Annotated in this window: 57 protein-coding genes, 2 tRNA genes and 1 pseudogene (2 of these 60 running past the window's edge); 24 read left to right on the forward strand and 36 right to left on the reverse strand. The window is 66.4% G+C overall.

Annotated features, from left to right (window positions below; genetic code table 11):
* On the reverse strand, positions 1–97 hold the beginning of the coding sequence (locus tag PUN71_RS05580) for a DUF5129 domain-containing protein (RefSeq protein ID WP_277797632.1). The gene continues 1361 nt to the left of window position 1, outside the view; the window shows 97 of its 1458 coding nt (coding positions 1–97); the start codon lies at positions 95–97; its stop codon lies beyond the left edge, outside the window.
* Positions 98–199: 102 nt separating this feature from the next.
* Here PUN71_RS05580 and PUN71_RS05585 point away from each other — a divergent pair, with 102 nt between their 5' ends.
* The 6 genes from PUN71_RS05585 (at position 200) to PUN71_RS05610 (ending at position 4841) form a co-directional block, all read left to right on the forward strand.
* Positions 200–1045 (forward strand): universal stress protein, encoded by an 846-nt coding sequence (locus tag PUN71_RS05585; protein WP_277797633.1) that lies wholly within the window; start codon positions 200–202, stop codon positions 1043–1045.
* A gap of 68 nt (positions 1046–1113) precedes the next feature.
* Positions 1114–1644 (forward strand): hypothetical protein, encoded by a 531-nt coding sequence (locus PUN71_RS05590; protein ID WP_277797634.1) that lies wholly within the window; start codon positions 1114–1116, stop codon positions 1642–1644.
* Positions 1641–1835, forward strand: coding sequence for a hypothetical protein (locus PUN71_RS05595; protein WP_043451095.1), 195 nt, complete (start codon positions 1641–1643; stop codon positions 1833–1835). The genes PUN71_RS05590 and PUN71_RS05595 overlap by 4 nt, the downstream gene beginning before the upstream one ends.
* A 51-nt stretch (positions 1836–1886) precedes the next feature.
* The gene (locus PUN71_RS05600; protein WP_277797635.1) at positions 1887–2753 is read left to right on the forward strand and encodes an HNH endonuclease; all 867 of its coding nucleotides are present in this window, start codon (positions 1887–1889) and stop codon (positions 2751–2753) included.
* A gap of 90 nt (positions 2754–2843) precedes the next feature.
* On the forward strand, positions 2844–3836 hold the full coding sequence (locus PUN71_RS05605) for an alpha/beta hydrolase (RefSeq protein WP_277797636.1): 993 nt from the start codon (positions 2844–2846) through the stop codon (positions 3834–3836).
* Between the two features lie 57 nt (positions 3837–3893).
* Positions 3894–4841 carry an alpha/beta fold hydrolase gene (locus tag PUN71_RS05610; RefSeq protein WP_043451091.1) on the forward strand — a complete coding sequence of 316 codons (948 nt, stop codon included), beginning with the start codon at positions 3894–3896 and terminating at the stop codon, positions 4839–4841.
* A 4-nt stretch (positions 4842–4845) separates the two neighbouring features.
* On the opposite strand, the gene PUN71_RS05615 is transcribed toward PUN71_RS05610, so the two are convergent.
* Positions 4846–5592 carry a glycosyltransferase family 2 protein gene (locus PUN71_RS05615; RefSeq protein WP_277797637.1) on the reverse strand — a complete coding sequence of 249 codons (747 nt, stop codon included), beginning with the start codon at positions 5590–5592 and terminating at the stop codon, positions 4846–4848.
* A gap of 175 nt (positions 5593–5767) precedes the next feature.
* On the opposite strand from PUN71_RS05615, the gene PUN71_RS05620 reads away from it, so the two are divergent.
* The 6 genes from PUN71_RS05620 to PUN71_RS05645 all read left to right on the forward strand — a co-directional run bounded on the left by PUN71_RS05620 (position 5768) and on the right by PUN71_RS05645 (position 12277).
* On the forward strand, positions 5768–6790 hold the full coding sequence (locus PUN71_RS05620; protein WP_277797638.1) for a LacI family DNA-binding transcriptional regulator: 1023 nt from the start codon (positions 5768–5770) through the stop codon (positions 6788–6790).
* A 141-nt stretch (positions 6791–6931) separates the two neighbouring features.
* Positions 6932–8224, forward strand: a complete 1293-nt coding sequence (locus PUN71_RS05625; RefSeq protein WP_277797639.1) for a sugar ABC transporter substrate-binding protein — start codon at positions 6932–6934, stop codon at positions 8222–8224.
* Positions 8225–8290: 66 nt separating this feature from the next.
* Positions 8291–9262: a carbohydrate ABC transporter permease gene (locus PUN71_RS05630; protein WP_277797640.1), complete on the forward strand. Its 972-nt coding sequence runs from the start codon at positions 8291–8293 to the stop codon at positions 9260–9262.
* Position 9263: 1 nt separating this feature from the next.
* Positions 9264–10142, forward strand: coding sequence for a carbohydrate ABC transporter permease (locus PUN71_RS05635; RefSeq protein WP_043451082.1), 879 nt, complete (start codon positions 9264–9266; stop codon positions 10140–10142).
* Positions 10143–10145: 3 nt separating this feature from the next.
* Positions 10146–11666, forward strand: coding sequence for a glycoside hydrolase family 32 protein (locus PUN71_RS05640; protein ID WP_277797641.1), 1521 nt, complete (start codon positions 10146–10148; stop codon positions 11664–11666).
* 92 nt (positions 11667–11758) lie between these two features.
* On the forward strand, positions 11759–12277 hold the full coding sequence (locus PUN71_RS05645; RefSeq protein WP_277797642.1) for a DUF2087 domain-containing protein: 519 nt from the start codon (positions 11759–11761) through the stop codon (positions 12275–12277).
* A 257-nt stretch (positions 12278–12534) separates the two neighbouring features.
* Here PUN71_RS05645 and PUN71_RS05650 read toward each other — a convergent pair whose 3' ends face one another.
* Entirely contained in the window at positions 12535–12819 is a 285-nt protein-coding gene (locus PUN71_RS05650) for a hypothetical protein (protein WP_277797643.1), read from the reverse strand.
* Between the two features lie 101 nt (positions 12820–12920).
* On the opposite strand from PUN71_RS05650, the gene PUN71_RS05655 reads away from it, so the two are divergent.
* A complete protein-coding gene (locus PUN71_RS05655) occupies positions 12921–13487 on the forward strand; it encodes a hypothetical protein (RefSeq protein WP_277797644.1) in 567 nt (188 codons plus the stop codon).
* A gap of 68 nt (positions 13488–13555) precedes the next feature.
* Here PUN71_RS05655 and PUN71_RS05660 read toward each other — a convergent pair whose 3' ends face one another.
* The gene (locus PUN71_RS05660; protein WP_277797645.1) at positions 13556–14479 is read right to left on the reverse strand and encodes a phosphotransferase family protein; all 924 of its coding nucleotides are present in this window, start codon (positions 14477–14479) and stop codon (positions 13556–13558) included.
* Positions 14480–14718: 239 nt separating this feature from the next.
* Between PUN71_RS05660 and PUN71_RS05665 the strand changes: the two genes are divergently transcribed.
* Both PUN71_RS05665 and PUN71_RS05670 read left to right on the forward strand, forming a co-directional pair.
* Positions 14719–14898 (forward strand): hypothetical protein, encoded by a 180-nt coding sequence (locus PUN71_RS05665; RefSeq protein WP_043451067.1) that lies wholly within the window; start codon positions 14719–14721, stop codon positions 14896–14898.
* 71 nt (positions 14899–14969) lie between these two features.
* Complete coding sequence (locus PUN71_RS05670; RefSeq protein ID WP_043451065.1) at positions 14970–16004, forward strand: AAA family ATPase; 1035 nt, start codon at positions 14970–14972, stop codon at positions 16002–16004.
* On the opposite strand, the gene PUN71_RS23150 is transcribed toward PUN71_RS05670, so the two are convergent.
* Together PUN71_RS23150 and PUN71_RS05675 are read right to left on the reverse strand one after the other, a co-directional pair.
* The gene (locus tag PUN71_RS23150; protein ID WP_277797646.1) at positions 16001–16399 is read right to left on the reverse strand and encodes a DUF7793 family protein; all 399 of its coding nucleotides are present in this window, start codon (positions 16397–16399) and stop codon (positions 16001–16003) included. The two genes, PUN71_RS05670 and PUN71_RS23150, sit on opposite strands and share 4 nt — an antisense overlap.
* The gene (locus PUN71_RS05675; protein ID WP_283532395.1) at positions 16396–16800 is read right to left on the reverse strand and encodes a DUF4259 domain-containing protein; all 405 of its coding nucleotides are present in this window, start codon (positions 16798–16800) and stop codon (positions 16396–16398) included. The genes PUN71_RS23150 and PUN71_RS05675 overlap by 4 nt, the downstream gene beginning before the upstream one ends.
* 276 nt (positions 16801–17076) lie before the next feature.
* Between PUN71_RS05675 and PUN71_RS05680 the strand changes: the two genes are divergently transcribed.
* The 3 genes from PUN71_RS05680 (at position 17077) to PUN71_RS05690 (ending at position 20811) form a co-directional block, all read left to right on the forward strand.
* Positions 17077–18252 carry a serine hydrolase domain-containing protein gene (locus PUN71_RS05680; RefSeq protein WP_277797648.1) on the forward strand — a complete coding sequence of 392 codons (1176 nt, stop codon included), beginning with the start codon at positions 17077–17079 and terminating at the stop codon, positions 18250–18252.
* A gap of 150 nt (positions 18253–18402) precedes the next feature.
* A complete protein-coding gene (locus PUN71_RS05685) occupies positions 18403–18576 on the forward strand; it encodes a hypothetical protein (RefSeq protein WP_277797649.1) in 174 nt (57 codons plus the stop codon).
* 789 nt (positions 18577–19365) lie between these two features.
* Positions 19366–20811: an HNH endonuclease signature motif containing protein gene (locus tag PUN71_RS05690; RefSeq protein ID WP_277797651.1), complete on the forward strand. Its 1446-nt coding sequence runs from the start codon at positions 19366–19368 to the stop codon at positions 20809–20811.
* A 216-nt stretch (positions 20812–21027) separates the two neighbouring features.
* On the opposite strand, the gene nrdF is transcribed toward PUN71_RS05690, so the two are convergent.
* The 8 genes from nrdF to PUN71_RS05730 all read right to left on the reverse strand — a co-directional run bounded on the left by nrdF (position 21028) and on the right by PUN71_RS05730 (position 30164).
* Positions 21028–22002 (reverse strand): class 1b ribonucleoside-diphosphate reductase subunit beta, encoded by a 975-nt coding sequence (gene nrdF, locus PUN71_RS05695; RefSeq protein WP_043451063.1) that lies wholly within the window; start codon positions 22000–22002, stop codon positions 21028–21030.
* A gap of 96 nt (positions 22003–22098) precedes the next feature.
* The gene (nrdE, locus tag PUN71_RS05700; RefSeq protein WP_277797725.1) at positions 22099–24219 is read right to left on the reverse strand and encodes a class 1b ribonucleoside-diphosphate reductase subunit alpha; all 2121 of its coding nucleotides are present in this window, start codon (positions 24217–24219) and stop codon (positions 22099–22101) included.
* Positions 24220–24239: 20 nt separating this feature from the next.
* Entirely contained in the window at positions 24240–24704 is a 465-nt protein-coding gene (nrdI, locus tag PUN71_RS05705) for a class Ib ribonucleoside-diphosphate reductase assembly flavoprotein NrdI (protein WP_277797726.1), read from the reverse strand.
* A 148-nt stretch (positions 24705–24852) separates the two neighbouring features.
* Entirely contained in the window at positions 24853–25098 is a 246-nt protein-coding gene (nrdH, locus tag PUN71_RS05710; RefSeq protein ID WP_043451057.1) for a glutaredoxin-like protein NrdH, read from the reverse strand.
* A gap of 356 nt (positions 25099–25454) precedes the next feature.
* Positions 25455–26693 carry a class I SAM-dependent methyltransferase gene (locus PUN71_RS05715; RefSeq protein ID WP_277797652.1) on the reverse strand — a complete coding sequence of 413 codons (1239 nt, stop codon included), beginning with the start codon at positions 26691–26693 and terminating at the stop codon, positions 25455–25457.
* On the reverse strand, positions 26690–28048 hold the full coding sequence (locus PUN71_RS05720) for an SAM-dependent methyltransferase (RefSeq protein ID WP_277797653.1): 1359 nt from the start codon (positions 28046–28048) through the stop codon (positions 26690–26692). Before PUN71_RS05720 ends, PUN71_RS05715 begins: the two co-directional genes overlap by 4 nt.
* Positions 28045–28776 (reverse strand): DUF1365 domain-containing protein, encoded by a 732-nt coding sequence (locus PUN71_RS05725; RefSeq protein ID WP_277797654.1) that lies wholly within the window; start codon positions 28774–28776, stop codon positions 28045–28047. Before PUN71_RS05725 ends, PUN71_RS05720 begins: the two co-directional genes overlap by 4 nt.
* Complete coding sequence (locus PUN71_RS05730; RefSeq protein WP_277797655.1) at positions 28773–30164, reverse strand: NAD(P)/FAD-dependent oxidoreductase; 1392 nt, start codon at positions 30162–30164, stop codon at positions 28773–28775. Before PUN71_RS05730 ends, PUN71_RS05725 begins: the two co-directional genes overlap by 4 nt.
* A gap of 96 nt (positions 30165–30260) precedes the next feature.
* Here PUN71_RS05730 and PUN71_RS05735 point away from each other — a divergent pair, with 96 nt between their 5' ends.
* From PUN71_RS05735 to PUN71_RS23155, 4 genes and pseudogenes are all read left to right on the forward strand, one after another.
* The gene (locus PUN71_RS05735) at positions 30261–31178 is read left to right on the forward strand and encodes a LysR family transcriptional regulator (RefSeq protein WP_043451149.1); all 918 of its coding nucleotides are present in this window, start codon (positions 30261–30263) and stop codon (positions 31176–31178) included.
* A 45-nt stretch (positions 31179–31223) separates the two neighbouring features.
* A complete protein-coding gene (locus tag PUN71_RS05740) occupies positions 31224–31730 on the forward strand; it encodes a DUF2004 domain-containing protein (RefSeq protein ID WP_043451050.1) in 507 nt (168 codons plus the stop codon).
* Positions 31731–31763: 33 nt separating this feature from the next.
* Positions 31764–32483: a hypothetical protein gene (locus tag PUN71_RS05745; RefSeq protein WP_277797656.1), complete on the forward strand. Its 720-nt coding sequence runs from the start codon at positions 31764–31766 to the stop codon at positions 32481–32483.
* A gap of 118 nt (positions 32484–32601) precedes the next feature.
* Positions 32602–32649 (forward strand): annotated as a pseudogene (locus PUN71_RS23155) (hypothetical protein); the annotation flags it as partial.
* Here the strand turns inward: PUN71_RS23155 and PUN71_RS05755 are convergent.
* From PUN71_RS05755 to PUN71_RS05780, 6 genes are all read right to left on the reverse strand, one after another.
* The gene (locus PUN71_RS05755) at positions 32637–33632 is read right to left on the reverse strand and encodes a methylenetetrahydrofolate reductase (protein WP_277797657.1); all 996 of its coding nucleotides are present in this window, start codon (positions 33630–33632) and stop codon (positions 32637–32639) included. The pseudogene PUN71_RS23155 and the gene PUN71_RS05755 overlap by 13 nt on opposite strands.
* Positions 33633–33955: 323 nt before the next feature.
* Positions 33956–34663 carry a hypothetical protein gene (locus tag PUN71_RS05760; protein WP_277797658.1) on the reverse strand — a complete coding sequence of 236 codons (708 nt, stop codon included), beginning with the start codon at positions 34661–34663 and terminating at the stop codon, positions 33956–33958.
* Positions 34660–36681: a VWA domain-containing protein gene (locus PUN71_RS05765; protein ID WP_277797659.1), complete on the reverse strand. Its 2022-nt coding sequence runs from the start codon at positions 36679–36681 to the stop codon at positions 34660–34662. Before PUN71_RS05765 ends, PUN71_RS05760 begins: the two co-directional genes overlap by 4 nt.
* The gene (locus PUN71_RS05770; RefSeq protein ID WP_277797660.1) at positions 36672–37142 is read right to left on the reverse strand and encodes a hypothetical protein; all 471 of its coding nucleotides are present in this window, start codon (positions 37140–37142) and stop codon (positions 36672–36674) included. Before PUN71_RS05770 ends, PUN71_RS05765 begins: the two co-directional genes overlap by 10 nt.
* Entirely contained in the window at positions 37132–38052 is a 921-nt protein-coding gene (locus PUN71_RS05775; RefSeq protein ID WP_277797661.1) for a DUF58 domain-containing protein, read from the reverse strand. Before PUN71_RS05775 ends, PUN71_RS05770 begins: the two co-directional genes overlap by 11 nt.
* A gap of 6 nt (positions 38053–38058) precedes the next feature.
* Positions 38059–39051 (reverse strand): AAA family ATPase, encoded by a 993-nt coding sequence (locus tag PUN71_RS05780; protein WP_277797662.1) that lies wholly within the window; start codon positions 39049–39051, stop codon positions 38059–38061.
* Positions 39052–39166: 115 nt separating this feature from the next.
* Between PUN71_RS05780 and PUN71_RS05785 the strand changes: the two genes are divergently transcribed.
* Positions 39167–39394 (forward strand): hypothetical protein, encoded by a 228-nt coding sequence (locus PUN71_RS05785; RefSeq protein WP_043451041.1) that lies wholly within the window; start codon positions 39167–39169, stop codon positions 39392–39394.
* Here PUN71_RS05785 and PUN71_RS05790 read toward each other — a convergent pair.
* The 6 genes from PUN71_RS05790 to PUN71_RS05815 all read right to left on the reverse strand — a co-directional run bounded on the left by PUN71_RS05790 (position 39391) and on the right by PUN71_RS05815 (position 46216).
* Complete coding sequence (locus tag PUN71_RS05790; RefSeq protein ID WP_436976226.1) at positions 39391–40266, reverse strand: carbohydrate ABC transporter permease; 876 nt, start codon at positions 40264–40266, stop codon at positions 39391–39393. The genes PUN71_RS05785 and PUN71_RS05790 overlap by 4 nt on opposite strands.
* Positions 40263–41144 carry a carbohydrate ABC transporter permease gene (locus PUN71_RS05795; RefSeq protein WP_277797663.1) on the reverse strand — a complete coding sequence of 294 codons (882 nt, stop codon included), beginning with the start codon at positions 41142–41144 and terminating at the stop codon, positions 40263–40265. Before PUN71_RS05795 ends, PUN71_RS05790 begins: the two co-directional genes overlap by 4 nt.
* Before the next feature lies 1 nt (position 41145).
* Positions 41146–42498: an extracellular solute-binding protein gene (locus tag PUN71_RS05800; RefSeq protein WP_277797664.1), complete on the reverse strand. Its 1353-nt coding sequence runs from the start codon at positions 42496–42498 to the stop codon at positions 41146–41148.
* A 5-nt stretch (positions 42499–42503) separates the two neighbouring features.
* Entirely contained in the window at positions 42504–43706 is a 1203-nt protein-coding gene (locus tag PUN71_RS05805) for an ROK family transcriptional regulator (protein ID WP_277797665.1), read from the reverse strand.
* Between the two features lie 203 nt (positions 43707–43909).
* Positions 43910–45082, reverse strand: coding sequence for a class I SAM-dependent methyltransferase (locus PUN71_RS05810; RefSeq protein ID WP_277797666.1), 1173 nt, complete (start codon positions 45080–45082; stop codon positions 43910–43912).
* A 51-nt stretch (positions 45083–45133) separates the two neighbouring features.
* Positions 45134–46216 carry an FAD-dependent oxidoreductase gene (locus PUN71_RS05815; protein ID WP_277797667.1) on the reverse strand — a complete coding sequence of 361 codons (1083 nt, stop codon included), beginning with the start codon at positions 46214–46216 and terminating at the stop codon, positions 45134–45136.
* A 46-nt stretch (positions 46217–46262) separates the two neighbouring features.
* On the opposite strand from PUN71_RS05815, the gene PUN71_RS05820 reads away from it, so the two are divergent.
* Positions 46263–47630, forward strand: coding sequence for a class I SAM-dependent methyltransferase (locus tag PUN71_RS05820; protein WP_277797668.1), 1368 nt, complete (start codon positions 46263–46265; stop codon positions 47628–47630).
* A gap of 76 nt (positions 47631–47706) precedes the next feature.
* On the opposite strand, the gene mctP is transcribed toward PUN71_RS05820, so the two are convergent.
* The 10 genes from mctP to proB all read right to left on the reverse strand — a co-directional run.
* Positions 47707–49383: a monocarboxylate uptake permease MctP gene (gene mctP / locus PUN71_RS05825; RefSeq protein WP_277797669.1), complete on the reverse strand. Its 1677-nt coding sequence runs from the start codon at positions 49381–49383 to the stop codon at positions 47707–47709.
* Entirely contained in the window at positions 49380–49757 is a 378-nt protein-coding gene (locus tag PUN71_RS05830; protein ID WP_277797670.1) for a DUF3311 domain-containing protein, read from the reverse strand. Before PUN71_RS05830 ends, mctP begins: the two co-directional genes overlap by 4 nt.
* Positions 49758–49952: 195 nt before the next feature.
* Positions 49953–50025, reverse strand: a tRNA-Ala gene (locus tag PUN71_RS05835).
* A 154-nt stretch (positions 50026–50179) separates the two neighbouring features.
* A tRNA-Ala gene (locus tag PUN71_RS05840) sits at positions 50180–50252 on the reverse strand.
* A gap of 115 nt (positions 50253–50367) precedes the next feature.
* A complete protein-coding gene (gene rsfS, locus PUN71_RS05845; protein ID WP_043451027.1) occupies positions 50368–50769 on the reverse strand; it encodes a ribosome silencing factor in 402 nt (133 codons plus the stop codon).
* Positions 50770–50816: 47 nt separating this feature from the next.
* Positions 50817–52091, reverse strand: coding sequence for a hypothetical protein (locus PUN71_RS05850; RefSeq protein ID WP_277797671.1), 1275 nt, complete (start codon positions 52089–52091; stop codon positions 50817–50819).
* A gap of 7 nt (positions 52092–52098) precedes the next feature.
* The gene (gene nadD, locus PUN71_RS05855) at positions 52099–52767 is read right to left on the reverse strand and encodes a nicotinate-nucleotide adenylyltransferase (protein ID WP_156133846.1); all 669 of its coding nucleotides are present in this window, start codon (positions 52765–52767) and stop codon (positions 52099–52101) included.
* A 1-nt stretch (position 52768) separates the two neighbouring features.
* Complete coding sequence (locus PUN71_RS05860; RefSeq protein WP_043451021.1) at positions 52769–53008, reverse strand: hypothetical protein; 240 nt, start codon at positions 53006–53008, stop codon at positions 52769–52771.
* 77 nt (positions 53009–53085) lie between these two features.
* Positions 53086–54468 carry a glutamate-5-semialdehyde dehydrogenase gene (locus tag PUN71_RS05865; protein ID WP_277797672.1) on the reverse strand — a complete coding sequence of 461 codons (1383 nt, stop codon included), beginning with the start codon at positions 54466–54468 and terminating at the stop codon, positions 53086–53088.
* Positions 54469–54494: 26 nt separating this feature from the next.
* Positions 54495–54866, reverse strand: partial view of a glutamate 5-kinase gene (proB, locus tag PUN71_RS05870; RefSeq protein ID WP_043451018.1) — the end only. Its footprint extends 780 nt past the window's final position; the window shows 372 of its 1152 coding nt (coding positions 781–1152); its start codon lies beyond the right edge, outside the window; it ends in the stop codon at positions 54495–54497.

Genomic DNA, 54866 nt, shown 5'->3' on the forward strand with positions numbered 1-54866 from the left:
CTGAAGGAGCCACGGCGCTGGCGGCACCCCCGCTGCCCATCAAATAGGCGGCCAGGGCAAGCAGCACCACCGCAATCCGTCCCGCCACGCTGACCATGTCCCTCCCGTTGCCTAGAATCAGGATGGAACCAGGAAGCGGGCCCGCCAAAGGGGCTAAGGTCCCGCTGGTGACAGTTGTTCCAGGCAGGAGCGTGGCAGGTTGACGCGGGATCCAGGGTCTGTTGTTGCCGGTTACGACGGCTCGGCTGAGGCCGCGGCGGCCGTCCGCTGGGCGGCCCGGTATGCATGGGCCGCAAAGCGCCCCCTGCATGTAGTGCACTGTTCCCTGTGGCCGCTGCTGACAAGGCACCTTGGTCCGGTTCCCGGCGTCTCGGGCAGCGGGTTGGAGCAGTCCGCCCAGGCCGTCCTCGACGAGGGGATGGCGCAGGCGGTGGCGGAGGTACAAGGTGTCGGGATCAGGAGCAGCCTGGTTCACGGGCTGCCCGCGCAGCTTCTGGTGGACATGTCGGCCGGGGAACACCTGCTGGTCGTGGGAAGCCGCGGCCTGGGCGGCTTCCTCGGCCTTCTGGTGGGCTCCGTCAGCCTGGAACTGGCTGCGGCTGCAGCGTGCCCCGTCGCCGTGATCCGGCAGGACGCCCACCCGCAGGGACCGGTCCTGGCCGCCGTCGACGCCGCGGGCTCCCCCTCCGCACTGGCGGATGCCTGTGGCCTTGCCGTTGCCTGGCAGGCTCCCCTGAAGGTGGTTCACGTCCACCACGAACCGTCTGGCCACTTCCGCGCTGCACGTCGACCTGGACCTGATCCGGAACAAGTCCTCAATGCCGCCCTGGCCCACGCAGCTTCCCTGGCACCGTCCGTTCCCGTCCAGGGCACGCTGGTCCGGGACCATTCCGTCCCGCACGGCATCCTCGGCGCTGCCGGCGGGGCCCGGATTGTGGTGGTGGGTTCCCAGGGCAGCGGAATCCTGAGGGAGACCATCGGTTCAACCGCCCACGCGGTCCTGCACCGCGCCCCTGGACCGGTCCTCGTCTCGCGCCATGGCTGATGACCAGTGCCGGCTCCGGCAAGGGTGTCCTCCGCATGGCCGTCGGGACCTCCGCCTAAGCTGGGACCGTGACCCCTGTTCCCTCCCCCGGCCCGCTGGACGTCGTCGTCCATTCGGGGCCGGCGGACTGGTGGGTCATCCTCGCCGGACTGGGACCGCTGGCCGTTCTCATCGCCGCGTTGCTGGCCTTCTACATCAACTGGCGTACGCTCAAGCAACGCACCGCGGCCGACAAGACCGCACTGGACCAGAAGCGCGAAGCGGACGCCAACGCCCTGCAGCAGAAGACCGGGGCGGACAGCCGGGCGGAGTGGTGGCGCCGGACCCAGTGGGCGCTGGACCGGGCGCTGGATCCGGACGAAGGGACAAAGGCGCTCGGGCTGGCCACGTTGGAGGTGCTGGCGCGGAGCGAACTGGCCCGAAGGGAGGAGCTCGAGCTGTTCGATATCGCCTGGAAGAGCGTCGGCGGCGACGAGAACGGCGACGAGCTTGAACCCGGGACTGACCCCGGACAGGAGAGCGCGTTCGTGGACGACGGCGGGAAGTTGGGCGAGAATGGAACGACGGAGAACGACAGTACCAAGGAGGTTGGACCATGAGCGCCACGTCGCCCGACCACGGTTATGTCCACGCTCCCCGTAGCGCCGCAGCCAAACCGGCCAGGAAAAAGACCACCCCTGCCGAGCACCGTGTGCAGGTCGCCGCGGCCAGGCTCCGCGTCACCCTCGATGAACGCTTGGGGCGCGAGACACCTGCCAGGACCAAGGCCCTGGCCAAGGAACCGATCTAGCCCGTTGCGTGGGCGTAGGGGTCGACGGCGGGTGGCAGGGTCCGGCGTGCAATGGCTGCGGTAATTCTCCGCTGCTCCGCCGACAGGCTGCTTCAGTGGAACTACCCGGCGCTGGTTGGACAGTTGGCGGCCACGGGCAGGTTCCTGGAGCGCTGGCGCCTCGCCTCCTGCCCCGACCTCGAACCCGGAACTGAGGCCTGGCTCCTGCTGCAGAGCACCAATGATGCAGCGAGCGGACTCATTGGCCACGGTTGGATTTCCTCCGTACCGTACCAGGCCGACGCCGGGGGCGGCCCGGGTGCCACGGATTGGTTCGTGGCGGTGGTCTTCGACTCCCTGCTCCCGCTCGGCGAGCAGATCCGTCCGGGCATCCTTGGCGCGGCAATTCCGGACGGCGGTTGGGTTGGGGCGGGCGGCCCGCCCCTGGTGACCGTGCCGCCGTCGTACGAACCTGTCCTGTACAGGATGTGGCGGGACTACGGGCCGTCGGCGGCGGATCCTGCCGAAGTGGCACCCGGCACGTTGCCGCCGGAGGCCACCAGCGCTGTCCTGGTGAACCGGTGGGAGCGGGACGGCGATGCGCGGCGGGCCTGCCTGGCCTTCCACGGCAGGTCCTGCGCCGCATGCGGGTTCATGTTCGAATCCGCCTACGGCGGGCAAGCTGCGGACGCCATCGCCGTACACCACGTCGTTCCGCCGGCGATGCTTGACAGCGGTTACCAGCTCGACCCGATAGCCGACCTCATACCGCTCTGCCGGAACTGCCACGCCGTGGCCCACGGCACCCATCCGCCGCGGACCCTGGCCGAACTCCGGAGCATGATCTCCGGCAGCGGCCATATCGGCGGCGGAGTGGTCAGCGACGCCGCCCTCCAGGCGCAGGAAGATGCCCGTCGGATCCTTCGCGGACCGGCGTAGGATCCAGGTGCCGGCGGTAAAATTGCAGGGATGACGTTGGCCGCACGTTCCGCCGGGGCGCTGCCCTTTGCACGGAGAGCCCGAAGTGTTATGCGCCGCGTCCCTGTGTGGACGTGGCGGCTCCTGATGCGCTCGGTCAGCGCCCGCGAACAGGCACGCTTCAATGCAGACCCCATCACCACCATCTCCTACACGCACGACGTCGACTATGCGGGGGACGGGCTCCGCTCCCACCGCCTCGATGTGCTTGCGCCGCTGGGGGTGCCACCCGCACCTGGCGGCCTGCTTCCGGTCTACGTCTATTTCCACGGCGGCGGCTGGACGTCCGGGGACAAGGCGGCGCTCACCAAGTACTGCGCCAACCAGGTGCTGGGCGGGATGGTGGTGGTCAACGTCAACTACCGGCACGCACCCAGGTTCCACATGGGACACGTGCTTGAGGATGCCAACGCCGCCCTGGCCTGGGTTGCAGCCAACATCACGGATTACGGCGGGGATCCCGGCCGCCTGGTATTGGGAGGCGACTCGGCCGGCGGCCAGATTGCCGCCCTGCTGACCGCCGCAACCCTGCGCCCGGAACTGGCGGCGCACTACTCCCTGAAGCCGGCCGTTGCCGCGGCGCACCTGAAAGGGCTGGTGCAGCACTGCAGCGTGGTGGATTTCTCGGTCTTCTTCGAAGCAGGCTTTGTCCTCAGCCTCAACTTCGTCCGCATGCTCGTGCCGGCCGCCGCCAACGCGACGGGTCCGGCGGCAACAGAGCTGCCTCCGGCAGGCGGCAGGAGGCTGCCCACGGCACACAGGGCAGGTGCGCGCCTGATGGAGGCCGCAGCGTTCCTGTCCCCCATCGAATGGCTGGACGGGAGCCACCCGCCTGTGTTCGTCACCACCTCGGAGCGGGACTACTTCTACCAGGCGAACCTGAATTTCATGGACCGGCTGCGGCAGCACGACGTTCCCGTGGATGCCCTGATCTACCCCTGGGACAGCGCGAACACCGAGCACACCTGGCAACAGGATTACCACTATCCGGAATCCCAGGAAGTGTACCGGCGCCTGCACGCCTTTGTCCGCGGCGTGGCCTGACACAAGCCGGGCAGGCTGCCCGCTCCGGCGGAGGTCAACGTGGACTATGTTGGGACCATGGCGGATCCGGACCAGGCGGAATACGGGGTCAACCCCGACGAGTTCGGTTCCGCCCTCGTCGACGCCGCCGCACTGCTGGACGCCCAGTTGGGCGACGTCGACTGGTTCTTGCCGCCGCCGGGCGCGGCCCACCGCACCATCGACGTTCCCAGCGGGAAACTCGCCGCCATGTCGCTGGGCAACCCCCACGATCCCGGCGTCGTCCTTGTACCGGGTGCCACAGGTTCCAAAGAGGACTTTTCGCTCATGATGCCCGACCTCGCGGACGCGGGCTACTTTGTTCTGAGCTACGACCTGGCAGGCCAGTACCAATCAGCGGCAGCGGGACCGGAGAACCTGGTCCCTCCCCGGAAGCACTACGATTACCGGCTGTTCGTGGACGACTTCCTGGCGGTCCTGGAATCCACCACCACCCCTGTGCACGTGGTGGGCTATTCCTTCGCAGGCATCATCGCGCAGCTGGCGTACCTGGAACGGCCGGAGCTCTTCAGGTCCCTGACCCTGCTCAGCTGCCCGCCGGAGACGGGGCACAGCTTCAGGGGCGTCAGCCGCATCGGCCGCTTCAGCACCTGGGTGAACGGCAGGGCCGGCGCCGCCCTGCTGATCTGGGGGATCCGGAGCGGCAGGGTAGCCCACGTACCTGCGGGGCGGCAGCGGTTCGTGGACCACCGGTTCCGCTTCACGCGGCGGGAATCCGTGCGCGACATCTACACCCTGATGCAGGAAGTTCCGGATGTCAGGCAGCAGCTGGCGGAGGCACCCCTGCCCAAGTTTGTTGCAGTGGGCGAGCACGACCTGTGGCCGCTTCAACTGCACCGCCTGTTCGCCCAGGCCATCCGGGCCCGGATCGGTGTCTACCGGGGTGGCCACAGCCCCTGTGAAACGTCACCGCACGAGTTCAGCCGCGACCTCCTGGCCCTCTACGCCAAGGCGGAGGAGGGGTAACCGCTCAGGGTTGCAGCCGCCGGCGGGAACGTTCGCGCCGGCGGCGCAGGGGTGGTTGGTAGTGGAATTCGACACGGAACGTGACGACCGACAGCACAAGCCGGTGCCGGAAAGCGGCCCAGCTGGTAAAGGGGCGCGCGGAGACGCCCACCTTCAGCGCCGGATCGTAGATCACGTCCATGTCCGGCCGGAGCCGGTAGGAGATGTCCAGGTCGTCGTGGACCAGCGCGTTGTCCCGGACCACATCCGTCCGGATGCCGGCCCACACTTCCCGGCGGAGCGCGAAGTTCGATCCGTAAACGGGAGGATGCCCCAGCAGGTAGCCAATCAGGCCGAAGTAGCCGCCCTGCAGCAGGCACCGGCCGGCCAGCCGCGCCAGGGCGTTCCCGCCGCGAAAGACCCCCGGCCCGGTCACGGCAGTGAGGGGCGGGGCGGCCGCGAGGGTCCGCTCGATGCGCTCCAGCCAGTCCACGGGCGGGCGGGAGTCGGTGTCCAGCCTGGCGATGATTGCACCCGCTGCCGCATCGAACCCGGCGGCGGCCGTTGCCGGGATGCCCTGCAGATGCACCGGGAGGCGATGGGCGCGCGCGGCGGCGCAGACGGCAGCGGTATCGTCCGTACTGGAGTTGTCCACCACGATGATTTCGTCAGCGGGCCTGGTCTGCGCAGCCAGGAGGGCCAGGCATGCCCTCAGCTCGCCGGCATCGTTGTGCGTCGGTATGACGACGGAGATCGGCGTGGCGGCATCCATACCGGGCAGCCTACCGGCGCCTGCGCCACGCCGGCACTGTTTCTGCCCAGTCTTGAGGGTGCGCGGCATTTTATGCATCATTCACGGCCTCAAGGCCCACCCTTGACACCTGCAAAACGTTTTGCCTATAGTGATGCACACAACATACAAAACGTTTTGCAAAGGGATGCAGTCGATGGCGACCAAGGTAAACATCAGGGACGTGGCGAAAGCGGCCGGCGTCTCCGTAACCACCGTGTCGCATGCCCTGAGCGACACCCACAGCTCACGGGTCAACGCACGCACCGTTGAGCACATCAAGGCGGTGGCCGAAGAACTCGGCTACGCCCCCAACCGCCTGGCCAGCGGGCTGCGCAACCAGCGCTCCCGGATCCTGGGCCTGGTCAGCGATGAAATCACCACCACCCCTTTCGCCGGCGCCATGATCCAGGGCGCCCAGGACGCCGCCTCCGAGCACGGACACCTGCTCATGGTGGTCAACTCAGGCCTCGACAACGAACTTGAGCGCCAGGAGATCCGTGCCCTGCAGCAGCACCAGGTGGACGGCGTCATCTATGCCCGCATGTTCCACCAGCCGATTTCCGTGCCGGGCGAGCTCGATGGCCTTCCCACCGTGGTGCTGGATGCGGCTACGGACGATCCCCGGTTCTCCTCGGTGGTGCCGGACGAGTTTGGCGCCGGGGAATCCGCAGCAAAGCTCCTCGCAGCGGCAGGCCACCGCAGGATTGCCATGATCAACAATGAAGACGACATTCCCGCCGCGCATGGAAGGCTGGCAGGTTTCCGGGCCGGGCTGGAGCACCATGGCCTGGACCTGGCGGATGGCCGGCTGGCCACCGGGCACCCCAGCGCGGGAGGAGGCAGGGACGCAGCATTCCGGCTGCTGTCCCAAGCGGACCGGCCCACAGCGCTGTTCTGCTTCAACGACCAGATGGCCATGGGTGCCTACCAGGCCGCCGGCCACCTTGGCCTGACGATCCCCGACGACCTCTCCGTCGTCGGCGTCGACAACCTTGAGCTCATCGCCGGCAGCCTGTGGCCAGGCCTGTCCACCATGGCGCTCCCCCACTACGAGATGGGCCGGTGGGCTGTCCTCCAGCTGCTCGCCGAGCTCGAGGATCCGGAGACTCCCCGGGTCCGCGAAACCATCGACTGCCCGCTCGTGGCCCGGGATTCCGTCGCCCCTCCCCGGGACTGATTCACCCGGGGTCCACCGACGGGCAGCCGCCACGCGCCACACCACTGTTCCACATAAAAACGGGAACGCAGCCGTTGCAGCGGCCGCGTTCCCTGCAGGACCCTCCATCAATCCCCGCTGTCCAAGCAGAAAGACTGACCCATGAACAAGAAGTTCACGAAGATCCTGGCGACCAGCATAGCTGCCGCCGCCCTCACCGCCAGCCTCGCCGGTTGCGGCAAGGGCAGCGCCTCCTCCTCCACGGAAGGATCCGGCGAAATTGCCCTGTGGACCCACAACGCCGGAAACCCCGATGAGCTGGCCGCCGTCCAGAAGATCGTGGATTCCTACAACGGCAGCCAGGACAAGGTGAAGATCAAGGTCCAGGCCTTCCCCCAGGACTCGTACAACGACTCGGTGGTATCCGCGGCTGCGGCCGGCAAGCTGCCCTGCATCGTGGACATCGACGGCCCGAACGTTCCCAACTGGGCGTGGGCCGGCTACCTTAAACCCCTCGCACTGGGGGCGGACCTTTCCAAGCAGCTGCCCAGCACCGTGGCCCAATGGGATGGAAAGGCCTACGCGGTTGGCTACTACGACGTGGCCCTGGCCATGATGGCCCGCGCCTCGGACCTGAAGGCCGCCGGGGTCCGGGCCGCCACCATCGAACAGCCCTGGACAAGGGAAGAGTTCCAGGACGCCCTCACCAAGCTCAAGGCCCTGGGCAAATGGGATTACCCCCTGGACCTGGGCACCGCCGGGACCGGCGAATGGCTTCCCTATGCATACTCCCCCTTCCTGCAGTCCTTCGGCGGCGACCTGGTGAACCGGGACGGTTTCCAGAGCGCGGAGGGCGTGCTGAACGGTGACAAGGCTGTGCAGTGGGCGGACTGGTTCCGCGGACTGGCAGACCAGGGCTTCATGGCCAAGAAGAGCGGCAAGGATTCCACCCAGGATTTCCTGAACAACAAGAGCGCGATCGTGTACACCGGATCCTGGGCGGCGGACAAGGCCAAGGCAGCTCTCGGCGATGACCTGGTGGTCATGCCGCCGGTGGACCTGGGCAAGGGCCCCAAGATCGGGGGCGCGTCCTGGCAGTGGGGCGTGACCAGCGGCTGCAGCAACTCCGAAGCGGCCATGGACTACCTGACCTATTCGCTGAAGCCGGAAAACGTCGCCGCAGTGGCCAAGGCCACCGGCGCCATTCCCGCCAGTAACGAGGCGGCCGCCCAGATCCCGGCCTTCGCCGAGGGCGGTGCCAACCGAATCTTCATGGACTTCTCCCGCGAGTACGCCGTGATGAGGCCCGAAACCCCCGCCTACCCCTTCATCGCCACCGAATTCGGGAAGGCCACCCAGGACATCCTCAACGGAGCCGACGCCAAGTCCACCCTGGACAAGGCCGTGAAGGCGATCGACGCCAACATCAAGTCCAACGGCGGCTACCAGAAATAGCCGGAACCGTGGGAGCCCTGCACCCAGCCCGTGCGGGGCTCCCACGCCCGATCATCGGAGATTCCCATGGCAACTGTTCCCCTCCCCACCCGTCCCCGCGTTCCGGACACTCAGCACGCCGCCCCGCCGCCGTCGGACGCCACAAACAGCGCACGCCGCCGCCCCGGTTTCCGCCGCGAGCAGCTCAGCGGCTGGGGCATGATTGCCCCCGCAGCAGTGCTCCTGCTGGCCTTTGTCTTCATCCCCGCGATCCTGGGCTTCGGTCTGGCCTTCACCAACGCCAGGCTCATCTCACCCCGTCCCATTGAATTCGTGGGACTGGACAACTTCTCGAGGCTCTTCACCGACCCCACGTTCTACCGCGCCCTGCTCAACGTCGCCTACTTCACCGTGGTGATCGTCCCGGTGCAGTCCGGCCTCGCCCTGGTGATGGCGCTGCTGATCAACAAGAAGTTCCGCGGCGTGAATTTCTTCCGCACCGTCTACTTCCTGCCGGTGGTCACCTCCATGGTGGTGGTCTCACTGCTGTGGCTGTTCATGTACCGCAAGGACGGCCTCATCAACGAAATCCTCTCCACCGTCAGCTTCGGCCTGGTCACCGGACCGGACTGGCTGGGCGACCCGAACACCGCGATGCCGGCCATCATTGTCCTGTCCATCTGGCAGGCGGCGGGCTTCCACATGATCATCTGGCTGGCCGGGCTGCAGGGCATCTCGGGCGAGCTGTACGAGGCATCACAGCTGGACGGAACCAGCCGGTGGCAGCAGTTCCGGTACGTCACCTGGCCGGGCCTCTTCCACACCCGCAGCCTGGTGCTGGTCACCATCACCATCCAGGCACTGGGACTGTTCGACCAGATCAGCGTGATGACGCAGGGCGGGCCGATGGATTCGACCACCACCATCGTCTACGAGGCCGTCCGCTCCGGCTACCGGCAGCAGGAAACGTCCTACGCCTCCGCCATATCACTGGTGTTCTTCGTCCTGGTACTGATCGTCTCCGCGGTGCAGCGCCACCTCACCCGGGAGAAAGACTGACATGAAAAACCAACTGCTCCTCAAGAACGCCGGCACCATGCTGGTGCGCCTCCTCTTCGCCGTCACCGCCGCCTTCCCCATCGTCTTCATGCTGGTGTCCTCACTGAAGCCGGACCAGCAGATCTTCGGCGACATGTCCTCACTCGCCGCGTTCCTGCCGGTCGGCAACATCTCCTTCGACAACTACGCCGCCGTCTTCGACCGGGTCCCGGCCGCCCGCTTCCTGCTCAATTCCGTGGGCGTCTCCGCCGTCACCGTGGTCCTGGGGATCTTCGTCAACAGCCTGTGCGCCTTCGCGCTGTCCCGCATGCAGGTGCGCGGCAGGAAGATCGTGTTCACCACGATCCTGGCCACCCTGATTGTTCCGTTCCAGACCCTCGCCCTGCCGCTGGTGTGGTGGGTCAACCAGCTCCCCTATTTCGAGCTGAACGGCTTCAGCCTCGAATTCTCCAAGGGCTGGCTGGACACCTACCAGGTCCAGATCATCCCGTTCATCGCCAACGCCTTCTCCATCTACCTGTTCCACCAGTACTTCGAATCCATTCCCAAAGAACTGGATGAGGCCGCGCGGATCGACGGTGCCGGCTGGTTCAAGATCTATCGCCAAGTGGTGATGCCGCTGGCAGGTCCCGCGACCGCGACGGTGGCCATCCTGACCTTCCTGCCGGCGTGGAACTCCTACCTCTGGCCGCTCATGGTGGTCCAGTCCGAGGAGCTGCGGCCCGTCATGATCGGCATCCAGTACTTCTTCCAGCTGAACGTTTCCTGGGGCGAGGTGATGGCGTACGCGTCCCTCATCACCGTCCCTGTGGTGGTGCTCTTCATCGCGTTCCAGCGTTCATTCGTCAACAGCATCGCCTCCAGCGGCGTGAAGGGCTGACCCATGGCTTCACTTACGACGGCGGCCGACGCCCCGGCAGTTGCCGGGACGGACCGTTTCCGGCCCCAGTGGCACTTCTCGGCCCGGCGCAACTGGCTCAACGATCCCAACGGGCTCATTTACCTCAACGGCACCTACCACCTCTTCTTCCAGCACAACCCCTACGGCGCCGACTGGGGCAACATGTCCTGGGGCCACGCCACGTCGCAGGACCTGCTGTACTGGGACGAGCAGCCGGTCGCCATCCCCTGTGACGACCAGGAGGCCATTTTTTCCGGCTCGGCGGTGTTTGACAGGCACAACACCAGCGGCCTGGGCACGCCGGACATTCCGCCGCTCGTCGCCATCTACACCAGTGCCTACAGCGACGCCTCACCGCTGGCAGGCCGCCAGGCGCAGTCCCTCGCCTACAGCCTGGACGAGGGCAGGACGTGGACGAAGTACCACGGCAATCCCGTCCTGGACCGGGCGTCGGCGGAGTTCCGGGACCCCAAGGTTTTTTGGTACGACGGCGGCGCAGGGAGTTACTGGGTGATGGTCGCCGTGGAGGCGGTCCAGCGGCAGGTGGTGCTGTACAAGTCGGCCGATCTCAAGGCCTGGGAGTTCCTGAGCACCTTCGGGCCAGCCAACGCCACGGGCGGGGTCTGGGAGTGCCCGGACCTCTTCGAGCTGCCCATCGACGGCGACCCGGCAGACACGCGGTGGGTCCTTGTGGTGAACATCAACCCGGGAGGCATCGCCGGCGGCTCAGCAGGACAGTACTTTATCGGAGAGTTCGACGGCGTGGTGTTCCGGTCCGGATCGACCGTCACCGAGGGGCTCCAGGAGGACGGCTCGCGCATGCGCGAGTACGGCTGGCTGGACTGGGGCCGGGACTACTACGCTGCAGTGTCGTTCAGCAACGTGCCGGACGGACGCCGCATCATGATTGGGTGGATGAACAACTGGGACTACGCCGGCGCCACGCCCACCGGAGGCTGGCGGAGCGCCATGTCGCTGCCGCGGGAAGTCTCGCTGACCCGGGTGGACGGCATGCCGGTACTTCGGCAGCACGCCGTCGGCCCGTTTACCGGGACGGGCTCCCCCTCGTTGCGGCTGGGCCCGCAGGCGCTGGCCGCAGGAGTCCTGCCGGTCGCGGGACCAGCGGAGGTGGCGCGGATCGACGTGGAGTTCCAGCCGGGTACCGCTGGGAGGGTGGGGCTGATGGTGCGGATGTCCGGGGCTGAACGGACCCTGATCAGCTACGACGTGGCCCGGGGAACCCTGAGCCTGGACCGCCGGGAGTCGGGGCAGGTTGATTTCCACGGTGCGTTCCCTTCGGTGGATACCGTGGCGGTACCGCTCCGCGACGGCCGCCTCCGGCTGCAGGTCTTCCTTGACCGCTGCTCCGTGGAGGTCTTCGCCCAGGACGGGCTCGCCACCATCACGGACCTGGTGTTCCCGTCCGGGGCGGCCACGGCGCTTGCGATCTTCGCCCAGGGTGAGGGCGCGCACCTCGTGGGATTCGACGTCGTCGGGCCCTGATCCCTGCACTTCCCGAACCCGACCATCAGGACTACGATCTCCCCGCAGATCACGGTGCCAGACGCCGGGACGGCGGCACGGGAAGGAGCGGCATGGCCGGAGGCAGGAGAATGGGCGGCCCGCATTGGCGCCGGGTGGTGGCAACCCTCGGCAACGCTGATGCAAGGACCGCCTATGCGCAGATAGTGCTGGGAACCGACCCGGCCGACGTCCTGGCCGGGGTCAAGGAGCACCGGCGGAACAAGGCGTTCGCCGCCCTGCTCGAGTCCGGTCTTGTGGAAGAGGATGGACGCGGCGGCCTGCTGGCTGCGGACGCGGTCTTCCGGGACGTGCTCGCCCAGCAGCCCCGGCGGCAGCCGCGCACCGGCCTGGACAGGTTCCTGCGGCTGGGCCGGATTGAACAGTACCCGGCGAACGCCGCGGAACGGCGGGCGCTCCTGGCCAGGATCGCGGGCGAGGTAATGTCGCCCGGGGAACGGCTTACTGAGAGGCAGGTCAACGAACGGCTCCTCAGTTATACCGACGATGTGGTGCTGCTGCGCCGCTATCTGGTGGACTTCGGCCTGCTGCGGCGCACGGCTTCAGGTTCCTCATACTCGCTGGCGGAGTAGCGTCGGTGTGGTCCGAATCCACGGCTAGTCTTGAGCCAAAGTTGCGGCGAATGTGGGCTCGCGTTTAGGAATGCGGCCTACCTTAGAGGCAAGATCCCGCCGCTGGGGCGGGGCCTTACCAAAGAGGACAGGGCCGGCGGCACCGCATCCGGGAGACCGGGGATGCAGCCCCCCAAACCGCCGCCGGCCCATCCTTCTGTTCCAGACGGCGCCCTGCACGGGGTCTGCCATAACCACCCCAGACAGGCAGGCGGTATTCAGCCGGGCAGCGTGAAGTAGCCGGCGGGGTTATCGGCTCCCAGCAGGTCGTGGTGGAAGGCAATGGCATCCACAGGCCGCGTGTCCACAAAAAGCACAGCTACCGTTTGCGAATGGACGATGGTGTACCTGGCAGGGCCGTCCAGCCAGGAATGGATGCCAGTGAACTCCTCAACGAACAATCCGTCACCGAGCAGCGCCCGCTCCTCGAGCAGGTCGTAGACAACATTCCAGGCGAGATCCAGTAATTCGTGGATCGCCGCTTCCACCGTAGGAGCCGTCATGCCTCCATCGTCCTCCCGGGCGCCAACGGGACCGCGGACAAAAGCGGGCGTGTCCTGAGCGGATGGTTGCTTCAAAGGGAGGGCATGGGGACCATGGAGGCGTGGGAACAAAAAGCATCCGGACCGGCGTCGCACTGACCCTGTGCCTGCTGGTTCCGCTGACGGGAACAACCGGATGTGCCTACGACTACCCGGACCCGGCACATACACCGACAGCTGGGCCCGATGACACAGCCACAACTGAAGCGCACCCCATGACGGTGACCCCCAGGCAACCTCCCGACCCCCAGGTCCTTGGCCGCGGGGAGCGGAACTACCAGGACCTCAAGGACCTTCTGGGGGCCGTGCCGGGGCCGACCCTCCTCCTCGAGCAGGGCCCACTGGACGGCCCTGAGCGGGGCTTCGGCGGCAAGGAAAAGGTGTCCGAGGCAGGCCGATACACGGTCACTGCCGCCTGCATAGGCGCCCCCAACGCCAAGATCTTCATCCGTCAGGAGAATCCCACTGTCACGCTCTGGCCCGTCGAGCTCACCGTGGACTGCCCGGGAACCGCATCAGAAATCATCACCCTTCAGCAGGGCTATGTTTCCGCGCACCTATCCCTGCCCCCGTCCGACGAAACACCGTGGACGGGAGCAGTGGGCGGAGTACTGGTGACCGGCAGTTGACTCCCGCTTGGCTGCCCATCTTCCCAAGGAGCGCATCGAACGCCCTGTCCCGCGCATGGAGGCAGGTGTCAGTCGAGCAGGACCTCCAACTCCGGAAGTCGGCCGAACAGAGCCGGGAGGCCGGTCACTCCGTTGAACACAGACTCGTGCGACAGCGCCAGCGAAGGACCGGTGGGCGCCTCGACACCGGCGAGGCATCGCAGGATATTCCACCGCATGTGCCCCAGCCAACCGCCGATCATGTACACGAACCAGCTTGGACCTGGCCGCGGCAGCACTCCACCCCCCGCCACGTAGCCGTCAAGGACGGAGCGGAAGATGCCGGGCCTGATGTCATCGACGCCAGGTCCTTTCGCGAGGCCCAGCGCGGTGGAACCGAGCTCGCCGGACAGGTCGAGCATCCCGGCGAGCTCCCAGTCGAGCACCACGGGCCGGCCCTCCCGGGCCAGCAGGTTCCACGGTTGGATGTCCCTGTGGGTCAGCACGACGGGGCCTGGCCGTTCGCAGGCGTCGACGAAATGGGCAATCGCGTCGAAGGTCCCCGCCTGGGATGCCAGCCCGTCTGCCCACGGCTGTCCGGTCGCCGCCGCCCGCGCCGCGAGCTCGGACCAATCCCGTGGCGCGTGGTCCTCGAACGGCGTCGAGGTCCACGGGACGTCGAGCGCATGGATACGGGCGAGGACCTCACCGATTTCAAAGGCATACGCCGCGGACACCGGCGCTTCGGGCACCGTCTCACCTTCCACCCATCGGTGGACGAGCGTGGAGTGGCTGGCCGAGACCGGCTCCGGCATCGGAATGCCGGCAGCGAAGGCGGCCCGCTCAAACCTGAACACGTCCTCAACCCGATACGTCCAACGGCGGTCGTGAAGGTTCAGCTCCTTGACGGCGAACGACCCCTGGTCGGTGTCGAGCCGGTACATCCGGTTGGCGAAGCCGCCGTGGACCCGAGTCATCGGCCCGATCGGTGCACCGAGATGCGAAAGGTTCACCCACCCATTTTAGGAGCGGACGGTCTCCAGGTGCTTGCGCGACACATGCTAAGCATGCTTATGATGGATCCAGTCGGATGGGGATGCGACTGCGAGGGGAATCGAAAGGGTGCGCTCAGCGAACGGGGCGCACCCTTTCCGCATCCTGGGACCAACCACCCGTTAGGAGCTTATATTTTCGAGCTGACAGTGCGGAGTTTCACCCGTTTCTCCCAGTCCTCCAGTCCTAGACTTTCGCCATGCACCCCTTAGCGGCGATCTGCCTGGTGTTCCTCACCGGGCTTGCCTGGATGGGCACCATCCTGACCTTGCTGGTTGCCTTGGCCAAAACCCGCCGACGGCCGCCTGCGGACGTCAGGAGCCGGAAAATCCAAGGGGCCGATGAGAGGGAATCCCAAACGTCGCTGGGCGCCTCCTGAGAAGACCCCTACGTCGCGGGAACCTTGCGCCGACTCCCCCACGGCCGGGCGTCGGGTACTACAGTGGTTGCATGGCTGCCAGCCGAAAACCGCTCGATGACCTGCGCGAAACCATCGGCCATCTGGCCGATCAGCTTAAGCTGCCCGGCTCGGAGCGGGTGGACGACCTGGTCGGTGATCTTATCGGTACAAGGCCAGGACCGGCCCGATCTCTGTCCGAACTGCAGGCCGAGCTCGACGCGCTGGTCGGGCTGGAAACGGTGAAGGAACAGGTCCGGGCCCTCGTCGCACTACTCCAGGTCCAGGCGCGCCGTAAGGCGCACGGCCTGCCGGAGGTGGCCACGTCACAGCATCTGGTATTCCTCGGAAACCCGGGCACGGGCAAAACCACCGTGGCTCGGCTCCTGGCCGAGATGTACCGTGCAGTCGGCCTGCTGCAGAAGGGCCACCTGGTCGAGGTGGACCGTTCGGGCCTGGTGGGGCAGTACGTCGGCCAGACCGCCATCAAGACGGACCGGGTGATCCGGCGCGCCTTGGATGGTGTCCTGTTCATCGATGAGGCCTACGCGTTGGCCCCCGAGGACGGCCGGATGGATTTCGGCCCGGAGGCTATCGAGGTCCTGCTGAAGCGGATGGAAGACCACCGGCACCGTCTGGTGGTGATCGTGGCAGGTTACCCGGCGCTGATGGAGTCCTTCCTGCTCTCGAACCCCGGCCTGCGCTCCCGCTTTGCCCGGGAGATCACCTTTCCCGATTACTCCGTGGACGCACTCCAGACGATCTTCCACCAGATGCTCGCCCAGCACGAGTACATGTTGGAGCCGGGTGCGGACCACATGCTCCGCCGTATCTTCACCGGGCTCCACGCGGGCGAAGACTCCGGCAACGCCCGGTTCGCCCGCACCTTATTCGAGCAGGCGCTCAACCGCCAGGCGCTGCGGTTGTCGCGCGATGAGGAACAGAGCCTGGACGCGCTCGACCGCGAGGCCGTGATGACGCTCACCGCTGACGACATCGTCGAGGCCGCACTGGCCCTGGGCGAGGAGCCGGAGCCGGAACCGACGCCGGAACCGGAGCAGCCGCGCTGGTGGCGCTGGCTGGTCTAGCGGCTGCTTCCCGGCTCAGCGCCCGGCTCCCCCGATGGTTCAAGCAACCACGCCATTGCTTTGTCCGCAGATGTGAAATACCGGATGGGGAACCCGGCCGGCAGGAGAGGCAAGCGGAACATGGCGACCACCCGATCCACGGGAGAAGAGCCCAAGAGCGCCATACGGGAGACGCTGGACGGGGCAGGAAAGACTTTTCGAGCGGCTGCCGAGTGGGTCACACCCTGGATTTCGACCAGCATCGGCAGCCTGTTGCCACGCCCCAGGGCGGAGATCGCTTCAAGGGCGGCCCTCGCTACGTCAATGCCGACGTATGCCCCCCGCTTCCAGCGCAGGATAAGGACCCCATTGGACAATTCCATGGTGCCTTTGCCTTTGATGTCCACCGTGCTCATGCCGTTAGCGACCCGCGCAGCCTCTCTGCGAGGTCGGTGAGGGATTCCCGCCACTCGGGTTCGTCGGCGTCGTCCCACAGCTCGGCCAGCTCGGACCTTTCCCCCGCAACCCGTTCGACCGCTTCCAGCGCCATTTCCACGTCCTCGGGGGTGATTTCCGCCCCGTGGGCTGTCACCCAGTCAGCGACGTTCTCCGGGAGCTCTCCCAGGGGGTTGCCCTGGCTGGCTGAGGCAACTTCCGCGGCGGCGACAGCAACCGCCCCTTCCGGCGCCTCGACGTATCTGTCACTCACCTTCGAAAGCGCCTTGCGGATGACGTCCGCACCACCGGCCTCGAGTTCGTCCAGCCAGTCCAGCGCGTCGTCGTTCTCAAACGGCAGGTAACCCCATGCACCCATCATTGCCCTTTCGGTATCTGGTTGCTGGCACCAATATGCCAGACGATACAAGATGCTCGTCACTCGCCACGATGAGGCGGGCGTGCCCGAGCCCACCCGTTGGTTCGATAGCCTCTCCTGTCCGGAACCGTGTGGCGCGGTTCTTGTGCGCGATACTTCTCCCTCACGTCGACCAGTCATACAATTTAGGAGCTGGGACGGCGGTGCCGTTGCAGGTCTGGCCGGATGTGGTGCCGCAAGCGGCCAAAATCTGTCATCTCGTCCCGAGCAGCTGCCGCAATGAAAACGAAAAGTCCCTACTGGATGCTGGCGGCCCTTGCTGCCGTCCTCCTTGTGCCTGGCTGTACCTATTCCACCGATGAGCCCGCGCCGTCATCAAGCTCACCGAGCCCCTTCGCTTTTCTGGAAAATCAGGTCGAGCTGTTCCTCGACGAGGGGGCGGCGGCCGCCGTCGTCCAGATCCGCTGGCCCGAGGGCGAGTGGTCGAAGGCCTATGGCGTCCGCGATCTTGAATCCAGAACGCCCGCGCAGCCAACGGACCGGATACAGATCGGCAGCGTCACTAAAACGATGACAGCGGTGGCGGTGTTGAAGCTCGTAGAGGACCACCTCATCGATCTCGACGACCCTGTCAATGACGTGATACCTGGATTCACGTCGGCGCTCAAGCCGCCGGCGCCAATTACCGTCAGGCAGCTGCTCAGTCATACGTCCGGCATGCCCGAGGTCAACGAGGCGGGGCCACAGGATGTCGACTTCCGCCCATTGATCTCCCAAAAGCTGACAATGGAGAGTGGGTTGAAGTTGGCTGGGACTCTCCCCTGGCCCGCCGCCAGCGTCGGAACTTTCAAGTACTCGAATACGAACTACCTTGCCCTCGGCCTCCTGATACAGGAACTTCGGCACGAGCCGTTCACCCAGGTCATGCAGGAGGAGGTCTTTGAACCGCTCGGGTTGAAGAATACGAGCCTGAAACCCGCCGACCTCACCGTGCCCGGACTTCTCCACGGATATGCCACCATCCGAGGAGAGCGGGTAGACGTCACGGACAACACCGCTTGGGCGGGTAACCCGGCTGGAGGGGCGACGTCCACTGTCGAAGACGTGAATCGTTTTATGTCCGCGCTCTTCACCGGCCGGGCGGTCTCGTCGGCATCGCTGAAGGAAATGAAGACCAGCCCTGGTTTCGCGCCCTACGGGTTGGGCATGTGGGAGCATGCGGACGGGTGCTCCAAGGAGTCGAGATACGAGGGTCTCGGCTCGCTCTGGGGCCATCAAACGACAGCCGTCAGCAGCGCTGATGGGCGGTACCAGGCAACGATGACCGTGACGGTGCCACCGTTGCCGACCGGACTCGAGGACCCAGCCAGTGAGGAGAAGCGCAGTTTCTTGAACGGTCGGATGGAGTCGACTCTCAACGAGGCCCTGGATCGCCTCTGCAAGCCGGCCGGCTGATGAATCACCGCCGGGTCCCGTTCTTTTAAACATGATGGAACTCTGGCATCGAGGCGCCCGATTGCATTCAACGACGGGGCCTAAAGTCGAACCGGCTGAGAACATCTTCGACAGAAGACTTATCTGGGAGGGCGTTTAGCCACCGGCCCAATGGCTAAAATTTCCCCCGCCTACAGCGCGTTCATCGTCGTCTTTGCCACAGCGCAGACAACGCTTGTACAACCGGCCGTCTTCGGAATGTTCGACATGCCACTTATGGCTGAAATTCAGCTTGCACAACAGGGCCTCAAACACAACCTTCTCCTGTCCCTATCTGACAAATAGAAATTGACGGCCTTTCGCGGACGCTGGAAGGTGCGGACAGATCTACCCCAGGGCAGTCCCCGGATGTCGGCTAGTTCATTTAGGGATTCGAGCCACGCTCCAGGGACACAGAGGGGTGTTGAGAAACCGGGAAGAGTGATCATCGCGCTGTCTACGGACGGAGATCTAACCTATCCCGCCTCCTCCGACTGGTCCTACCCAACCGCTGAACTCCCCTCCTCCTCTTTGGCGCTCATCATCGTCTTTTCCGCAGCGGAGGCAGCGCTTATACAAGCTGCCGTCTTCGGCGTGTTCGACGTGCCACTTATGGCTGATATTCAGCTTGCACCACAGAACCTCAAACATTGCCTACTCCGATCCGTGCAGTGAGCTGCCCTGCAATCTAATGATGGCCCTGATTCACTCCGGCCGGCACCGGCAAAAACTGGCCCTTCATCGGTTTCAGGACCAGCAGGAGCAATCCTCAGCCAGGAAAGGTGACGTGGTTGGCGGAATGGTTGGCGCCAAGTAGGTCGTGGTGGAACATGTTTGCGTCCTCAACCAGATCGTCGGCGACATTTCCAGGTGACCATCCATGAGTTCGTGGATGGTCACCTCCATGGTTTGCGATTGCTACTGCATTCCCCGTTGGGCATAGCGGGTCGAGTTGAGGTCCTGGCCCAGCGACGAGGGGATCACAGGATGCCCGCCGACCGCGTTTCGCTTTCGATGATCTTGCTGCCGCTGGTGCATTACTGGGTAACACGGAGGCCCCAATAGAATGTCAGACCCACCTTTCATAATGAACACATGGCAAGCGAAATGGTGGTTGAGGCTTTTGAGGTGATCGACGCCGCCATAGCCCTGCTCCGCACAGAGGTTAATCAGTCCCGTTACGGGAATCCCTCAGCGGCTGATCCACTGGCCGCCGTCGCTGACGCCTGCCTTGACATCCTGGCCGGGGTTGCACGTACGGAGGCCCGGGTCGCGGCATTGAAGTCGGCGGCAGTTGCTACGTACGCCGACTCCGCACGCTCCGCGGCTCCAGCCGGCAGGCCGGTTCAAGCGCAGGAAATGGCCATCGCTGCGGAGGTGGGGTGTGTACTCGCCATCGGCGACCGGGCAGCCGGCGCTCTACTGGCCCAGTCCTATGCCTTGTCAACGTCCCTGCCACTAACCCTGGCAGCCCTGCATGCCGGGAACGTGTCGTGGCATCACGCCCGAGTGATGGTGGACGAAACCGCAACCCTTGACTGCGAGGCCGCAGGGGCACTGGAATCACACTTCCTCCACCCGGACGTATGCAATGCTGACGGCAACTGCCCGGCTGGTGAAATGCCAGCCTATAGATTCCGGCGGAAAGTCAGGATCTGGCGGGAACGCCACCATCCGGACAGCATCGAGAAACGGCACATCAAAGGTGCACAGGACCGATGCCTGGAATACGCCCCGGAACAGGATGGCATGGCCCGGCTATCGGCTTACCTTCCCGCCGACCAGGCAAATGCGATCTGGAACCGATATACCGCCATCGCCCGCGGTCTGCAAGGTCCCCACGAAGACAGGACCCTCACGCAACTACGCGTAGACGCGTTCGCAGCGGCAGCCCTCCGACACGGTGGCGCCAAAACGGGTGCCGGGATGGGGGCATCCGGCAATGCCGAGGTCCCCACCCCCAGGACGGAAGTACTGGTTACCGTTCCAGTCTTCTCCCTGCTGGGGTTAACCGAAGAACCGGCGATGCTGGATGGGTACGGTCCCATTCCTCCCTCAATGGCACGGAAGCTTGTAGCCAATGGGGCGGACTCATTCCATCGGGTCCTCGTGGATCCAAGGGACGGGGCACCCTTGGAAATCGGCCGCACGAGTTATCGGCTCACCAAGCCCATCAGGAACTGGCTGCGGCTGCGCGACGGAAAATGCCCCTTCCCCGGCTGCAGCAACCATTCCCTCGACAATGAGGCAGATCACCTCCTGGCCTGGCACCACGGCGGAACCACCGGGATCAGCAACCTGGGACAGCCCTGCCCCAAACATCACAGGCTCAAACACGTCGCCGGTTGGAAACCAACGCGTGCGACCAAGGATGGGCCGCCCGGCTGGATCTCACCCTCAGGGCGCATTTACAAAAGCGAACATCAGGACTGGGAACCAGCCCAATGGCCGCCTTCAGTCCGGCCACGAGGTGGACAACGGCAACCGCCTTACCCACCCATGCCCACGAAGCCGGACGGGACAGTGGACCATCTTCACTGACCACCCTCCGTGGGAGAAGAATGCCTGCGCGCGTCTCTCAGTGCTGGATAGGCTCCCAACGGACCGCGCGGACGGCTGGGTTTCATCGGCGTTCCGAGGGTCGCAGGATGGTGTTCGCTGGCGTCCTGCAAGCCCCTGGATCCTGAAAAGCACAAGGGACCCTGCACTCGACGTGCAGAGTCCCTTGTTCACAGATACGAAGATATGGGGAGGATTCTAGAAGTCCCAGTCCTCATCCTCGGTGTTCACGGCCTTGCCGATCACGTAGGAGGATCCGGAGCCGGAGAAGAAGTCGTGGTTCTCGTCCGCATTCGGGGACAGGGCCGAGAGGATCGCGGGGTTCACGTCGGTGACGGATGCCGGGAACATCGCCTCGTAACCCAGGTTCATCAGGGCCTTGTTGGCGTTGTAGTGCAGGAACTTCTTCACGTCCTCGGCCAGGCCCACGCCGTCGTACAGATCGTGCGTGTACTGGACTTCGTTCTCGTACAGCTCAAAGAGCAGTTCGAACGTGTAGTCCTTGATTTCCTGGCGGCGCTCCTCGGACACGGTCTCCAGTCCGCGCTGGAACTTGTAGCCGATGTAGTAGCCGTGCACGGCCTCGTCGCGGATGATCAGGCGGATCAGGTCAGCCGTGTTCGTCAGCTTGGCGCGCGAGGACCAGTACATGGGCAGGTAGAAGCCCGAGTAGAACAGGAAGCTCTCCAGCAGCGTGGAGGCAACCTTGCGCTTCAGGGGGTCGTCGCCCTGGTAGTAGTCCATGACGATCTGCGCCTTCTTCTGAAGGTTTTCGTTCTCGGTGGACCAGCGGAAGGCTTCGTCGATCTCCTTGGTGGAGGCCAACGTGGAGAAGATCGACGAGTAGCTCTTGGCGTGCACTGACTCCATGAACGCGATATTCGTGTAGACGGCTTCCTCGTGCGGCGTCAGCGCATCCGGGATGAGGGAGACCGCGCCCACCGTACCCTGGATGGTATCCAGCAGGGTCAGGCCGGTGAAGACGCGCATGGTGAGCTGCTGCTCGGCCGGCGTCAGGGTGTTCCAGGACTGGACGTCGTTGGACAGCGGCACCTTCTCGGGCAGCCAGAAGTTGTTGACGAGTCGGTTCCAGACCTCCACGTCCTTGTCGTCCTGGATGCGGTTCCAGTTGATGGCCTCGACGTGGCTCAGAAGCTTGACCTTCTCGGTCATGTCATCCCCTCATTGTTGGGTGGTTCTCTAAGTTAAAGCGTACGACGGCGGGCGGTTGCCCGCCGTCGTACGCTCACGATTCGATTGAAGCTACAATCAAAGGGCGCAGCTCACGCAGCCCTCCACCTCAGTCCCTTCCAGCGCCATCTGGCGGAGGCGGATGTAGTAGAGCGTCTTGATGCCCTTGCGCCAGGCGTAGATCTGGGCCTTGTTGATGTCGCGGGTGGTGGCGGTGTCCTTGAAGAACAGCGTCAGGGACAGGCCCTGGTCCACGTGCTGGGTGGCAGCGGCGTAGGTGTCAATGATCTTCTCGTAGCCGATCTCGTACGCATCCTGGTAGTAGTCCAGGTTGTCGTTGGTGAGGTACGGGGCCGGGTAGTAGACGCGGCCGATCTTGCCTTCCTTGCGGATCTCGATCTTGGCAGCCACCGGGTGGATGGAGGACGTCGAGTTGTTGATGTAGGAGATCGACCCCGTGGGCGGGACAGCCTGCAGGTTCTGGTTGTAGATGCCGTGCTCCACGACGGAGGCCTTCAGCTCGCGCCAGTCATCCTGGGTGGGGATGTGGTGGCCCGCGAACAGTTCGCGGACACGCTCGGTCTCCGGGAGCCATTCCTGCTCGGTGTACTTGTCGAAGAACTCGCCGCTCGCATACTTGGAGTTCTCAAAGCCGCCGAACTTCTGGCCGGTCTCGATGGCCAGCCTGTTGGACGCCTGCAGGGCGTGGAACAGCACCGTGTAGAAGTAGATGTTGGTGAAGTCCAGGCCTTCTTCGGAGCCGTAGTGGACCCGCTCCCGTGCCAGGTAGCCGTGCAGGTTCATCTGGCCCAGACCGATTGCGTGGGACTTCGCGTTGCCCTCCGCCACGGACGGCACCGAGTTGATGTAGGACATGTCCGATACCGCGCTGAGCGCGCGGATGGCCGTTTCGATGGAGGCACCAAAGTTCGGCGAATCCATGGTCTTGGCGATGTTCATCGACCCGAGGTTGCAGGAGATGTCCTTGCCCACGGTCTGGTACGTCAGGTCCTCGTTGTACAGGGACGGCGTGGAGACCTGCAGGATCTCGGAGCAGAGGTTGCTCATGGTGATCTTGCCGGCGATCGGATTGGCCCGGTTCACCGTGTCTTCGAACATGATGTACGGGTAGCCGGATTCGAACTGGATCTCGGCGAGGGTCTGGAAGAACTCCCGGGCGCTGATCTTGGTCTTCTTGATCCGCGAATCGTCCACCATCTCGTAGTACTTCTCGGTGACCGAGACGTCGGAGAAGGGCACGCCGTAGACGCGTTCGACGTCGTACGGCGAGAACAGGTACATGTCCTCGTTCTTCTTGGCCAGCTCAAAGGTGATGTCCGGGATGACGACGCCCAGCGAGAGGGTCTTGATGCGGATCTTCTCGTCCGCGTTTTCCCGCTTGGTATCCAGGAACCGGTAGATGTCCGGGTGGTGGGCGTGCAGGTACACGGCCCCGGCGCCCTGGCGGGCACCCAGCTGGTTGGCGTAGGAGAAGCTGTCTTCGAGGAGCTTCATCACGGGGATGACACCGGAGGACTGGTTCTCGATCTGCTTGATCGGCGCGCCGTGCTCGCGGATGTTGGTCAGCGACAGGGCCACGCCGCCGCCGCGCTTGGAGAGCTGCAGCGCGGAGTTGATGCCGCGGGCAATGGACTCCATGTTGTCCTCGATGCGCAGCAGGAAGCAGGAGACGAGTTCGCCACGCTGGGCCTTGCCGGCGTTGAGGAAGGTGGGCGTCGCCGGCTGGAAGCGGCCGTCGATGATTTCATCCACCAGGCGGCTGGCAAGTTCTTCGTTGCCGCGCGCCAGGTGCAGCGCCACCATGCACACGCGGTCCTCGTAGCGCTCCAGGTAGCGCTTGCCGTCGAACGTCTTCAGCGTGTAGGACGTGTAGAACTTGAAGGCGCCCAGGAAGGTCTCGAAGCGGAACTTCTTCTTGTAGGCGCGGTTGAACAGCTCACGGATGAAGTTCATCGTGTACTGGTCCAGCGTCTCGCGCTCGTAGTACTGGTTCTTCACCAGGTAGTCGAGCTTCTCTTCCAGGTCATGGAAGAACACGGTGTTGTTGTTTACGTGCTGCAGGAAGTACTGGTGCGCGGCCTCACGGTCGGCGCCGAACTGGATCTCGCCGTTGGGACCATAGAGGTTCAGCATGGCGTTCAGCTCGTGGTAGCCCAGGCCCTTGTACGCGGCCGGCATCTCGGGCTTCTGTGCCCTGGTTACTTCTGTGTCTGCGACAGTCGTGTCCAAAACGTGTCCAATCCTTGGTTGACCCGGGTCACGTCGTCTGGCGTGCCCATTAATTCGAAGCGGTAGAGGTGCGGAACCCTGCACTTGGCAGCGATGATGTCGCCTGCCATGCAGTAGTTGTCGCCAAAATTCGTGTTGCCGGCGCCGATCACGCCGCGGATCAGCTGCCTGTTCTGCGGGTTGTTCAGGAACCTGATGACCTGCTTGGGGACGGAGCCTTCTCCCCCGGTGCCGCCGTAGGTGGGGACCACCAGCACATAGGGCCGGGTGGCGAGAAGGGGCGCGTCCTTGGCAAACAGTGGAATCCGGGCCGCGTCGCGGCCCAGCTTTGCCACGAAGCGGCTGGTGTTCTCCGATGCGGAGGAGAAATAGATGAGCCGGCTGTCGGTCACGGCCTCCAGCGGCCGGGCCGGCCCGCTGGCATCGAGTGGCAGGGCCGGCGGGGAGGCCTCCACACGCTGAGCCGCGTGGATTCCGGCAGCCGAGTGGATCGAATCAGCCGCAGGGCCCTGCTGTACTGCTGGTGCCGCGATGGATGTCACCTCAGCTGGTTGTTGGTTGCCGGCAGGAAGAGAGGACTTCCTAGGCGACGGAAGTAACGGCAGAAAGGGCCAGTTCCTCGATCTTGTCCGGGCGGAAGCCGGACCAGTGGTCCTGGTCGGTGACCACAACGGGTGCCTGCATGTAGCCCAGTGCCTTCAGGCGCTCGAGTGCCTCGGCGTCCTGGGAGATGTCAACGCTCTGGTAGGTGATGCCCTTCTTGTCGAGCGCCCGGTAGGTGGCGTTGCACTGAACACAAGCAGGCTTCGTGTAAACCGTTACGGTCATTGTCGCTGTCCCCTTAGTCGAAATCTTCGGCTGGTCCGGTGTCCCGGCCCAAGCTGTATGTAGATACTACATGTAGTGCAGACGCCTCTTTGGAACCCCAAGATGATGTATTACAAGTATGTCATTTAATGCACCGTTAATCCACAGGCAGGAGCCTTCAAAATGTCCGTGATCCCGGCGTTTTTGCGGACGGAATCCACATGCTGTGGAGTACTTAGCCACAATTAAGGCTTCCGCGTGTCGTGGAAAAGACGGCGTGTCGCACCCGTCCGCGGACAGCCCAGGGCAGCAAAAAAGGGGGCTCCGGGTGACCCACGGAACCCCCTCGGGTGAGCAAACGCACCCCCGGCTGTGCCTTACAGGATGGCCGGCCTGCTGCAGAGGATCTGCTCCACGCCCATCCGGCCCTCCGCGAAGCTGCGGAGTGCCCCCACCAGGTAAAGCCGCCACACCCTGACCACTTCGGCGCCCATCATGGCTTCGGCCCGTTCCTGGTTCCGGCTGAACGTGGCGTACCAGGCCTCGAGGGTGCGGACGTAATGGCGCCGCATCCCTTCCACCCCCTCGATTTCCAGGCCCGCGTCCTCCAGGAAGCCAAGGGTTTCGCCCACGGGACGCATATGCATGTCCGGGGCAATGAACGACTCGATGAACGGGCCGCCGCCCGGGTGCCTGCCGCGCCGGGACATCTGCTGGACCAGCACCTTGCCGCCGGGCACTACATTGTTGAACAGCGCCTTCGCGTACACGGGGTAATTCTTCTGGCCCACGTGCTCGCCCATCTCCAGGGAGGCAACGGCATCGAATGGCCCGTCCGGGACCTCGCGGTAGTCCTGGACCCGGATGTCAACGCGGCCTTCAAGCCCGTACTCCCTGATGCGGGCGTCGATAAATGCCTTCTGTTCGACGGACAGCGTGACACCCACCACCGACACGCCATAGTGGCGCGCGGCGTGCAGGCTCAGGGATCCCCAGCCGCAGCCGACGTCCAACATGCGCATCCCGGGGGCCAGGCCGATCTTGCGGCACACCAGGTCCAGCTTGTCCCGCTGGGCATCCTCCACCCCATAGCCTTCGCCCGGTTCACACAGCCAGTACCCGCTGGAGTAGGCCATCTGCGGATCCAGGATCAGGCCGTAGAAGTCGTTGCTGAGGTCGTAATGGTGGCTGATGGCGGCACGGTCACGGACCAGGCTGTGCAGGCGTCCCGTTACCTTCGCCTGCGTGGCGGGCGCCGCCGGCGGCGCCCCCAGCGCACCGGCCGCGCGGGCGATCCGGCCGATACGGGCCAGCACCGCAGGGGTTGGGCGGACTCCGGACAGCCGGCGGTGGCGCACCACCTCCCACAGCTGCTGCAGGGCGGAATTGAGGTCACCGTCGATGTCCAGTTCGCCGGTGACGTACGCCTGGGCTGCGCCCAGTTCGCCCGGTGCCCACAGCAGGCGGCGGATGGCATTGGGGCTGTTGAGCCGGACCACGGGCGCCCCGGCCGGACCGGCTTCGGAACCGTCCCATACCTTCAGTCGGACGGGAAGCTCACCGCCCACCACGGGCCGCAGCGCCTCGGCAATGGTTTCCGCGAGCGCCGCCGTCATTTGGCGGCTCCCGTACCGGGCAGGGTCTTCTTCCGGTCAAGGACGATCTGCTGCACGTCGAGGTATCCGGAGGCAAAGCCTGCCCGGGAGTAGCAGAGATAGAACAGCCACATCCGCTGGAAGACGGCGTCAAAGCCGAGCCGGGCCACCTCGTCCTGCCGTTCCATGAAGCGTTCCTCCCACAGGCGCAGCGTCTCGGCGTAGTGCTCCCCGAAGGCAAACCGTTCACGGACCTGCAGGCCCGTCTGCTTCTCGGTGATGTCCTCGATGGCGCGCACCGAGGGGATGACACCGCCGGGGAAGATGTACTTGTGGACCCAGGTGTAGCCCGTCCGGGTGGCGAGCAGGCGGTCGTGCGCGATGGTGATGGCCTGGATTGCCACCTTGCCACCCGGAGCCAGGACGCGCTCGATGGTCTGGAAGTAGGTGGCCCAGTACTGGTAGCCCACGGCCTCGATCATCTCGACGGACACCACGGCGTCGTACTCCCCTTCCACGGCCCGGTAGTCCTTGAGGTCGATGGTCACAGCGTCGGTGTAGCCGGCGTCGGCAACGCGTTTCCGCGCCAGCTCCTGCTGCTCGCTGGACAGGGTGACCGAGTAGACGGTGGCTCCGCGGGCGGCGGCGCGCAGCGCCAGCTCACCCCAGCCGGTGCCGATCTCCAGCACCCGCGTTCCGGGCCCGACGCCGGCCTTGTCCAGCAGGCGGTCGATCTTGGCCTGCTGCGCGGCGGCGAAGCCATCGCGCGTGGGGTGCCCGGGTGAACCGTTGCGGGTGGGAAACAGCGCACTGGAGTACGACATGGTGGGGTCGAGGAACGTCTCGAACAGTTCGTTGGACAGGTCGTAGTGCCGGGAGATGTTGGACCGGGTGTTTTCGGGGGAGTTGCGCTCGCTGCGCGGCTGGCGGGGAAGGAACAGGGCCCTGAGCTTCTGGAGGTATCCGGGAACCAGGGTTCCGGCCGTTGCGGCGAAGACCTCCAGGACGGCCGTCAGGTTTTCGGCATCCCAGTCCCCCGCCATGTACGCCTCGCCGAAGCCGATAAGCCCGCCGTCCCCCAGCCGGCGCGCGAAGTCGTCCGGGCGGTGGATGGTCATGACCGGGACAACGCTCCCTGCCGGCGCGGAGCCAAGGACCTGCCCGTCGGGGTACCGGACCTCGAGTGGAAGGCGCCGGACGGCGGCCTTGAAGATGCCCTCGGCAACCCGGGCAGCGATTCCGGCCTTGAGTCCGTCCGGGACGGTGGCGATCCCGGGCCAGACCGCGGGGTCGATGACGGCGGGGGCCTGGGGCACGGTGTAGGGAACGCTCCCGTCCACGGCTGCAGCGGTTCCATTGTCGTCGGTCATTGTCATTGAACTGCCTCCTGTGAGGTGTGGTGTGGCCTGGCAACGACGGGAAGGCGTCTTGCCCAGAGTTTAATGCCCTGCACCCTGATCAGGGCGGATACCAGCAGCGGCGCGGCCGGGACGCGGATGGCTGCTGCCAGGATGTTGCGGACGGTGGCCGGGTGCCGGCGCCCGTCCATGGTGGCGACGAAGGGCCGGTGCCCTTCCCGCTCAAGGATGATGGACACAGCCAGCCGGTCTCCGGGCGCCGGAAGCTTCATCCGGTACAGCCCGTCGACGTCGTTAAAGGGTGAAACGTAGAATGCCTTCGGCACTGAGGCGCGCCCGGCGGCGTCGGTCCGCAGCAGGTAGCAGTGCCGCTCGCCGTAGGTGTTGTGGACCTCGGCCACCACGCACTGCAGTTCCCCGCTGGACCGGTAGCACCAGAACAGCGTGAGCGGGTTGAAGACGTAGCCGAAAACCCTGGCGCTGGTGAGCATGTGGATGGGGCCGCCGTCGGGCTCAATGCCCTGGCTCCGCAGGTAGCGCTCCACGTTGGTCCGGAAGCCGGCGGCGGGGTCGCCCAGGTGGTCCCCGGCGCGGAAGACGGCCAGCGGCCGCAGCAGGAACGGCAGGCGCGGAAGGTCATCCACGTCCACGAACCAGCTGTAGCTCCGGTAGGTGAACGCATTCTTCAGTGGGGAACGCCGTACATGTGAAATGGACGTGCGGTAGATCGCGGCGCGCATGGTCATGCAGGTTCGGCGGCCAGCAGGTTCCGCTCCCCCTCGCCGCTGGCAGCGCCGGGGGCGTGGAGTGCCGGCCAGGTGCGGCCGAGCCTTTCGGCGGCGCGTACCCCGGAGAGGGCGCCGTCCTCGTGGAAGCCCCAGCCAAGGTAGGCCCCGGCGTAGGCGATGCGGTTGTCGGCCAATGCCGCGATGGCCTGCTGGGCCTGGAGCGATTCGGGGGTGTACTGCGGGTGTTCGTAGACCATCCGCTCCAGCACGGCGTCGTCGGCAATGAGTTCCGATTCGCCCAGGCTGACCAGGTAGGGCCGCCCGTCGGCCGGCCGGAGCCGCTGGAGCCGGGTCAGGTCGTAACTGACCAGGACCTTATCGGGGCGGGCATCGCAATCCGGAAGCCGGTAGTTCCAGGACGCCTTGGCGTTGTCCGAGCCCGGCAGGACCGCCGGGTCCTGGTGGAACACCGTGTGGTTCACCGAGTAGGGCATTCCGCCCAGGGCTTCCTTCTCCTCCGGAGTGGCGTCGGCCAGGAACCCGAGTGCCTGCGCCGGATGGGTGGCAATCACGACGGCGTCGTACTCTTCCAGCCCGTTGGCCGTTGCCAGTTCCACACCATCCGGGGTGCGCCGGATGGCGGTCACCGGGGTGTTGAGGCGGACGTCGGCCAGGGTCGCGGCGAGCTTCTCCACGTACCGGGCTGAACCGCCGGTTACCGTCCGCCACTGCGGCGAACCCTTGACGCCGAGCATGCCGTGGTGGCCGAGGAACGTGAACAGGTAGCGTGCCGGATAGGCCAGGGCGGTGGTCGGGTCACAGGACCAGACAGCGCTGACCACGGGGGTCATGAAATGGGAGATGAAGTAGGGGCTGAACTTTTCCCGTTCAAGGAACGCGCCAAGCGTCAGTTCCGGTACCTGCACGCCGCCGCTGACGGCCGACGGCGGCGCGGCCTTCAGCAGTTCCCTCGCCTTCCGGTAGAAACGGGTGACCTCCAGCAGCATCAGCAGGTAGCGTCCACGCAGCAGGCTTGAGGGCCGGGCGATGATGCCGCGGGCTCCTTCACGCGCGCCGGCGTACTCCAGTCCGCAGCCGTCACAGCGGATGGACATGCTCATTTCCGAGTCCTGGGTTTCCACGCCGAGTTCGGCGAACAACCGCAGCAGGGTGGGGTAGGTCCGTTCGTTGTGCACGATGAAACCGGTATCTACGCCGATGACGCTGCCGTCAGGCTGCTGCATGTCATGGGTGTGGGCATGGCCGCCCAGCCGCGAATCCGCTTCGAACAAGGTGACGTGGTCCTGGCGGTTCAGTACGTAAGCGGCCGTTAAACCTGCCACGCCGCTGCCGATGACGGCCACGCGTCGCGGTCCGCCTGCGCTTCCTGCTGGGTTGGGTGACATTCATGCTCCTCTGCTGAACATTTGCCGCTGTTGCCGGGTATACAGAGGACTATTCGGTGCGGCACCGGCAACGGATGGGTGCAGTACTGTGGGCTGGTGGTAAATCCCGTGCACCTGAAGACCCTCCTGGAGGTCACCCGGCTGGGTTCGTTCGCCGCGGCGGCCGCGACCCTCGGCTACACGGCCTCCGCCGTCTCGCAGCAGATGTCCGCGCTGGAACGGGAGACGGGCGTAACCCTCTTCAAGCGGTCGGCGCGGGCCGTGGTTCCCACGGAGGCCGCCGTCGTCATGACCAGGCACGCGGCGAAGGTGCTCACGGACATCGAGGCCCTGATGGCTGCCGCCTCAAGGACGCAGGATACGGAAAGCCAGGAGCTGCGGCTGGGGATCTTCCCCAGCCTTGCCACCTATGTGCTCCCCCGGATCCTGAAGAATCCGGCGTGGAAGAAGCTCGGCATCGACCTGCGGGTGTCCGTGGCGGAGCCTGGGCAGACCATCCAGGGGCTGCGGACCGGCGGCGACCTGGACCTGGCCGTGGTGTTCCAGGTGGGCCAGACCGGCTTTGCCTGGCCGAACACCATCAACCGGCAATGGATCGGCGATGACGATTTCCGTGTGGTGCTGCCGGCCGGCTGGGGCTTCCGGGCCGACGCCAAGGTGGCGGCCGACCATCTGTCCGAAATGCCGTGGATCATGCACCACCCCGGCACCAGTGACGCCATGGTGATCGAGCGGCTGTTCGCTGGCTGCAACCTGCATCCGCGGGTGGTGGCGCACAGCGACGATTTCCACGCCAGCCTGGAAATGGCCGCCGCGGGACTGGGCGCCGCCCTGGTGCCGGAGCTCGCACTGCGGAACAAGCCGGCGGGGGTGGTGGTGCTGGACGTACCGGAAATCCGGCTGGCCCGGAACGTGTTTGCCCTGCTCATAAATGACCGCAAGACGGCGCGCGTGCAGCTTTTCGTCGACCTTCTGGCCGAAACCCTCGCAGGGATGCGCACCGCGGTGAATTAGCGCCGAACGCTGGAATGGTCTGCCCTTCGGGTCTATGTTGAGACTATGAACAAGGTAGCGAGCCAGCACTTTGGGGAGATCGAGCTCAACCACGGCGTGGACCATCTCTTCGCCGCGAAGCACGAGCTGCGCGGCCACCCGCTGGAACTCGACCTGAACATCACAGCCCACGACCACTTCGATGAGGCCGCGCTCCGCAAGGTCGAGTACCGGCTCCGCTTCCTCCCCGAACTCGTTGACGAGGTCCGGGAAATGATTGCCGAAGAGCTGGAGCAGGAGGGCACCAGTCCCCAGGAGTACCTTCATTTCCACTGCAATGCCCTCAAGGAAGAGCACCTGCACAAGGTTTTCGGCGTCCAGGACCGCAGCCAGCTCACCAATGACGTCTTCTTGAAAGCCCTCAAGCTGGGCCATGTGGGGATCTACCCGGGCCAGCCGGAACGCTACTTCGTCCTGGATTTCACCCTGGGCGAGCATTTCACCGACGAGGTCCTGGTGGCATCCGCCGACCAGGACGGCGTGGTGGACGACGAGATTGTCTGGGAGTCCTGAAGGGACTGCTTCAAGCACAACGGCGGGCAACCCATGGAGACGGTTGATGGCGGGCGGAAGACCTGGCGGCTGGCGTCGTCGCTGCTTCTCGCCGGCGTAGTGGTCTCGATCCTGGCGGGCGTGCTGCACGCGGAGTCCCATGACGCGAACGACCATGTTGCTTCCTTCACCGCCTATGCCAACAGCGGGATCTGGACCGGCGTGCACCTGGGCCAGTTCGTAGGCATGGCCTTGGTGGGGGCGGGGCTGGTGTCCATGGCCGGCGCCTGCGGGGTGCAGCGGCATGGATTGGCGTGGACCGCACGCTTCGGGGCGCTTTCCGCCGCTGCGGCGGTTGCGCTCTACGGCGCCCTGCAGGCGGTGGACGGGGTGGCCTTGAAACAGGCTGTCGACGCCTGGGCTGCCGCTCCGGAACCGGACAAGGCCTCCCGTTTTGCCACGGCTGAGGGCATCCGCTGGCTGGAGTGGGGCATGCGCAGCTACCAAAGCATCCTGCTGGGTGCCGCGATGGTCATGCTGGGAATCGCCGTAGCCGCAACACACCGGGTCTCCCGGATTGCCGGCTACCTGCTGGCAGTATCCGGCCTCGCCTACCTGGTGCAGGGATGGATCATCGGGGAATCGGGATTTTCGGCGGCGAACTCCGTGCCGACGCTGGTGGCGATCGTGGCAGTGGTGGTCTCTGCCGTGTGGCTGGCAGCCGCCGCATGGCGGATGAAGCGGCAGCCGGCAACGGCCGGCCACGTAATGTGACCGGCCGTTCACCCGCTTCTTAAGGTTTGGACAGGCTCAACCACCCCGGGTTGAGCATGCCGGCAATCGGTTCTACTTCGCCCCCGCATCCGACGACGCCCCGGCAGGCTTTGCGCCGCTGTCCCGCCTCGAGGACGTCCTGCCCGTCTACGTTCAGCTGAAGCTCGCCGAAGCCGGTGCCGGCTGGGTCCAGCTCGACGAGCCCGCCCTGGTGGTCGACCGGCTGCCGTTGCGGCTGTGCCGCGGAAGGGCGAGCTTGTCCAGGACGTCCAGGGCGCTTTGGTGTTCGTTGAACGTGTAGATGTGGATGCCGGGGGCGCCGGCGTCAAGGGCGGCGTTGGCGAGGTCGACGGTGGCGTCGACGCCGATGTGCAGCCGCTCGAGGTCCGTGTCGGCGGCGGCCAGGCGTTCCATGAGTTCCGCCGCCGGCTCCACGCCGGTCAGTTCGCCCAGCCGGCGCAGGCGCCGGAGGCTGGTCAGCGGCATGACGCCGGGGATGATCGGAATGGTTACGCCGGCACGCCGGGCGCGGGCCAGGAGGTCCGCGTACTGCTCGGTCTTGAAGAACACCTGGGTGATGGCGAAGTCCGCGCCGGAGCGCTGCTTGGCCAGCAGGACCTCAACGTCGTGCTCTTCGCTGGGTGACTCCGGGTGCCTGGTGGGGTAGGCGGCGACGCCCACGGCGATCTTTCCGGCACAGAGCAGGGCTGAACGGCGCTGCTCGACACGGCGGATGAGTTCGATCAGGTCCTGGGCGTACCGGAGTGATCCGGCGGCCGGGGCGCTGGCGTCCTTGGGAAGATCTCCCCGAAGGGCCAGGATGCCCCGAACCCCGGTGTCCAGCAGTTCTCCCACAATGGCGGCGAGTTCCTGGGGGGTGTTGCCCACGCAGGTCAGGTGGGCCAGCGGCCGCAGGGTGGTTTCCAGCAGGAGCCGGTTGATGAGGTCGACGGCGGTGTTCCGGTTGGATCCGCTGGCACCGTACGTCACGGAGACATAGTCCGGCCCGGTGGTCTCGAGCTCCCGGATGGTGGTCCACAGGGTTTCGGCCGCCGCGGGAGAACGCGGCGGAAACAGCTCGTAGGAGAGCGCCACCGGGGCGGTGTCGGAGAGGTTGGGATGTGCGTCGCTAAGGCTTGGTGGTGACATTTGCGTCCTTGGCTTTGGGCCATTGACGTCTCCCGGACGGAAAATCAGGGAAACCGGCAATGAATTTGAGTTTGGGGAACACGGAGGGACTCCACCAGGGACGCAGCCGTGACTGTTACGCCTTGAATGAAGTAGTCCGTGAGCAAATGTCAGGCCCACATGGGGGCACCCACACCCTCCGTGACGGAGGATCGCTGACACGTTACCGCGGTAACTTGTGGACGACTCTATGGGGCGTTGCGGGGCCGGGACAAGTTGGAACCGAATTAAGACACAGTTTTACTGGATCTTTTCCAGACCGGCAGAATTTTCTTCGCCCACGCCTACCAGGGGCGGTCCGGCGCCGCTCCCCCGCCGCCGTCCAGGTATTCCCCGCGTTCCCGGCTGCCGTTCCTTTCCCGCTCCGCCCCGCGCGCGCTGTCCTGCAGTTGCTGCAGCCGGCTTTGCTGTGCATCTTCGGTCCCGTCCGGGGCGGACTCCGCCGGCCCCGTAGGCTGGTCCGCAGGTTGTCCGGCCGCCCCGAGCTTGCCTTCCAGCCGGTCCCTGGCATCCGCCAGCAGGCCGCTGGCTTCCGGTGCCACGGAGCCGCAGGCGTCAGGCGCCTGGCCCGCTGCCGCCAGAGCTTCCGTGTAAAGAGGGACGGCCGACGCCGGGTCCCCGGCCTGCAGCTGCCGGTCACCGAGGCGTTCAATCGCCAGCACCAGGTTCACGCGGATGAGGCAGGAGTCGGGCGAGCCATCCGGGGCCATGCCCAATGCCTTTTCAAACCGGGTCCGGGCAGTGCTGTAGTCCCCTTCCAGCACTGCGGCGTCACCGGAAGCGAACGGGCCTTTGTGCGGTTCGACGATGTTGGCGATGCCAAGTCCGCCCGCAGCTGCATCCACGGCACGGGCGTCACCGGCGGCGAAACCTGACGCCGCCTGGCCGCCGAGGATGGCCAGGCTGAGGAGTTTGGCGGCGACGCACAACGCCAGGAGCACAGGCAGTGCCGACCATGCCAGCAGACGGCGCCTCCGGTCGATGGCGGTCACCGCGCCGCCTCCTGTCGGCGGGTTGGCCGGAGGCCGTGCAGCTGCCGAAGGATGCCTGCGGCGTCCGGCAGGGCGGCGAGGAAGGCGCCGGCGGCAAGGAGCCAGTAGAGTTCCGCGGCGGCAGCCACGGATTCGGGCCCGTCGGTCCGGTCCACCGCACCGGGATGGGCCTTCTGCAGCAGGTCCGCCACGGAACCGACTGCGTCCCGGTGCACATACGGCACGCCAAGCTGGTCCGCAATGCGGCGCAGCCGTTCCTCGTCGATGACGGACAGCGCGTCGCCGGTGCTGCCGGCACGGTTGTCCTGGACGTACCCTCCGCTGCGCCCGCCTGCGGGACCTCCATCGGCGGTCCCGTCGTCGGACCCACCCCCTGTGTCTTCCGTCGAATGGGTGTCGTCCATCAAACGGGTGTCGTTCGTCAATCCGGTGTTTTTCTTCATCCGGCCCCCCGCGGCCGTTCCGTAACCCAGCACCGCTCCCCCTGCCACCAGCCCGCCGTCGAGCGTCATGGCTTCCGGTTCCTTGCCGCTGGTCTGTTCGCCGTCACCCAGGTAGTACACCAGCTGCGGCCGGGAGGGGTGGCTGTCCCGGGCCGCGGCCAACCGCTCAGCGAGCACGTGCCTGGCCGCCGTGATGCTGCTGCCCCTGGCGTAGGCCGTCACCTGGGGTTCCAGGACGTCGGTGATGGTTTGCAGGGCCAGGGTGTCGGTGCTGAGCGGCATCCGCACGTGCGCTGTGGTGTCGAAGGTAATCACGGAGAAGCGGGCACCGGGCAGTTGTTCCGCGATGGCCATGATGTCCTTCCTGGCACCCTCCAGGCGCGGCCTGCTGTTGCCGTAGTCCTCGGCCACCATGCTGGTGGTGGTGTCCACCACGAAGAACACGTTCAAGTCGGCGGTTGCGGCCGGCACGGTTCCGCCGGGCAGGCCGGGCCGCAACAGCGCCGCCAGGAGCAGCAGGAGCACAGCTCCCCGCCGCAGCCACGACCGCCGGTGTGCCCGGAAGCCCTGCAGCCGCCAAAGGACCAGGCACAGGACCAGCGCGGCCAGCAGCGCAACAGCGAGGGGCAGGCCCGGGATCTCCGAGAAGACGGCGCGCGGCGCACCCTGGATCGCTGCCGTTTCGGTCTGCTCTACGGCGCCCACGATGCCGGCCACTGCCCCAGGATTGTCCAGAGCATAGTAGGCGCCGCCGGTTGATTGCGCGGCGGCACGCAGCCGGGCCCCCGGCTGGTCGCCGTCCGCGCCATAGTCCAGGTCCGCCGGGTTCAGGGCGTAGACGTGGACGAACCGGTCCCTGGCCAGCTGGGCTGCCTGGTCCAGGGTCATGATCGGTTCGCCGGAGAGGAAGTTGTCCGTGGCCAGCACCACGGACAGCGAGCGCTGCGGCCCTTCCTGCGGCACCTCCCGCGGCGGAGCTGTGCCGGGAGGGAAACTGTTGAGGCAGGACGCCAGGCCGTCTCCGATCAGCGACGAGCCCCGGCCATTCCAGGTGCCGTCCAGGAAGCCGGAGCTTCCGGGTTTTCCGTCGAAGGCGTCTTTGGCGGCGCTGAGCTGCTCCCGGGCATAGGCATAGTCGTCGGTCAGCGGAAAGACCTGGATGGCGCTGCTGTCGAAGATGGTGAGGCCGATCCGCTCGCCGTCGAACTTTTCGGCCAGCTTCGCGAACACGTCCACCACCGCGGCATCGGCGCTGCTCATGGATCCTGATGCGTCCAGGCAGAGCATGACGTCGCGGTTGTGCTGCCCGGGGCTGATGGTGGTGACGTCGATGGGACGTGCTGCGGCTGTTGCCGCCGCAACAAGCAATACCGCGCACGCTGTTCCCGCCATGGCCAGCCGGCGCCGGTACCGGCGCAGGGCCGCCTGGTATTCCGGCAGAGCGGTGAGCCTGTCGGCGTGGGCCACGGGCCGTCGTCGCACATTGGAGCCTCTGTTGCGCCGGAGGGCGGCCCACACCGCCGCTCCTGCCGCAAGCGCCGCCACCGGCAGCAGCCACCAGAACATCAGCGCCATGCGCGCACCGCCGCTGCGGCTTTGGCGGCGGACGCGGCCACGGAGGGAGGTGGCCCCGGGCCGAACTCTGCGGGGTACAGTGCTTCGACGACCTCGGCCGCGGCCGGCAGCGGGTGCCGGGCCAGGTCCTGGTGGGTCATCCTGGTGGCATCCACTCCGGTGGCGTCCCGGACGAACCCGCGCAGCAGGAGGCTGATCTGCTGGTGCGCGGTCCGTGCATCGAGGGCGCCGGCCGCGGCCTCCCGGTCCACGTCCTGGATGCGCTGCAGGTAGGCCGCCTTAAGCGCCGGCAGGTCGGTCAGGGTGGAGCGCGCGCTGCCTTGGCGTGGCGGCGGGGCGGTGCGGGTACCGGCAAACACGGCCACGTACCAGGCAGCCACCAGTGCCAGCAGGGCCAGGCCGCACCACAGCCAGAGCGGACTGTAGTGGAGGGGACCGTAGAACCCGGAATTATCCTGCACGGCGGTGCCTCTCCAGGAGCGCGAAAAGGGCGGTAAGGACGTCCCCGCTGCCTTCCACTTCCCCGTCCGCGATCCCGGCAGCGCGGAGCATGGCCCTGCGTCCGGTATCCCGCTCGGCGGTGGCCTTTGCATAGGCGTCAGCTACCTCGGCGGACAGGGCCGGCTGTGAAGCCAGCCGGGAGGAATCGGCCACACTGTAGGACTCCGCGCCGGTGTCCGGATTCCAGACCGGGTTCCAGCCGTTCCCGGCGCCCCGGGAGGGTGACAGGTCGGCATCCCGCACCGTCAGCCAGAGGACTTCGTGCTGGGCGCGGAGCCTGCGCAGCAGCTTTGCGGTGGCCGGGTCCCCCGCCAGTTCGTCCGCCACGACGAAGAGCAGGTGGCGGCCCGTGATGTTGCGTGCCACGTAGTCGAGCTGGTCCTCGATCCTGCTGGCAGCCCCGTCAAGCGTGGTCTGCGAGTCCACGTGCCGCAGCAGCCGTTCCAGGTGGGCCTCGCCGCCCTTGGCCGGAAGCTGGCGGGTGGCCGAGGAGTCCCCGCACACCAGCCCCACCAGGTCGCCGTGGCGGTGGGCCAGGTAGCCCAGGACCCCCAGTGCCAGCACGGCAATGTCCTTTTTCACTTCACCGGACCGTGCCTCCGCCGCCATGTTGCGCCCCGTGTCCGTGATGAGCAGGACGGTCTGCCGCCGGACGGCCACATACCGCCTGATCAGCGGTGAGCCGTGGCGCGCGGACGCCTTCCAGTCGATGTCGCGGACGTCATCACCCGGCACGTAGGCGCGCAGGTCGTCAAAGTCCAGGCTGCGTCCCCTGAAGACGGAACCGTATTCGCCGTCGAGCATCCCGCGTGCTTTGCGGTGCGCGAAGATGGCCATTTTCGACTTGACCCGGTGGAGGAGGCTCGCCATGGAGGTTCAGGGGGTCTGGACGGCGGCGACGATGGCGTCAATCACGGTCTCCACCGGGACCTGCTCCGCCACGGCGTCGAAATTCAGGATCAGCCGGTGCCGCAGTACCCGGTGTGCCAGGGACCTGACGTCCTCGGGAATGACGTGGTCCCGGCCGTTCAGCAGGGCCACCGCACGGGATGCCTGGCTGAAGGCGATGCTGGCACGGGGGCTGGCGCCGAACTCGATGAACCCGGCGAGCCTGGCGTCGATGTACTGGGAGGCGTTCCGCGTGACGTACACCAGCCCCACGATGTAGTTGATGACCGCCGGGTCGATGTAGATGCGCCGGGTCAGCTGCTGGATCTCCGTGATGGCGTCCAGGGACGCGGCGGCCGGCGGCTTTTGCGCAGGGGTGAAGACGCCGGCGTCGATCCTGCGGATGACCTCGGCTTCTTCAGCTGGTGTGGGGTAGTCCAGCACATCTTTGAGCATGAAGCGGTCCATCTGGGCCTCGGGCAACTGGTAGGTGCCTTCCTGCTCGATGGGATTCTGGGTGGCCAGGACCAGGAACGGCGAGGGCAGGGGGTAGTCCTGTCCGCCGATGGAGGTCTGGCGTTCCTGCATGGCTTCCAGCATGGCGCTCTGGGTCTTAGCGCTGGAGCGGTTGATCTCGTCGAGCAGCACGATGTTGGCGTGGACCGGGCCCAGCTGGGTCCGAAAGGTTCCTTTCGCTGCGTCGTAGATCTGGGTTCCCACGATGTCGCTGGGCAGCAGGTCGGGGGTGCACTGGATGCGCCGGAACCCCGCGCTGACGGCGTCGGCCAGGGTTTGGGCGGCCGTGGTCTTCGCCAGGCCCGGGACGCTCTCGAGCAGGATATGGCCGCCGGTCAACAGGCCCACCAGAAGGGACTCACGCAGCCGTGCCTGGCCCACCACCTTCGCATCGAAGGTGCGCGAGATGTTGCCGGCCACCTGCTGTGCCCTGGCCAGCTCCGCCGGCTGGATGGTTGCTGGCATGCTGGTCGAAAGCACTGTTCCCCCTGGTGACGGTGTTGGGACTGGGCCGGCCCTGTCCCGCCCGCCATCCTATCCAAGCGGACCACCTGAAACCCGGCAATGGGCACCCCTCCCCATGCGGGGCCGGCAGGTCTATTCTTTTGCCATGATTGAGCTTCCAGCCAGTTACAAGGAATATCTCGCCGACAAGAACGAGCACTTTGTCGATACGGTCAGGCCGGTCCTGATGCAGTCGGCAGCGGAGAAGCTGCACGGGGTCCGTGTGGTCAACAACCCCACCGGCCACCAGGCGCACCTGGACGACACCCTGCCGTTCGGCGTTGTGCTCGAGGATATCGATTAGCCCCTGACAGCCCCCGCGAGGGCCATCGCATTGCCGGACCCGCGCGCGACGAGCACGTAAAGCGCCAGGACCGGGATGGAATAGAGAATTGAAAACGCGGCCAGCTGGCCGTATGCGACTGCCCCGTGCTGGCCGAAGAAACTGAAGATGGAGACGGCAGCCGGCTGCCGGTCCTCGGACAGCAGGAGCACGAACGGGACGAAGAAGTTCCCCCACGCCTGGATGAACACAAAGATGAACACGACGCCTAGGCCCGGCCGCATGAGCGGCAGCACGATGGACCGCAGCGCACCCAGCCGGGAGGCACCGTCCACCCAGGCCGCTTCCTCCACCTCCAGCGGCACGGAGTCCATGAAATTCCTGGTCATCCAGATGGCCATGGGCAGGCTCGTGGCGGCCAGGAACAGAACGGTGGCGGCCGGCGAGTCGAGCAGCCGGAACTGCACGAACAGGCCGTAGACCGGGACCATGATGGCGGTGACGGGCAGGCAGGTGCCGAAGAGGATGCCGTACATGAACGGGGTGTTGAAGCGGGACCGGTAGCGGGACAGCGGATAGGCGGCAAGCACGGCCGCGGCCAGTGTCACTACACCCGTCCCGGCTGACAGCAGCAGGCTGTTCCAGAGTGGCCGGAACAGCAGCGCAGGGGTGAACACCGCGGCAAAATTATCCAGGCCCGGCCGCTCCGGAATCCTGGTGGCGTGGCCCGCTGCGGGATCCAGCGAACCGAACACCAGCCACAGCAGCGGCAGCAGGAAGCAACCACCGATCAGCAGCAGGACCAGGTCCGCCCAGGCGCTGCCGCGTTCGCGGGCGGTCCCCCGGCGTGCGGCCGGGTGCAGGGGCCGCCGCTCCCGTACGGCCGCGGTCACGGCTTCTGCTCCCTCAGCAGCCGGAGGTAGGCTGCCCCGAACACGGCTCCGATGAGGATCAGGACCGTGGCCACGGCGGTGCCGTAGCCAATGTCACCGAACTTGAAGGCTTCCTGGTAGGCCAGGACCGGCAGCGTGGTGCTGGCGTTGGCCGGTCCGCCGGCCGTCAGGACCCAGATCAGCGTGAAGACCGCCAGGGTCTGCAGCGTGACCAGCATCAGGTTGGTGGCGATGCTGCCCCGGATCACGGGAAGCGTGATGAAGGAGAACCGCTGCCAGGCGCCGGCCCCGTCCATGTGGGCGGCTTCGAGCAGTTCGGCCGGCACGCTGTTCAGGGCTGCCCGGTAGACGAGCATGGAGAAGGCGGTTCCCCGCCAGACGTTCGCCAGGACGACGGCGGCCATGGGCACGGCATAAAGCCAGTCAACGTCCGGCGCCCCGAACCGGCCCAGCAACTGGTTGAGCGTGCCGTCCCGGCTGAAGAAGGCATAGGCAGCGAAGGCGGCCACGATTTCCGGCAGGACCCAGGCGGCCACGACGGCGGTTCCCACGGTGGCCGCTACAACCGGACGTGCGCGGCGCATGAGGACCGCAAGGGCCAGCCCCAGCACGTTCTGGCCCAGAACGGCCGATCCCGCCACGAACAGGACGGTCAGCCCAAGGGAGAGCGGAAAAACAGGGTCCTGGGCCAGCCGCTGGTAGTTCTCCAGGCCCACCCACTCAGGATTCCTGGCGTGCCGGCCCGTGAGCGCGGCATTGGTGAGCGAAGCCTGGAACGCCCACAGCACCGGACCGGCGAGGAAGACGAGCAGCAGCACGACGGCGGGCAGCACCGGCAGGTACCGAAGCACGTGCCGGCGGCGCGGGGTGGCCGGCATGCTACTTCCGGATGGTCTTGTCGCCGCCCACGATGCCCGCCACCGCGGTGTCATAATCGGCCGCTGCCTGTTCCGGGGTCCTGCTGCCGGTGATCACGGCCTCGGTGGCTTCCTGCACGGCGGCTGAGATCCGGGGGTAGTCCGAAGTGGCGGGCCGGTAGTTGGTGACGGCGACCAGTCCGGAGACGTCCTTCACGAACGGGTTGGCCGCCTGGTAGCCAGGGTCGGCGGCGACGTCGGTGCGCACGGCGATCTGCGAGCTGGCAACGGTGAACCCCAGCGAGTTTTTCGCATTGAGCGCGGTGGTGAGGAAATTGAAGGCGAGATCGGGCTGCTTGGTTTCCGCGCCGACGGCGAGGGTCCATCCGCCGGACATGCTGACGGCCCCGGGTGCCGCACCGTTTTGGGTGGGGAACGGAGCCACACCCATGTCGTCCCCGTACGCCGGCCATTCGTAGCTGCCGCCCTTTTGCCAGAACGACGGCGCGTAGGAACCTTCAACCGTTGCCCCGAGCTGGGCTTTGGGGAACCATTCACCAAACACCTTCTTCCAGATGTTCGGGTCCAGGGCCTGGGCCGGTGCCACCGCCAGGTTTTCCCGGTACAGGGTCTGAAGGAAGGTCAGGGAGTCCTTGAAACCGGCAGAACCGACCACCCACTTCCTGGATTCCTTGTCGTAGAGGCCCGCCCCAGTGCCGTACAGGAGTTCGTAGAACCCCTGCATGACGGTCCCCTCGCCGGTGCCCTTGCCGGCGTAGAGGTTGAACGGGATCACGTCCGGATTTGAGGCCTTGATCTTACGGGCGGTATCCAGGATGTCCTGCCAGCTGGCCGGTCGCCACGGCAGGGTGATACCGGCGGCCTGGAAGACTTTCTTGTTGTACCAGATGGCCCTCGTGTCGGTGCCAAGCGGCACCGCGTACGTGCCGCCGTCGTCAGCCTTGCCTGCCTCCTTGGCGCGGGCGTCGAACTTGGCCCACTCGCCCCAGCCGGCCAGGCGGCTGTCAAGGTTCAGGAGGTAGCCGGCATCGACGTCTGAGCGGACCTTGAAGGTGTCCTCGTAGAAGACATCGGGAGCGGTGGACGGCGAACGCAGCGCCAGGGCAAGTTTGGTGCCGTAGTCGTCGTCATTGGCCTGGATGGGCTGCAGCTCAACGGTCACGCCCTGGTTGGCGGCCTCAAACTCCTTTTTCGCGTCCTGGAACATGGTGTCCAGGGCAGTGAAGGAGTCGGTTTTCTGGTATGCCACCTTGATGGTCCTGGTGCCACCGGCGGGATCGGCGGGGGTGCAGGCCGCGAGGGCCAGGACTGCCGCCGCCATCAGGGATACTGCCTTCGATACCCGGCGAAGCATCACGGTCAGCTTTCCAGCAGCAGACGCTGGGCGCGGGGCGCGAGGGTGTGTTCGAGGACCAGCGAGGCAGCGCCGATGGCCCCGACGTCGTCCCCGACCCCTGTGCCCACCACCTCGATCGGATGGATCAGCCGGACGTCGCTGTTGGCGTCCAACAGCGGCGGGATCCGTTGCAGGTAGCGCTCCGCCAGGCCGCTCCAGAACGGACCGCCAAAGACCACGCGTTCGACGTCCAAAGTGTTGGTAACCACTGAAACCGCACGGGCCACCAGGACGGCTGAGCGGTCAAGGATGGCGGCGGCACGTTCGTCACCGCCGTCTGCGAGCGCGCAGAGCCGGGAGAAGCTTTGTTGGACTTCAGCGGCGCTGTCGCCCGCCCGGGAACCGTCCAGGATGCCGGCGGCTTCCGCCTCCGCCACGAGCACCTGCGGGATGCAGGAGGATTTCACGCAGCCGCGCAGGCCGCAGTCGCAGGGGGGCCCGTCCGGATCCACGATGATGTGGCCGATTTCGCCGGCGTTGCCGGAGGTGCCGCGGACCACCTCGTCGTTCAGGACAATGCCGCAGCCGATGCCGGTGCCCATGTACATGAACACGAAGCTGCCGGCACCGCTGGGACCGCCTGCCCAGGTTTCCGCAACGGCGGCGCTGGTGACGTCCTTGTCAACGAGTACCGAGTAGCCGGTGGCCCCGGCAAGCGCCTCGCGCAGTTCCACCCTGTCCCAGCCCGGCAGCAGCGGCGGATCCACCACCGTGCCGTTGTCCAGGTCGATGGGACCAGGGGCAGCAACACCCAGGCCGGCGATCCGGTTGCGGTCCACGCCCGAGTCGGCCACCAGCTGGGCGATTTCGGCGGCGATGGTGGTGATGACGGCGGACGGATCGTTGCCGCCGGGGGTCTTGATCCGCGAATGCCGGACCACCGCGCCCACCAGGTCGAGCACCACGAAGGTGGTCACGGCCGGGTCCAGGTGCACGCCCAGGGCGTACATGCCGGCGGGATTAAGGCGGAGGATGGTGCGGGGCTTGCCGGGGCCGGTGCCTTCCTTGCCGGCTTCCACGATCAGGTTTTGGTCCAGCAGGCGGCGGGAGATATTCGAGATCGTCTGCGGGGACAGGCCAACGATTTGGGCGAGCTCCACCCGGCTCAGCCCACCGGCTGTTCTGCGGATTGCGTCAAGGATGACCGTGAGGTTGAAGTCCCCCATCCTGGGCAAGTTGGTTCCGCGTCTCGGCGAGGATTGGCGGATCTCAGACACTGTGTCCCCTAAACGTCTTCGGCTACCTGCTGATGCTTGAATCGTACGTTAAGGGTGCGTCCGCGCCCATATGTGCGCACAGCGGCGCGGCGCAGCCGCCGGAACGCCATTGGGATGGCCTGTTGGGCGGGACCTGGCGGCGGAAGGCGGGGTCAGCGGGGCCTGCGAGTGCTGCGCGTGACGGTGAACTTGGGGTTCCGGCCTTCCACCACGGTGGGGCCAACGTGCCGCTCCAGGGCGGGCAGGTAGTCGAGGTGGCGGTTGAAGACGGTCCACAGTTCCCCGCCGGGAGCAAGGACACGCCCGGCAGCCTCGATCATCTTCAGGCCGGCGCCGGCGTGGACCCCGGTCCCGATGTGGAAGGGCGGGTTAAGCAGAACGGCGTCCACGGTGCCGTCGGCGAAGGTGCTGAGGGCGTCGTCCTGCAGGACAGAGATCCGGTCCGCCAACCCGTTGGCGCGTGCAGTGGCAAGCGCCGACTGCACGGCGGCCGCGGATTGGTCGGTGGCTGTTACGGCCGAGCCCGGGAAGTGGCGGGCGTACATCGCCGCGAGGATTCCGGTGCCGCAGCCCAGGTCGACGGCGTGGCGGGCCGGCTTCATCGCGGGCAGGAATGTGAGCAGGTAGCGCGTGCCGATGTCCAGTTTAGGGCCGGCGAAGACGGCGCCGTGGGCGGCCACGTCCAGGTCCAGCCCGTCCAGGTGCTCGATGGCCGGGAAGCGCGGGGAAGAGGCAGGAACCTTCGGGCCGCTGGCCAGGAGCACCCGCGACTTCTGCCGCGCGAGCTGCGGCTGCACGGAGACAAAGAATCGTTCAAGGACTGCGTTCATGCCCAGGGACATATGCTTCACCCGGCCGCCGGCCAGCAGCCGGACGCCGGGGGCGGCGTACCGGACCACGGCGTCGGCAATCTCCTCGAGCTCGGCGAGTGTTTTGGGGAGCTGGAGCAGGACGGTGTCTGCCTCCGCCAGCAGTTCCGGTCCCAGCAGCAGCTGGGTGAATTCAGCAGGGGCGCCGGAGCCGTCCTCCGCCGCCGCTTCACGGTGAATCCGGAGTGCTTGGGCGTTGAGCCGCAGTGCCCTTTCGCCCGTGACCAGGTCCTGGTGGACGCGCAGCGGGGCCGGTGCCAGTACCGCCGCGGCGCCAAGCGTCAGCGCACCGTAGCGGTCCCCGATCACCACGGTGTTGCCCCCGGCACGGCCGAGCTGCACGGCGGTGTCCAGCAGCAGCCGGTCCGTGGCGTCCCAGGCCTGCAGGTTGGGGGCCTCGACATCGGGGCGCCTGCGCAGGACCTGGAAAATGTCTGCCAGGGTGTTTGCTGCCACCGGTGTCCTGCCGCCTTCTGTCGTTCCTGCCGGCCCCGGGGGCCCGGGGCATCACCCCCACGTTACCGGTTCCGCCGGGTGTGGCATGCCCGGCAGTGCCAGGATCGCGGCAACTGCTGCGCGTCCCGCGCGGTTGGCCCCGATGGTGGACGACGACGGGCCGTAACCCACGAGGTGTACGCGCGGCTCGGCTGCCACCCGGGTTCCTTCCATGGCAATGCCGCCGCCGGGTCCCCGGAGGTGAAGTGGCGCGAGATGTTCCAGTTCCGCCCTGAAGCCGGTGGCCCAGAGGATGGCGTCGGCCGCCAGGAAGCTGCCGTCCGCGCGGCGGACGCCATGGGGTTCGATGGCAGTGAACATCGGCTGCCGGTCCAAGGCTCCCCGGTCTTTGGCCGCCCGCAGGGCAGGGGTCCAGATCAGTCCTGTCGCGGAAACGACGCTTTGCGGCGGAAGCCCCTTGCGGACGCGCTCCTCCACCAGCGCCACGGCATCGTGTCCGGCCTTGGCATCGAATGGGGCATCGCGCCAGACAGGTTCCCGGCGGGTGAACCAGCTGGTGCTGGTGACGCGGGAGATTTCGTCCAGCAGGCCGACCGCCGAGATGCCGCCGCCCACCACGATCACGTGCTGGCCGCGGAACTCCTCCGCGGAAACATAATCGGCCACGTGCAGCTGGCGGCCCCGGAACGAGGACTGGCCAGGATAGATCGGCCAGAAGGGACGGCTCCAGGTACCGGTGGCATTGATGACCGCCCTGGCGCTCCAGTCGCCGGCGGAGGTCTCAATCCGCAGCAGCCCGGTGGGGCTATCGTCTTCCCGCCGGACAGCCTTGACCTTCACGGGGCGGTGCACGGCCAGGCCCAGTTCCTTCTCATAGGTCCCGAAGTATCGGGACAGGAACTCGGAGCTGGGTTCCGCCGGATCCACCTGCGGCTTGGCAATGCCCGGCAGGTCGCTGATTCCGTTGACCGTGGCCATGCGCAGGCTCTTCCAGCGGTGCCGCCAGGCACCACCGGGACCGTCCTCGGCGTCGAGCACGGCATAGCCCAGTCCCCGGCGCTGAAGGTGGTAAGCGGCCGACAGGCCTGCCTGCCCCGCGCCGATGACCAGCACGTCGGTTGGGTCAGGAATCACGTGCCCATGATAGCCGCGGAGGATGGGGCGGCCTTAGGGTGGGCGCATGGACACTGGAGGAACCGCACGCACCGGAACTGCAGGCACCGGGCACGCTGCCCGGTTGGAGAAGGCGTTGGCTGCGGTACTGGGAACCGAACAGATACCCCTGCGGCTGCGGGCCTGGGATGGCTCGGAAGCGGGGCCTCCGGACGCACCGGTGATGGAGTTCAGATCCAGGAGGGCCCTGCGGCGCATGCTGTGGTCGCCGGGCCAGCTGGGACTCAGCCGCGCCTATGTGGCAGGCGAGATCGATGCTCCGGGCGACATCTTCGCAGCCTTCTCGGCCCTGAGTTCGGCCGGCAAGTTCGCCGAGCCCGGTCCGTTCCGGCCGCTGTCCGCCCGTGAGCTGTGGCTACTGCTGCGGACCGCGGCCCGGCTCGGTGCCATCGGACCCAACCCCGCTCCCCCGCCCGAGGAGGCCCGGGTCGCCGGGAAGGGCAGGATGCACTCTCAGCGGCGGGACGCAGCCGCCATCTCGCACCATTACGACGTGGGCAATGACTTCTATGCGCTGGTGCTGGGGCCTTCCATGGTCTATTCCTGCGCTGTGTGGCCGGAAGCCGCAGGAGCGGGCGCCGGCCCCGGCCGCAGCGTGGAGGACGGCGGAGATCCGGCAGTGGACGACGGCCTGGACGCGGCCCAGGAGGAAAAACTGGACCTGGTCTGCCGCAAGCTGGGGCTTCAGCCCGGGATGCGCGTGCTGGACGTGGGCTGCGGCTGGGGAAGCTTCGCGCTGCACGCCGCGGGCCGGTACGGCGTCACCGTGGTGGGCGTGACGCTGTCCAGGGAGCAGGCAGCCCTCGCCCGGAAGCGTGCCGCGGACGCCGGCCTCACGGACAGGGTGGAGATCCGGGTCCAGGACTACCGGGATGTGCAGGATGGCCCGTTCGATGCCATCAGCTCGATCGGGATGTCGGAGCACGTGGGGCGGGCGCAGACCCCTGCCTATGCTGCCGCGCTCTTCGGGCTGCTCCGGCCCGGCGGGCGGCTGCTCAACCATGCCATCTCCTGGAATGCAGGCCCGACAGACCCGGACCCCGATTCATTCATCCCGCGCTATGTGTTTCCTGACGGTGAAATGATCAGCCTCGGCGAAATGGTGTCCGCCCTTGAGACCGTCCGGTTTGAGATCCTCGATGTCCAGGCCCTGCGCCGCCACTACGCCCTGACGCTGCGGGCGTGGGTCAGCCGGTTGGAGCGGAACTGGGATGAGGCCGTCCGGCTGGCCGGTCCCGGGCGGGCACGGGTCTGGCGGCTCTACATGGCTGCCAGTGCCATCGGCTTCGAAAACGGCCTTACCGGGGTCAACCAGGTCCTGGCGCGCCGGCCGGGCGGGGAGGAACCGCCGCTGCGCCGCACTGCCTGGCTGTGACGGCTCCCTGGCTGTAACGGCAGCGCCCTCCCGCCGGGACGCAACCCGGCAGGAGGGCGGCCTGGTGAACCACGGGTCAGGCGACCGGTGAAGGACCGCCGGGCTGGGTGAAGTGCTGGATCTTCTCGATCTGCACCACCTTGGGGTCCGTTTCGTCTGCCTCGTAGTCCGTGGGCCGGGTGAGGTCCTCGCCTCCCCTGACCTTCAGTGCCCTCAGCACCACCGTCAGGACGGCGGCCACCACCAGGTTCAGCGCGAACGCGGACACCGCGATGTAGACACTGAAGTCGGTCCCGGGGATGGGCGCCACGGAACCGCCGAAGTGGGCCTTCGTCACCGGGTTGACCACGTTGTAGGCCGAGACAGTGCCGAAAATGATGCCCACCGCCCAGCCGACCAGCAGGGCCCAGCGGTCGAACCACCGGGTGTACAGTCCTGCCACCACGGCCGGGAAGGTCTGCAGGATCCAGATGCCGCCCAGCAGCTGCATGTTGATGGCAGCGGACTGGTCCATCGCGATCACGAAGACCAGGGCGCCCACCTTCACCACCAGGGAGACGATCTTGGACACCTTTGCCTCCGTCCTGGCGTCGACGTCGGGCCGGATGAAGTCGCGGTAGATGTTGCGGGTGAACATGTTCGCGGCCGCGATGGACATGATGGCTGCAGGTACAAGGGCTCCGATGGCAATGGCCGCCAAGGCGATCCCGGCGAACCAGGACGGGAAGTGGTCAAGGAACAGCTGCGGCACCACCAGCTGCGGGTTGACCGACCCGTCCAGGTCGATGGGCTTGGTGCCCGCCTTGATGGCCACGAAGCCCAGCAAGGCCAGGAAGCCGAGCATCAGCGAGTACAACGGCAGGATCGCCGCATTGCGGCGGATGGTGTTCCGGGCCTTGGAGGCCAGCACCGCCGTCACCGAGTGCGGGTACATGAACAGCGCCATGGCCGATCCCAGCGCCAGCGTCCAGTACGCGGAATAGTTCGCTGCGCCGGGGATGAAGACCCCTGCCGGCTTGCCCGTGGCCTGGTTCACCGAACCCAGCTTTGACTGGGCGGCACCGAAGATGGTGTCCCAGCCGCCAAACTTGATGGGAAGGTAGATGACGGCAACGATGACGGCAAGGTAGATCAGCAAATCCTTGACGACGGCGATCATTGCCGGCGCGCGCAGCCCCGAGGTGTAGGTGTAGGCCGCGAGGACCACGAAGGCCAGGATCAGCGGCAGGTCCGTCAGCAGCACGTTGCCGGAACTTCCCAGGCCCAGGACGGTGAGCACCGCCTTAATTCCCACCAGCTGCAGGGCGATGTAGGGCATGGTGGCCACGATGCCCGTGACGGCGACGGCCAGGGAAAGCCAGCGGCTTCCATAGCGGCCGCCCACGAAGTCGGCCGAGGTGACGTACCCATGGCGGTGGGACACGGACCACAGGCGGCTCATGATGATGAAGATGATCGGGTACAGGACGATGGTGTACGGTACCGCGAAGAAGCCGCTGACCGCCCCCGTGGCCCACATCGCTGCGGGTACGGCCACGAACGTGTATGCCGTGTAAAGGTCGCCGCCCAGCAGGAACCACGTGATCCAGGTACCGAACCCGCGGCCGCCCAAGCCCCACTCATCCAGGCTGTGCAGCCCCTCCACTTCTGTGCTGCGCCGCCACTTTGCAGCCAGGAAGCCCATGACGGCAACCACCACGAAGAGCAGGACGACAATGATCAAGGCAACCCAGTTGATCTCGCGCCCGTTCATGGCCTGTCCCCTCCCACCCCGGCATCGGCGGAGGCGGCGCCACCCCGGGGTGGGCCGCCGGGACCTGCCTCGGCCCGCCGTCGCCGGTCTTCCTTCGTGACCAGCCAATAGGCCGAGCCCGTGAGGATGGCCGAAACCGGCACCCAGAGCAGCTGGTACCAATAGAAGAACGGCATACCGCCCAGCCGCGGCGCGTCAAAGGAGTAGAGCTGGGGCATCAGCGGGAAGATGATGGCGGCAGCCAGCAGGATGCCTGCACCAATGTAGGGCCCGGGCCGGGCCGGGCCGCGGATCGCGGTATCGCGCGTCAGGCGCGCGTCGCCGGGAAAAGCATCACCGTTCGGGCCGCGGCCGGAACCATGTGCATGGGACATCTGTGACCTCCTCGTCAGCCTGTCCCGCGGCCGCCGCCTTGGATGAAAGCAGTCCGGAGGCGGGACGATGTGCCCTCAATCACAGTTGTACCGCGCTTTGACCTGCGCCGGAAGGGCTTCGGTCCACTATCGGTTGCCAATGGCAACAAAAAAGGAACCATCACCGTGGTGATGGTTCCTTTTTCCTTGTACCGGTGGAGCTGAGGGGACTCGAACCCCTGACCCCCTGCATGCCATGCAGGTGCGCTACCAGCTGCGCCACAGCCCCGTACTCTTGTCTTTTCCGGTCGAATTCCCCGGAGCAACCTGACCAGAGTAATGCACTTTTCCGCTGGACGCCAATCGGGAGGTTTCCGCCCCGGAAACTGCCGGGGAAACTAAAAAGTCCGCCGGAACCTCAGTGGTTCCGGCGGACTCTCCGGTGGAGCTGAGGGGACTCGAACCCCTGACCCCCTGCATGCCATGCAGGTGCGCTACCAGCTGCGCCACAGCCCCGGATTGTTGCTGCTCTTTCCGAGCTTCCTTCGGGGTCTCCCCCGAAGCAACTCAAATATCTTAGAACAGCAATTCCGAAAATTCCAAATCGGGAATATTCACGTTCCCGGAGGGACTATTCGCCCTCGGAAACAGCGCCGGCTTTGGCCGAGGCGTCGTCGCCGAGTTCCAGGTCCACCACGGGGCAGTCCTTCCAGAGACGCTCCAGCGCGTAGAACACGCGGTCTTCCTCGTGCTGGACGTGGATGACCACGTCGGCATAGTCCAGCAGCACCCACCGGCCGCCGGAACGGCCTTCGCGGCGGACCGGACGCAGGTCCTGCTTGGCGAGTTCCTCCTCGATGCCATCCACGATGGCGTTGACCTGGCGTTCGCTGGGGGCTGACGCAATGAGGAAGACGTCGGCGAGGGCGAGGCGCTCACTGACGTCCATGGCGACGATGTCCTGGGCAATCTTGTCCGCGGCGGCCTTGGCGGCTGTGCGGGCTATGGCGATGGATGTTTCTGTTGCAGTCACGGGACTCCTTGGTTTGGTGAAGAGATGGTGGTGCCGGCCGGCAGGTGTCAGCGCGACATGCCGCTGACGATCAGGATGATGCCGGCAACGAGGGCCAGGATCCCGAACGCGAGGATGCAGAACTGGAGGATGCGGTTGCGCCTGGCCCGGGTGAGGCCGGCAGTGGCGGCATCCAGCGGATCAAGGCCGTAGGCAGACCGGGCAGGAACGCGCGGCAGGTCCTCGAACAGGTCCTCCGACGGGTTCTCCGGCTGGTTCCCGGGACGTGCCATCGGCACGGGCCGGCTGGCGGCCTTTGCTGCGGCCTCCGCACGTGCGATGACCTTGGAGCGGCCGGCGGCGGAGTCGGCAGCGGGTGCCTTGGGACGGGCCGCAGGCTTGCGCTTGCCGCCGCCGGGAGTGACCTTGGTACCGGGCCGGGTGGTGACGGGAACATGCGATGTTGCCGGCGGCTTCATGACCGGACGGTCGACGCCGGGTACCTGGACGAACTCCAGGGGCGTCACCATGGCCAGGTTGTTGGCGGTGGAGGGGCCGGCTTTTTCCCTGGCTGCGGAGTCACGCGAAGCGGAGTCCTTTGCAGCCGTTTCCCGTGCCGGTGCGGCGGGGCTGTTTGCCTGCTCGGCCAGCTTTTGCCGGGCCATAGCCCGCCGGTTCATGACAGCGGCACGCTCGGCGAGGGCAATCTGCTCCGCCAGGATTTCCGGGTCCACCGCCTCCGGATCCGTGGAGGCGATGTGCTCCATCTTGGCGATTTGGTTCCTGGCCTGCGCGGCGATGAGCGCCCGCGCTTCCAGCGCCTGCTCCACGGTCATGCCCGCGGGGGCGCTGCCGGGAGCCGGCTGCGGGACGTCAGGACCGGATGTGGCAGCAGGACCAGTGGCGCGGGTGTCCTTGGCGTTGCCGGATGTCGTGGGAGAAGCCGGAGCGGCGGGTGGGACAACCGGGTTGGCGGCGGTAAGCGCCTGTTCCTTGAGCTGCTGCAGCCGGAGCTGGCGCCGGGTGGGCGGGCCGCCGGCGGCGAGCTGGCCTTCCTTTTCCTCGAGTTCCTTGATGGCGCGAAGGGCGGCACGGTCCCGGGCCCGGATCTGTGAGGAGCGCTGGGTAGGCGTGGGGTCGGAATGAACCTGCGGCTGCGCAGGGGAAGCTTCACGGGGAGCGGAGGCAGGCGCCTGGTCCTGCGGTGCCGGCATGGGCTGCCCTCCGGCCGCCCGGTCGCCAACAGGCGGACGTTGCTCCGTGGCGGCCTGGGTTGCCTGTTGGGCGTCCCTGGCTTTCCGGAGTTCCCGGCGGCTGCGGATGGGGGGCTGTTCCTGACTCATTGTGAACTCATTCAGTACTGGCTGGTTCGCGTGCTTCGGACGTTGGGTTATCCGCGGGTGCGGCAGCGTCGGCGTACAGGCCATACTTGGCGATGTATTGGACTACCCCGTCCGGGACCAGGTACCAGACCGGGTGGTTGGCAGCCACGCGGGCACGGCAGTCGGTGGACGAGATGGCCATGGCGGGAACTTCGAGGAGGCTCACGTCGTCGCGGCCCATGCCGTCAAGGACGTGCCCCGGCCGGGTGACCCCCACGAAGTGGGCCAGTGACCACAGTTCGTCAATGTCCTTCCAGGACAGGATCTGTGCCAGCGCGTCGGCGCCGGTGATGAAGAAGAGGTCGGCATCGGGACGCTGGGCCCGGAGGTCGCGCAGGGTGTCGATGGTGTAGGTGGGACCGGGACGGTCCACGTCGACGCGGCTGACGGTGAAGCGCGGATTGGAGGCCGTGGCAATAACGGTCATCAGGTAGCGGTGTTCAGGCTCGCTGACCTGTTTATGGGACTTTTGCCATGGCTGCCCGGTGGGGACGAAAACTACCTCGTCAAGGTCGAACTCCGCCGCGACTTCGCTGGCCGCGACCAGGTGGCCGTGGTGGATGGGATCGAATGTCCCGCCCATCACGCCCAGCCGCAGCCTCCCCCGGGCACCATTGCGGTGCAGTGTGTGGGAAATGTTAGTGGCCCTGCCCGCGATCGTGCTTGTTGGGGTGCTGGCGGTGCGGATCCGCGTGCTCCTCCGTGGCGGTGTGCCGGTTGCCCAGGTTGGTGTAGGACAAGGTGATGAACATCAGCACCACGAAGATGGCGAACATGGACACGCCGAAGACCCAGGGCGCGGCCCACAGCGGAGCAAGCTCCTCGTGGCCTTCTTCACCTGCGGCGGCGACGGACATGGCGATCTGCTGGAGCAGCATTTTCTCCCCTATTCAAGGATTTACGGGCAGCGGAACCTTCCACTGCTTTCCGGGTTCTGGTCTATGTTACCGCGTCGCTACGCGCGGACCTGGCCTTCGCCCTGGACGATCCATTTCGTGGTGGTGAGCTCGGTCAGGCCCATGGGGCCGCGGGCATGCAGCTTCTGCGTCGAGATGCCAACTTCGGCACCCAGGCCCAGCTCCCCGCCGTCGGTAAACCGCGTGGAAGCGTTGACGATGACCGCTGCGGAATCCACCTCGGCAATGAACCGCTCCGCATTGGCGAGGCTGTTCGTGAGGATGGCTTCCGTGTGTCCGGTGGACCAGGTGCGGATGTGCTGCACGGCCTCGTCCAGGCTGTCCACCATGGCAACGGCCAGGTCCAGGTCCATGTACTCGGTGGCCCAGTCGGTGTCCGTTGCCGGCTGGGCGTCTATTCCGGCGGGCAGCGCGGCACTGATGCGGGCGTCAACATGGAGGCGGACACCGGCGTCGCGCAGTGCGGTGGCGACGGCGGGCAGCACCGTCGAGCCCGAGTGGACCAGCAGCGTCTCGACGGTGTTGCAGACGCTGGGCCGCTGGGTCTTGGCGTTGAGCAGGATCTCGACGGCCATGTCCTCATCGGCGGATTCGTCGAGGAAGATGTGCACGTTCCCCTCCCCCGTCTCGATCACGGGGACGGCGGAGTTGGTGACGACGGTCTGGATCAGGTCACGGCCGCCGCGCGGAATCAGCACATCCACCCGGCCGCGGGCCTTCATCAGGACATTGGCGCCGGCACGGCCATACTGGTCGACCGTCTGCACCGCGTCGGCGGGAAGGCCGACGGACTCGAGGGCCTCGCGAAGGATCCGAACCAGGACCTGGTTGGTGGCTTCGGCAGCGCTGCCGCCGCGGAGGATGACGGCGTTGCCGCTCTTGAGCGCCAGTCCGGCAATGTCCACCGTGACGTTGGGCCGGGCCTCGTAGATGGCTGCCACCACACCCATGGGGACGTTCACCTGGCGCAGGCGCAACCCGTTGGGAAGCGTCTGGCCGCGCACCACGTTGCCGACGGGGTCGGGCAGGTTCGCCAGGTTTTCCAGGGCGCCCACCAATGCGGCAACCCGTGCGTCGGTGAGGGTGAGGCGGTCCAGGAGTGCCGCGGAGGTGCCGTTGTCCTTGCCGCGCTGCAGGTCCATGGCGTTGGCAGCAAGGATGGCGGGCACGTTTTCCTGCAGCGCCGCGCCCACAGCCCGGAGGGCGCGGTCTTTCCAGGCGCGGTTGGCCGTGGCCATGCGGCGGGCGGCGTGCCGGGCCCGGTCGGCGATGGCATGGACTGCGGCTTCCACCTCTGCGGCGGACAGTTCCGAACCCGAAACAGGAGCACCAGCCGACGCCGGTTCTGCTGATCCGCCCGGCTGCGCCTGGGCAGCAGTGGTTCCGGAATGTTCGGCAGAGTGGATCAGGGCTTCAGTCATGGTCCAAGTTTAGGCGAGCCCGCGGCTCAGACCAGCACCAGGTCATCAACATGAACAACTTCGCGGTCGTAGCCGGTACCCATTTCCTCGGCCAGCTCGCGCGTGGACCGGCCGAGCATCCGCGGCAGTTCCTCCGACGAGTAGTTCACCAGTCCGCGGGCAATGACCGTGCCGTCGGCACCGGCCAGCTCCACGGCGTCGCCCGCTTCGAAATCACCCCGCACCGCGGAGATGCCGGCGGGCAGCAGAGAGGTCCGGTGGTGCCGGACGGCGCGTACTGCCCCGTCGTCCAGGACCAGGCGCCCCTGCACCGAGGCGACATGAGCCAGCCAGAGCAGGCGGACCGGCTTCCGGGAGCCGTTGACGGAGAACCAGGTCCCCACATCCTCGCCGTTCAG

It is taken from the genome of Arthrobacter sp. NQ7 (assembly GCF_029581595.2).
Taxonomy (GTDB): domain Bacteria; phylum Actinomycetota; class Actinomycetes; order Actinomycetales; family Micrococcaceae; genus Arthrobacter; species Arthrobacter phenanthrenivorans_B.

What these genes read in the sequence shown, in the direction of transcription:
- PUN71_RS05595 (WP_043451095.1), top strand. Translation starts at nt 1,641, where the DNA reads ATGAGCGCCACGTCGCCCGACCACGGTTATGTCCACGCTCCCCGTAGC.
- PUN71_RS05600 (WP_277797635.1), top strand. Translation starts at nt 1,887, where the DNA reads ATGGCTGCGGTAATTCTCCGCTGCTCCGCCGACAGGCTGCTTCAGTGG.
- PUN71_RS05605 (WP_277797636.1), top strand. Translation starts at nt 2,844, where the DNA reads ATGCGCCGCGTCCCTGTGTGGACGTGGCGGCTCCTGATGCGCTCGGTC.
- PUN71_RS05610 (WP_043451091.1), top strand. Translation starts at nt 3,894, where the DNA reads ATGGCGGATCCGGACCAGGCGGAATACGGGGTCAACCCCGACGAGTTC.
- PUN71_RS05615 (WP_277797637.1), bottom strand. Translation starts at nt 5,592, where the DNA reads ATGGATGCCGCCACGCCGATCTCCGTCGTCATACCGACGCACAACGAT.
- PUN71_RS05620 (WP_277797638.1), top strand. Translation starts at nt 5,768, where the DNA reads ATGGCGACCAAGGTAAACATCAGGGACGTGGCGAAAGCGGCCGGCGTC.
- PUN71_RS05625 (WP_277797639.1), top strand. Translation starts at nt 6,932, where the DNA reads ATGAACAAGAAGTTCACGAAGATCCTGGCGACCAGCATAGCTGCCGCC.
- PUN71_RS05630 (WP_277797640.1), top strand. Translation starts at nt 8,291, where the DNA reads ATGGCAACTGTTCCCCTCCCCACCCGTCCCCGCGTTCCGGACACTCAG.
- PUN71_RS05635 (WP_043451082.1), top strand. Translation starts at nt 9,264, where the DNA reads ATGAAAAACCAACTGCTCCTCAAGAACGCCGGCACCATGCTGGTGCGC.
- PUN71_RS05640 (WP_277797641.1), top strand. Translation starts at nt 10,146, where the DNA reads ATGGCTTCACTTACGACGGCGGCCGACGCCCCGGCAGTTGCCGGGACG.
- PUN71_RS05645 (WP_277797642.1), top strand. Translation starts at nt 11,759, where the DNA reads ATGGCCGGAGGCAGGAGAATGGGCGGCCCGCATTGGCGCCGGGTGGTG.
- PUN71_RS05650 (WP_277797643.1), bottom strand. Translation starts at nt 12,819, where the DNA reads ATGACGGCTCCTACGGTGGAAGCGGCGATCCACGAATTACTGGATCTC.
- PUN71_RS05665 (WP_043451067.1), top strand. Translation starts at nt 14,719, where the DNA reads ATGCACCCCTTAGCGGCGATCTGCCTGGTGTTCCTCACCGGGCTTGCC.
- PUN71_RS05670 (WP_043451065.1), top strand. Translation starts at nt 14,970, where the DNA reads ATGGCTGCCAGCCGAAAACCGCTCGATGACCTGCGCGAAACCATCGGC.
- PUN71_RS23150 (WP_277797646.1), bottom strand. Translation starts at nt 16,399, where the DNA reads ATGAGCACGGTGGACATCAAAGGCAAAGGCACCATGGAATTGTCCAAT.
- PUN71_RS05675 (WP_283532395.1), bottom strand. Translation starts at nt 16,800, where the DNA reads ATGATGGGTGCATGGGGTTACCTGCCGTTTGAGAACGACGACGCGCTG.
- PUN71_RS05680 (WP_277797648.1), top strand. Translation starts at nt 17,077, where the DNA reads ATGAAAACGAAAAGTCCCTACTGGATGCTGGCGGCCCTTGCTGCCGTC.
- PUN71_RS05685 (WP_277797649.1), top strand. Translation starts at nt 18,403, where the DNA reads ATGGCTAAAATTTCCCCCGCCTACAGCGCGTTCATCGTCGTCTTTGCC.
- PUN71_RS05690 (WP_277797651.1), top strand. Translation starts at nt 19,366, where the DNA reads ATGGCAAGCGAAATGGTGGTTGAGGCTTTTGAGGTGATCGACGCCGCC.
- nrdF (WP_043451063.1), bottom strand. Translation starts at nt 22,002, where the DNA reads ATGACCGAGAAGGTCAAGCTTCTGAGCCACGTCGAGGCCATCAACTGG.
- nrdE (WP_277797725.1), bottom strand. Translation starts at nt 24,219, where the DNA reads ATGCCGGCCGCGTACAAGGGCCTGGGCTACCACGAGCTGAACGCCATG.
- nrdH (WP_043451057.1), bottom strand. Translation starts at nt 25,098, where the DNA reads ATGACCGTAACGGTTTACACGAAGCCTGCTTGTGTTCAGTGCAACGCC.
- PUN71_RS05715 (WP_277797652.1), bottom strand. Translation starts at nt 26,693, where the DNA reads ATGACGGCGGCGCTCGCGGAAACCATTGCCGAGGCGCTGCGGCCCGTG.
- PUN71_RS05720 (WP_277797653.1), bottom strand. Translation starts at nt 28,048, where the DNA reads ATGACAATGACCGACGACAATGGAACCGCTGCAGCCGTGGACGGGAGC.
- PUN71_RS05725 (WP_277797654.1), bottom strand. Translation starts at nt 28,776, where the DNA reads ATGACCATGCGCGCCGCGATCTACCGCACGTCCATTTCACATGTACGG.
- PUN71_RS05730 (WP_277797655.1), bottom strand. Translation starts at nt 30,164, where the DNA reads ATGTCACCCAACCCAGCAGGAAGCGCAGGCGGACCGCGACGCGTGGCC.
- PUN71_RS05740 (WP_043451050.1), top strand. Translation starts at nt 31,224, where the DNA reads ATGAACAAGGTAGCGAGCCAGCACTTTGGGGAGATCGAGCTCAACCAC.
- PUN71_RS05745 (WP_277797656.1), top strand. Translation starts at nt 31,764, where the DNA reads ATGGAGACGGTTGATGGCGGGCGGAAGACCTGGCGGCTGGCGTCGTCG.
- PUN71_RS05755 (WP_277797657.1), bottom strand. Translation starts at nt 33,632, where the DNA reads ATGTCACCACCAAGCCTTAGCGACGCACATCCCAACCTCTCCGACACC.
- PUN71_RS05765 (WP_277797659.1), bottom strand. Translation starts at nt 36,681, where the DNA reads ATGGCGCTGATGTTCTGGTGGCTGCTGCCGGTGGCGGCGCTTGCGGCA.
- PUN71_RS05775 (WP_277797661.1), bottom strand. Translation starts at nt 38,052, where the DNA reads ATGGCGAGCCTCCTCCACCGGGTCAAGTCGAAAATGGCCATCTTCGCG.
- PUN71_RS05780 (WP_277797662.1), bottom strand. Translation starts at nt 39,051, where the DNA reads ATGCCAGCAACCATCCAGCCGGCGGAGCTGGCCAGGGCACAGCAGGTG.
- PUN71_RS05785 (WP_043451041.1), top strand. Translation starts at nt 39,167, where the DNA reads ATGCGGGGCCGGCAGGTCTATTCTTTTGCCATGATTGAGCTTCCAGCC.
- PUN71_RS05795 (WP_277797663.1), bottom strand. Translation starts at nt 41,144, where the DNA reads ATGCCGGCCACCCCGCGCCGCCGGCACGTGCTTCGGTACCTGCCGGTG.
- PUN71_RS05800 (WP_277797664.1), bottom strand. Translation starts at nt 42,498, where the DNA reads ATGCTTCGCCGGGTATCGAAGGCAGTATCCCTGATGGCGGCGGCAGTC.
- PUN71_RS05805 (WP_277797665.1), bottom strand. Translation starts at nt 43,706, where the DNA reads ATGGGGGACTTCAACCTCACGGTCATCCTTGACGCAATCCGCAGAACA.
- PUN71_RS05820 (WP_277797668.1), top strand. Translation starts at nt 46,263, where the DNA reads ATGGACACTGGAGGAACCGCACGCACCGGAACTGCAGGCACCGGGCAC.
- mctP (WP_277797669.1), bottom strand. Translation starts at nt 49,383, where the DNA reads ATGAACGGGCGCGAGATCAACTGGGTTGCCTTGATCATTGTCGTCCTG.
- PUN71_RS05830 (WP_277797670.1), bottom strand. Translation starts at nt 49,757, where the DNA reads ATGTCCCATGCACATGGTTCCGGCCGCGGCCCGAACGGTGATGCTTTT.
- PUN71_RS05850 (WP_277797671.1), bottom strand. Translation starts at nt 52,091, where the DNA reads ATGAGTCAGGAACAGCCCCCCATCCGCAGCCGCCGGGAACTCCGGAAA.
- PUN71_RS05860 (WP_043451021.1), bottom strand. Translation starts at nt 53,008, where the DNA reads ATGCTGCTCCAGCAGATCGCCATGTCCGTCGCCGCCGCAGGTGAAGAA.
- PUN71_RS05865 (WP_277797672.1), bottom strand. Translation starts at nt 54,468, where the DNA reads ATGACTGAAGCCCTGATCCACTCTGCCGAACATTCCGGAACCACTGCT.